Source organism: Aquabacterium sp. NJ1 (assembly GCF_000768065.1).
Lineage (GTDB): Bacteria > Pseudomonadota > Gammaproteobacteria > Burkholderiales > Burkholderiaceae_C > Aquabacterium.
In genome coordinates, this window is the sequence record NZ_JRKM01000001.1 from 112,302 (window position 1) to 169,972 (window position 57,671).

Annotated in this window: 45 protein-coding genes (2 of these 45 cut by a window edge); 22 read left to right on the top strand and 23 right to left on the bottom strand. The window is 60.2% G+C overall.

What is annotated here, in order from left to right:
* The 10 genes from JY96_RS00560 to JY96_RS24100 form a co-directional block, all read right to left on the bottom strand.
* On the bottom strand, nt 1-431 hold the 5' portion of the coding sequence (locus JY96_RS00560; RefSeq protein WP_035034042.1) for a hypothetical protein. Its footprint begins 118 nt before the window's first position; 431 of the gene's 549 nt are visible here — the first part of the coding sequence; the start codon lies at nt 429-431; its stop codon lies beyond the left edge, outside the window.
* A 127-nt stretch (nt 432-558) separates the two neighbouring features.
* On the bottom strand, nt 559-882 hold the full coding sequence (locus JY96_RS00565; RefSeq protein ID WP_035034044.1) for a YnfA family protein: 324 nt from the start codon (nt 880-882) through the stop codon (nt 559-561).
* Between the two features lie 135 nt (nt 883-1,017).
* On the bottom strand, nt 1,018-1,371 hold the full coding sequence (locus JY96_RS00570) for a copper-binding protein (RefSeq protein WP_035034045.1): 354 nt from the start codon (nt 1,369-1,371) through the stop codon (nt 1,018-1,020).
* A gap of 95 nt (nt 1,372-1,466) precedes the next feature.
* On the bottom strand, nt 1,467-1,823 hold the full coding sequence (locus JY96_RS00575) for a CzcE family metal-binding protein (protein WP_035034047.1): 357 nt from the start codon (nt 1,821-1,823) through the stop codon (nt 1,467-1,469).
* A gap of 62 nt (nt 1,824-1,885) precedes the next feature.
* The gene (locus tag JY96_RS00580) at nt 1,886-2,275 is read right to left on the bottom strand and encodes a hypothetical protein (protein WP_035034049.1); all 390 of its coding nucleotides are present in this window, start codon (nt 2,273-2,275) and stop codon (nt 1,886-1,888) included.
* Nucleotides 2,272-5,433, bottom strand: a complete 3,162-nt coding sequence (locus tag JY96_RS00585) for an efflux RND transporter permease subunit (protein ID WP_035034053.1) — start codon at nt 5,431-5,433, stop codon at nt 2,272-2,274. Before JY96_RS00585 ends, JY96_RS00580 begins: the two co-directional genes overlap by 4 nt.
* Nucleotides 5,430-7,112 (bottom strand): efflux RND transporter periplasmic adaptor subunit, encoded by a 1,683-nt coding sequence (locus tag JY96_RS00590; protein WP_035034056.1) that lies wholly within the window; start codon nt 7,110-7,112, stop codon nt 5,430-5,432. The genes JY96_RS00585 and JY96_RS00590 overlap by 4 nt, the downstream gene beginning before the upstream one ends.
* Before the next feature lie 20 nt (nt 7,113-7,132).
* The gene (locus JY96_RS00595; protein WP_081960928.1) at nt 7,133-8,482 is read right to left on the bottom strand and encodes a TolC family protein; all 1,350 of its coding nucleotides are present in this window, start codon (nt 8,480-8,482) and stop codon (nt 7,133-7,135) included.
* Nucleotides 8,483-8,613: 131 nt separating this feature from the next.
* Nucleotides 8,614-8,997 (bottom strand): hypothetical protein, encoded by a 384-nt coding sequence (locus tag JY96_RS00600; RefSeq protein ID WP_152606319.1) that lies wholly within the window; start codon nt 8,995-8,997, stop codon nt 8,614-8,616.
* Nucleotides 8,994-9,119 carry a hypothetical protein gene (locus tag JY96_RS24100; protein ID WP_255352643.1) on the bottom strand — a complete coding sequence of 42 codons (126 nt, stop codon included), beginning with the start codon at nt 9,117-9,119 and terminating at the stop codon, nt 8,994-8,996. The genes JY96_RS00600 and JY96_RS24100 overlap by 4 nt, the downstream gene beginning before the upstream one ends.
* Before the next feature lie 256 nt (nt 9,120-9,375).
* Between JY96_RS24100 and JY96_RS00605 the strand changes: the two genes are divergently transcribed.
* The 3 genes from JY96_RS00605 to JY96_RS00615 all read left to right on the top strand — a co-directional run bounded on the left by JY96_RS00605 (nt 9,376) and on the right by JY96_RS00615 (nt 12,222).
* Nucleotides 9,376-9,561 (top strand): hypothetical protein, encoded by a 186-nt coding sequence (locus JY96_RS00605; RefSeq protein WP_035034062.1) that lies wholly within the window; start codon nt 9,376-9,378, stop codon nt 9,559-9,561.
* Nucleotides 9,562-9,648: 87 nt separating this feature from the next.
* Nucleotides 9,649-10,932 carry a hypothetical protein gene (locus JY96_RS00610; RefSeq protein WP_035034065.1) on the top strand — a complete coding sequence of 428 codons (1,284 nt, stop codon included), beginning with the start codon at nt 9,649-9,651 and terminating at the stop codon, nt 10,930-10,932.
* A gap of 12 nt (nt 10,933-10,944) precedes the next feature.
* Complete coding sequence (locus tag JY96_RS00615) at nt 10,945-12,222, top strand: DNA repair exonuclease (protein ID WP_035034068.1); 1,278 nt, start codon at nt 10,945-10,947, stop codon at nt 12,220-12,222.
* A 109-nt stretch (nt 12,223-12,331) separates the two neighbouring features.
* Here the strand turns inward: JY96_RS00615 and JY96_RS00620 are convergent, their stop codons facing one another.
* Nucleotides 12,332-13,147, bottom strand: coding sequence for a sulfite exporter TauE/SafE family protein (locus JY96_RS00620; RefSeq protein ID WP_200883415.1), 816 nt, complete (start codon nt 13,145-13,147; stop codon nt 12,332-12,334).
* Between the two features lie 178 nt (nt 13,148-13,325).
* Here JY96_RS00620 and JY96_RS00625 point away from each other — a divergent pair, with 178 nt between their 5' ends.
* Nucleotides 13,326-15,812 (top strand): AAA family ATPase, encoded by a 2,487-nt coding sequence (locus JY96_RS00625; RefSeq protein ID WP_052161997.1) that lies wholly within the window; start codon nt 13,326-13,328, stop codon nt 15,810-15,812.
* Between the two features lie 23 nt (nt 15,813-15,835).
* Here the strand turns inward: JY96_RS00625 and JY96_RS00630 are convergent, their stop codons facing one another.
* Complete coding sequence (locus JY96_RS00630; protein ID WP_052161998.1) at nt 15,836-16,141, bottom strand: hypothetical protein; 306 nt, start codon at nt 16,139-16,141, stop codon at nt 15,836-15,838.
* A 60-nt stretch (nt 16,142-16,201) separates the two neighbouring features.
* Nucleotides 16,202-16,783 carry a RadC family protein gene (locus JY96_RS00635; protein ID WP_035040588.1) on the bottom strand — a complete coding sequence of 194 codons (582 nt, stop codon included), beginning with the start codon at nt 16,781-16,783 and terminating at the stop codon, nt 16,202-16,204.
* A gap of 390 nt (nt 16,784-17,173) precedes the next feature.
* Here JY96_RS00635 and JY96_RS00640 point away from each other — a divergent pair, with 390 nt between their 5' ends.
* Nucleotides 17,174-17,389 (top strand): hypothetical protein, encoded by a 216-nt coding sequence (locus JY96_RS00640; RefSeq protein WP_035040598.1) that lies wholly within the window; start codon nt 17,174-17,176, stop codon nt 17,387-17,389.
* A 25-nt stretch (nt 17,390-17,414) separates the two neighbouring features.
* On the opposite strand, the gene JY96_RS00645 is transcribed toward JY96_RS00640, so the two are convergent.
* The 3 genes from JY96_RS00645 to JY96_RS00655 all read right to left on the bottom strand — a co-directional run bounded on the left by JY96_RS00645 (nt 17,415) and on the right by JY96_RS00655 (nt 19,071).
* Nucleotides 17,415-18,086, bottom strand: coding sequence for a hypothetical protein (locus JY96_RS00645; RefSeq protein ID WP_035034070.1), 672 nt, complete (start codon nt 18,084-18,086; stop codon nt 17,415-17,417).
* A gap of 74 nt (nt 18,087-18,160) precedes the next feature.
* The gene (locus tag JY96_RS00650) at nt 18,161-18,391 is read right to left on the bottom strand and encodes a hypothetical protein (protein WP_052161999.1); all 231 of its coding nucleotides are present in this window, start codon (nt 18,389-18,391) and stop codon (nt 18,161-18,163) included.
* A 173-nt stretch (nt 18,392-18,564) separates the two neighbouring features.
* A complete protein-coding gene (locus tag JY96_RS00655; RefSeq protein ID WP_035034072.1) occupies nt 18,565-19,071 on the bottom strand; it encodes a hypothetical protein in 507 nt (168 codons plus the stop codon).
* Nucleotides 19,072-20,299: 1,228 nt separating this feature from the next.
* On the opposite strand from JY96_RS00655, the gene JY96_RS21835 reads away from it, so the two are divergent.
* The 8 genes from JY96_RS21835 (at nt 20,300) to JY96_RS22725 (ending at nt 32,668) form a co-directional block, all read left to right on the top strand.
* Nucleotides 20,300-22,939, top strand: coding sequence for a sigma-70 family RNA polymerase sigma factor (locus JY96_RS21835; protein WP_081960929.1), 2,640 nt, complete (start codon nt 20,300-20,302; stop codon nt 22,937-22,939).
* A complete protein-coding gene (locus JY96_RS00670) occupies nt 22,936-24,429 on the top strand; it encodes an ATP-binding protein (RefSeq protein ID WP_200883417.1) in 1,494 nt (497 codons plus the stop codon). The genes JY96_RS21835 and JY96_RS00670 overlap by 4 nt, the downstream gene beginning before the upstream one ends.
* The gene (locus JY96_RS00675; RefSeq protein WP_035034075.1) at nt 24,426-27,338 is read left to right on the top strand and encodes a Z1 domain-containing protein; all 2,913 of its coding nucleotides are present in this window, start codon (nt 24,426-24,428) and stop codon (nt 27,336-27,338) included. Before JY96_RS00670 ends, JY96_RS00675 begins: the two co-directional genes overlap by 4 nt.
* A 10-nt stretch (nt 27,339-27,348) precedes the next feature.
* Nucleotides 27,349-28,332, top strand: coding sequence for a PD-(D/E)XK motif protein (locus tag JY96_RS00680; RefSeq protein ID WP_235333810.1), 984 nt, complete (start codon nt 27,349-27,351; stop codon nt 28,330-28,332).
* Nucleotides 28,333-28,334: 2 nt separating this feature from the next.
* Complete coding sequence (locus JY96_RS00685) at nt 28,335-30,110, top strand: AIPR family protein (protein ID WP_035034080.1); 1,776 nt, start codon at nt 28,335-28,337, stop codon at nt 30,108-30,110.
* Nucleotides 30,111-30,288: 178 nt separating this feature from the next.
* The gene (locus tag JY96_RS22715) at nt 30,289-31,098 is read left to right on the top strand and encodes a hypothetical protein (protein ID WP_081960930.1); all 810 of its coding nucleotides are present in this window, start codon (nt 30,289-30,291) and stop codon (nt 31,096-31,098) included.
* The gene (locus JY96_RS22720) at nt 31,095-31,883 is read left to right on the top strand and encodes an HAD family hydrolase (protein WP_081960931.1); all 789 of its coding nucleotides are present in this window, start codon (nt 31,095-31,097) and stop codon (nt 31,881-31,883) included. Before JY96_RS22715 ends, JY96_RS22720 begins: the two co-directional genes overlap by 4 nt.
* Nucleotides 31,884-32,209: 326 nt before the next feature.
* Complete coding sequence (locus tag JY96_RS22725) at nt 32,210-32,668, top strand: very short patch repair endonuclease (RefSeq protein ID WP_081960932.1); 459 nt, start codon at nt 32,210-32,212, stop codon at nt 32,666-32,668.
* Here the strand turns inward: JY96_RS22725 and JY96_RS00690 are convergent.
* From JY96_RS00690 to JY96_RS00700, 3 genes are all read right to left on the bottom strand, one after another.
* Nucleotides 32,646-34,247 (bottom strand): DNA cytosine methyltransferase, encoded by a 1,602-nt coding sequence (locus JY96_RS00690; protein ID WP_235333812.1) that lies wholly within the window; start codon nt 34,245-34,247, stop codon nt 32,646-32,648. The two genes, JY96_RS22725 and JY96_RS00690, sit on opposite strands and share 23 nt — an antisense overlap.
* A gap of 149 nt (nt 34,248-34,396) precedes the next feature.
* Entirely contained in the window at nt 34,397-34,870 is a 474-nt protein-coding gene (locus JY96_RS00695; RefSeq protein ID WP_152606320.1) for a hypothetical protein, read from the bottom strand.
* Nucleotides 34,871-35,082: 212 nt separating this feature from the next.
* A complete protein-coding gene (locus JY96_RS00700) occupies nt 35,083-38,487 on the bottom strand; it encodes an ATP-binding protein (protein WP_052162001.1) in 3,405 nt (1,134 codons plus the stop codon).
* A gap of 294 nt (nt 38,488-38,781) precedes the next feature.
* Between JY96_RS00700 and JY96_RS00705 the strand changes: the two genes are divergently transcribed.
* Nucleotides 38,782-40,833 (top strand): ParB/Srx family N-terminal domain-containing protein, encoded by a 2,052-nt coding sequence (locus JY96_RS00705; protein WP_081961534.1) that lies wholly within the window; start codon nt 38,782-38,784, stop codon nt 40,831-40,833.
* A 61-nt stretch (nt 40,834-40,894) separates the two neighbouring features.
* On the opposite strand, the gene JY96_RS00710 is transcribed toward JY96_RS00705, so the two are convergent.
* On the bottom strand, nt 40,895-42,061 hold the full coding sequence (locus JY96_RS00710; RefSeq protein ID WP_152606321.1) for a phage integrase N-terminal domain-containing protein: 1,167 nt from the start codon (nt 42,059-42,061) through the stop codon (nt 40,895-40,897).
* A 1,244-nt stretch (nt 42,062-43,305) separates the two neighbouring features.
* On the opposite strand from JY96_RS00710, the gene JY96_RS00715 reads away from it, so the two are divergent.
* A complete protein-coding gene (locus tag JY96_RS00715) occupies nt 43,306-44,349 on the top strand; it encodes a PRTRC system protein D (protein ID WP_035040616.1) in 1,044 nt (347 codons plus the stop codon).
* Nucleotides 44,346-44,621 (top strand): hypothetical protein, encoded by a 276-nt coding sequence (locus JY96_RS00720; RefSeq protein ID WP_035034087.1) that lies wholly within the window; start codon nt 44,346-44,348, stop codon nt 44,619-44,621. The genes JY96_RS00715 and JY96_RS00720 overlap by 4 nt, the downstream gene beginning before the upstream one ends.
* A gap of 27 nt (nt 44,622-44,648) precedes the next feature.
* On the opposite strand, the gene JY96_RS00725 is transcribed toward JY96_RS00720, so the two are convergent.
* Nucleotides 44,649-45,479 (bottom strand): hypothetical protein, encoded by an 831-nt coding sequence (locus tag JY96_RS00725; protein ID WP_035034089.1) that lies wholly within the window; start codon nt 45,477-45,479, stop codon nt 44,649-44,651.
* Between the two features lie 281 nt (nt 45,480-45,760).
* On the opposite strand from JY96_RS00725, the gene JY96_RS23040 reads away from it, so the two are divergent.
* From JY96_RS23040 to tadA, 6 genes are all read left to right on the top strand, one after another.
* Nucleotides 45,761-47,092, top strand: a complete 1,332-nt coding sequence (locus JY96_RS23040; RefSeq protein ID WP_152606322.1) for a DUF5623 domain-containing protein — start codon at nt 45,761-45,763, stop codon at nt 47,090-47,092.
* A gap of 1 nt (nt 47,093) precedes the next feature.
* The gene (locus JY96_RS23045; RefSeq protein ID WP_152606323.1) at nt 47,094-47,519 is read left to right on the top strand and encodes a hypothetical protein; all 426 of its coding nucleotides are present in this window, start codon (nt 47,094-47,096) and stop codon (nt 47,517-47,519) included.
* Nucleotides 47,520-47,875: 356 nt separating this feature from the next.
* Complete coding sequence (locus JY96_RS00745; RefSeq protein WP_235333814.1) at nt 47,876-53,452, top strand: ATP-binding protein; 5,577 nt, start codon at nt 47,876-47,878, stop codon at nt 53,450-53,452.
* 487 nt (nt 53,453-53,939) lie between these two features.
* Complete coding sequence (locus tag JY96_RS00750) at nt 53,940-54,203, top strand: hypothetical protein (RefSeq protein WP_035034104.1); 264 nt, start codon at nt 53,940-53,942, stop codon at nt 54,201-54,203.
* Between the two features lie 29 nt (nt 54,204-54,232).
* Nucleotides 54,233-54,823 (top strand): 2'-5' RNA ligase family protein, encoded by a 591-nt coding sequence (locus JY96_RS00755; RefSeq protein ID WP_081960933.1) that lies wholly within the window; start codon nt 54,233-54,235, stop codon nt 54,821-54,823.
* Nucleotides 54,820-55,443: a tRNA adenosine(34) deaminase TadA gene (gene tadA, locus JY96_RS00760; RefSeq protein ID WP_035034106.1), complete on the top strand. Its 624-nt coding sequence runs from the start codon at nt 54,820-54,822 to the stop codon at nt 55,441-55,443. Before JY96_RS00755 ends, tadA begins: the two co-directional genes overlap by 4 nt.
* A 27-nt stretch (nt 55,444-55,470) precedes the next feature.
* Here the strand turns inward: tadA and JY96_RS00765 are convergent, their stop codons facing one another.
* Entirely contained in the window at nt 55,471-56,577 is a 1,107-nt protein-coding gene (locus JY96_RS00765) for a DUF72 domain-containing protein (RefSeq protein WP_035034108.1), read from the bottom strand.
* A gap of 56 nt (nt 56,578-56,633) precedes the next feature.
* A protein-coding gene (locus tag JY96_RS00770) for an electron transfer flavoprotein-ubiquinone oxidoreductase (RefSeq protein WP_035034110.1) crosses the window boundary here: on the bottom strand, nt 56,634-57,671 show its 3' portion. The gene runs 648 nt beyond the window's last position; only the last 1,038 of its 1,686 coding nucleotides appear in the window; the start codon falls outside the window, past its right edge — the gene reads right to left on this strand; its stop codon occupies nt 56,634-56,636.

A 57,671-nucleotide genomic window follows, 5' to 3' on the forward strand; every position in this document is an offset into this window, starting at 1 on the left:
ATCTGTTCAGGCGTGAGCCCGGAGTAATAGCCTCGCATGTGGTCCCAGCCCATCATGTTGCCACCCATCATCATGTGGCCGCCACCCATCATGCCGGCGCCACCAAAACAGCCATTGGGGCCCCACATGCCATCCATGGTGCTCATGGCCGCTTGCATCGAGTTCCAGTGGTCCTGGAGCAGCCGTTGGCGCTCTTGAGGATCTTGGGTTTGCCGGATTTTGTCCATCTGCGCTTGCATCTGCTGCATGTGCGTCTGGATTTGGCTCATTTGCTTGTCAAACTCAGCGGGGTTTGGTGGTGTGACTTTTGGGGCCACAGCGGCCTTGTCCGCGCTTTTGTCGGTAGCTTTAGCGGGCTGCGCCAGAATGGGTGAAGACAATGTCAAAGCGGCCAGAGAGATCAACGAAATGGCCGGGATGGAAGGTTTCATGATTTGTCGCTCCAATGACAGAGGGCTATGGACGAGGAACCAACTATTTGCGCCAACAACACGCTCCATACACCTTACTGCATTTTCTGGCTCAGACAAAGACTCGCCCGGGATGCTCTGATCCAGGTCATTTTTGTGGCTGAAGCGCGATGATGGTCATGCCCAGCAGGGCCACGCCTGCTCCGATGAGGTCCCATCTTGACGGGGTGATGCCATCCACCAGCCACAGCCAAGCCAAGGCCACTGCGATGTAGACCCCGCCGTAAGCCGCATAGGTTCGCCCAGCTGCGCTGGGATGCAGGGTCAACAGCCACGCGAACAAGGCCAGAGATGCCGTCGCCGGGACCAGCAACCACATGGGCTTGCCCTGCTTCAGGACCAGCCAAGGTAGATAACAGCCCAGGATCTCAGCCACAGCCGTGAGGACGAACAGCAAGATGGTTTGCAGCATGGCATCGGAGTAGTTTTGGGTGATTGGGTTTCCCGGCACTTGTGGCGTGCCGCGGCAGCTAAGGTGCGCCGCATGTGCCGATCTGCCTGCCGGCGGTTTTGAGTCGACCGGCAGGGCAGGCACACGCTCACAAGGTCACTTTACAGCGCTCACCATGTAGCCTTGCCCCATGGGCGTGATCTCGAACTGGATCTCCTTGCCGACAGCCAGCTTGCTGAAGAGAGTCTTGTCGTGGACCAGGAAGGCCATGGTCATGGCGGGCCAGTTCAGCGTACTGACGGGGGCATGCGCGATGGTCACTTTGCCGCCTTTGAGATCGATCGCTTTGACGACGCCGTGGGCCGTGTGCGTGGCTTTGGGAGCAGTGGACGTCTGGGCAGGCTTGTCCATGCCCTTCATCCCTTTCATGTCATCGCCCTGTGCCATTGCCAATGTGGCGGCGGGAATCAGGCTGATGGCGACCAGAGATTGCAGTGTGTTCTTGATCATGAGGTTCTTTCAATGGTTGGTATGCGATGGGTGAGTTTGGTCAGCAGCACCATGATCTGGTTGGCGAGATCTGCTGGCGCCGCTGACGGAGTGGCTTAACGAGAGAGGCGACTAGGCGCGACATACACCGTGATGGGTTGTGCGGCAAAGTCCGAGGGCGCGATGTCACTCAGGCTGAAGGGCTTGAGGGCGTGCGCGGGGGCTTGCCAGGTGAATGTCCTGGTATTGCCGTTGACCTGGCTGACGAACTGGACGACTTCCAATCGCTTGACGTTGACCCACTGTGTTTGCGGGGTGATGTCAATGGTTCGGTCCGCCTGTACCGGCGCGGGTGTGTGCGTCATGTCCATCGCGTGAGAGAAGGACGGGCGACGCACTTCGGCTTGTGCAGGGGCCAACGCTACGGTGGCAATCGCGATGGTCGCGGCAATCAGGTATTGGGTGGTTTTCATGATGTGTTCCTCAGAGGATGTGGATGGTGTTTTCGATGAAAGCGAGGCTCGCCAGCCTGCTTTCAATTGAGCCACCTGCAAAACGCGATTCGCACGGGCGTGATTGCCTGCGCAAAGTTCACTCTGGGTCGAACAAGACCATCAACTTGCCGCTGCCAATGGGCATACCAGGCCGACGAAGGCAAGACGGCTTTGGTTTTCTCTGCTGCTGACAGGGGCGTTGGTCCAGGTGCTGAACGGCACATGACGCAGTCATTGTCATCGGCCATGCCGGGCATGGGCTCGTGCATCCCTTCTGACAAGAACAGGCCTTGGGTTTTGGCCAGGTCTTGTGCCTTGGGGGATGGCGACAGGCTGGGAAGGCCATTCAATCCCGACCACAACATGCCGCCGACGAACAGGACGCATGCCGCTGAACCCAAGACCTTGGTGATGCGATGCGCGATGTTCATGATTGCGCCTCTCTGGGCTCTGCCGTGATGGGCCTTGGCTTGCTGCGTCGGCGAATCAACAGGTAAGCAGCCGGGATCACAAACATCGACAGCAGCGGTGCGGTGACCATGCCCCCGACCATGGGCGCCGCGATGCGCTGCATGACCTCCGAGCCTGTGCCCGCACCCCACATGATCGGCAGCAAGCCAGCCAGGATCACAGCTACGGTCATCGCCTTGGGCCGCACGCGCAGCACAGCGCCGTCGCGGATGGCATCGAGCAGGTCATCGACACTGACCTGGCCCTTGTCGATGCGCTCGCCCCAGGCTTGCTTGAGGTACAGCAGCATGATCACGCCGAACTCCGCCGATACCCCCGCCAACGCGATGAAGCCCACAGCCCCCGCTACCGACAGGTTGTAGCCCAGCAGGTAGAGCAGCCAGATGCCGCCGACCAAAGCAAAGGGTAAGGTCGCCATGATCAGCAAGGCCTCGTCAAATGCCCCGAATGTCAGGTACAGCAGCGCGAAGATGATCAGCAGCGTGAAGGGCACCACCACCTTGAGCTTGGCTGTCGCCCGCTCCAGAAACTCGAACTGGCCGGACCAGGACACCGAGTAGCCCGGCGGCAAGGTGACCTTGGCTGCAACAGCCTTTTGCATGTCCTGCACCGCCGAGCGCAAATCCCGCCCTCGGATGTCCACATACACCCAGCCAGACAGGCGGGCGTTCTCGCTGCGCAGCATGGGTGGGCCATCAGTCACGCGGATGTCAGCCACATCGGACAAGACCAGGCGCTGGCCACGTTCGTTGACGATGGGCAAGGTGCGCAGTTTTTCCAGCGAATCACGTGTTTCGCGTGGGTAGCGCAGGTTGATCGGGAAGCGCTGCAAGCCTTCCACCGTCTCGCCAATGTTCTCGCCACCCACCGCCGACGCGATGACCGACTGCACATCGGCGATGTTCATGCCAAAGCGTGCGGCGGCATCGCGGCGGATGTTGACATCCACATAGCGCCCACCCGTCAGGCGCTCGGCCAAGGCGCTGCTGACGCCAGGCACATCTTTGAGTGCACGCTCAATCTCGCCTGTGAGCCGGTCGATGATGGCCAGGTCAGTGCCTGCTACCTTGACGCCCACGGGGCTCTTGATGCCGGTGGCCAGCATGTCGATGCGGTTGCGAATCGGCGGCACCCAGATGTTGGCCAGGCCGGGCACCTTGACGATGCGGTCCAGCTCATCGACCAGCTTGTCTTGCGTCATGCCAGGCCGCCATTGGTCCTTGGGCTTGAACTGGATGGTGGTCTCGAACATCTCCATGGGCGCCGGGTCGGTCGCGGTTTCGGCGCGACCTGCCTTGCCATACACGCTGGCCACCTCGGGCACCGTCTTGATCAAACGGTCGGTCTGCTGAAGCAGCTCGGCTGCCTTGCCTGCGGACAAGCCCGGCAGGGCCGTGGGCATGTAGAGCAGGTCGCCCTCGTCCAGTTTGGGCATGAACTCACCGCCAATATGCTGCAAGGGCCACAAGCTGAGCAACAGCAACACGGTGGCCACCGCCAGTGTGCGCTTGGGGCCTTGCAGGACCGCATTGAGCAGCGGGCGGTAGATGGCAATCAGAAAGCGGTTGAGCGGGTTGCTCTGCTCGCTAGGGATGCGGCCACGGATCAGGTAGCCCATCAGCACGGGGATCAGCGTGACCGACAGGCCCGCTGCCGCCGCCATGGCATAGGTTTTGGTGAAGGCCAGCGGCGAGAACAGCCGCCCCTCCTGTGCCTCCAGCGTGAACACCGGCACGAAGGACAGCGTGATGATCAACAGCGAGAAGAACAGCGCGGGCCCGACCTCGGCCGCCGATTCGCCGATGACCTTCCAGCGCTCGGCACCTTCCAGCGTTTGATCGGGGTGTGCGTGTTCCCAGTGTTCCAGGTGCTTGTGCGCGTTCTCGATCATCACCACGGCTGCGTCCACCATGGCGCCAATAGCAATGGCGATGCCCCCAAGGGACATGATGTTGGCGTTCACCCCTTGGTAATGCATGACGATGAAGGCCGCCAGGATGCCCAGTGGCAACGAGATGATCGCCACCAAAGCCGAGCGCAGGTGGAACAAGAAGATGAAGCACACCACAGCCACGACCGCGAACTCTTCGAGCAGCTTGTGAGAGAGGTTGTTCACCGCGCGTTCGATCAGGCTGGAGCGGTCGTACACCGGCACGATCTCCACGCCTTTGGGCAGGCTGGCTTGCAGCGTCTTGAGCTTGGCCTTCACCGCCGCAATGGTTTCCAGCGCGTTCTTGCCCGAGCGCATCACGATGACGCCACCAGCGGCTTCACCCTCGCCATCCAACTCCCCAATGCCCCGGCGCATCTCCGGCCCGATCTGGATGCGGGCCACATCACCCAGGCGCACCGATACCCCCGCATCCGTCGTCATCAAGGGAACTTGCTTGAAATCGTCCAGCGATTGCAGGTAGCCCGAGGCGCGCACCATGTACTCGGCCTCGCCCAACTCCAGCACCGAGCCACCTGCTTCCTGGTTGGCTTTCTGGATGGCATCGACTACCTTGGTGTGCGGGATGTTGTAAGCCACGAGCCTGTCCGGATCGAGCACCACCTGATACTGGCGCACCATGCCGCCCACCGACGCCACCTCGGCCACATTGGGCACGGTCTTGAGTTCGTATTTAAGGAACCAGTCCTGCAAGGCCCGCAACTGGCCCGCGTCCTGCGTGCCGCCACGGTCCACCAGCGCATATTGGTAGATCCAACCCACGCCGGTGGCATCAGGCCCCAACGAGGCCTTGGCGCTGGCAGGCAGGCGAGACTGCACCTGGTTCAAATACTCAAGCACGCGCGAGCGGGCCCAGTACAGGTCGGTGCCATCCTCGAACAGCACGTAGACATACGAGTCGCCGAAGAAGGAGTAACCCCTCACCGTCTTGGCCCCAGGCACTGACAACATGGTGGTGGTCAGCGGGTAGGTGATCTGGTTCTCGACAATGCGCGGCGCTTGCCCCGGGTAGGTTGTGCGGATGATCACCTGCACATCCGACAGATCGGGCAAGGCATCCAGAGGTGTCCTCATCACCGAGTACACGCCCCACGCGCTGAGCATCAGCGTGGCCAGTAGCACGAGGAAACGGTTGGTGATGGACCAACGGATCAAGCGGGCGATCATGGCTGGCTCCCGGCTTTGCCCATGTCCATGCCCTTGGCTGGGGGCACTGTCTTGGGCTCGGGCGCCATGGGCGACAGGCGCGTCAGCTGGGGCATGCCATCGGCGTCCATGTAGAACTCGAAGTTCACTGGGTCACCCACCTCCAGGTTGCGAGGCAAGCTGCCTTTGAGTGGCACCTTGAAGTCCATGGTCATGGCGCCCCACTTGAGCGAAGCAATCGGGCCATGCGACAGCGTGATGGCATCGCGGCCGATGGCTTCGACCTTGCCTTGCCCCTCATGTCGTGGCGCGGTGTTGTTGACGGCAGGTAGCGAGGCGCCGTTCAAGCGTGCCTCCACGCCCTTGAGGCTGGCCTCCGAATCGATCAGGAACTGCGAGGACACCACCACGCGCTGACCCGCATCCAGGCCGCGCTTGACCTCCGTCTGGCCATTGCTCTCGATGCCCGTCTCGACCTCGACCGGGCGGAACCGCCCCTTGTCCTCGGCCAGCATGACCACCGTGCGCTTGCCGGTCTGGATGACCGCCTCAGTAGGGATCAGCAAGACCTTCTCGGCGCGCATGTCCATGAACTGCATGGTCACGCTCATGCCGGGCACCAGGTGGGCCCCGGGGTTGTTCAACTGCACCCGCGCCTTGAGGGTGCGTGTGCCGGGGTTGACCTCGGGCACCAGGGCTTGCACCGTGCCCTCGAAGGTGGTGCCGGGTACAGCCGGGCTGCGGGCTTGCACCTTGGTGCCTGGGCGCAGTTGTGCGACCTGGCTCTCCGGCACTTCGGCATTGGCCCAGACCGTGGACACCCCGTTGATGCGCAGCAAGGTGGCGCCGGGCATCATGGACATGCCTTCGCGTGCCATCAGTTCGCTGACCACGCCGCTGATGGGGGCGGCCAGGGTGATGCGCGCTTTGGTCTGCCCGGTTCGCTCAACGCTTTTGATCTGCTCATCGCTCATGCCGACTTGGCGCATGCGCTGGCGTGCCCCATCGACCAGGCTGCCCATGTCAGCACCCTGCATGCGGCGAACGGACAAGAACTCTTCTTGTGCGGCCACCCAGTCCGGCACATAGAGATCGGCCAGGGCTTGCCCTTGCTTGACCGCATCCAGCGTGGCGCGCACGTACAGCCGCTCGACATAGCCTGTGGCCCGTGCCTGCACGATGGCCTGGTCGCGTTCGTTGTAGGCGATGTTGCCCACGGCCGAGACCTGTGGCGACAGCACGCCTTCAGTGACCTCTGCGGTGCGCACGCCCAGGTTCTGCTGGATGCGTGGGCTGACGGTGACCTTGCCCTGATCGCCATCGCTGTCGGCGTAGACGGGCACCAGCATCATGTCCATGAAAGGTGACTTGGCGGGCTTGTCGAACTTGTTGCCCGGCACCATGGGGTCGTGGTAGTACAGGACCTTCTTGCCAGTGGCCGGGTCCACGTCGCCGGCCTTGATGCCTGCGCTGATGTGGCGGCGGGTGGCTTCTTCGCCCTCGGCGATGCTTTGCGGCGCAACGTCGGCCGCTGGCTGGGTGGCGGCTTCGGACGCCGAGCCTGGATTGGCTGGGGCCTGCGCGGCGGACGTGGCGGTGTGGGCGCTCAGGCCGCGCTTCATCCCCAGCGCATACAGGCCATAGCCTGCGGCCAGGAGCGTGGCGGCGACCAGCGAAAGGACAGGTGTTTTGATGTTCATGGGTTTCTCCAGGGCCGGACTCAAGGGTGGGGCGCGGGCGTGTCATCGCTGGCGGGGATCAGGTAGGCGAGTTGGGCCCAGGCCTGGGCGGCGTCCATCTCCAGACGCAGCCGTTCCAGTTGCGTGTCGATGACCGCGCGGCGGGCTTCAAGGACGGACGCCAGGGTGCCGGTGCCACCCCGGTAGGCGGCCAGCGCAGCTTCCGTGCGTTGCGCCGCCAGCGGCAGCAGCGATGCGTCATAGCGGGCCAGGCGTTCACGGTGGCTTTGCCAGGTCTGGTGCAGGCCTTCGATCTGCGCGATGTGCTCGCGCGTGGCCTCCTCGCGTTGCGCACGTATCTGGTCGGCGGTGGCCAGTTTGGCGACCAGCTCGCGGTCCTGCCGATTGGCTTGATCCCATTGCAATGGCACGGCGACGTTGAGCGAGACCATGTTGGAATACGCCGGGCCGCGGTGGTTCAGCATCAGTTCCACGCTCCAATCGGCGCGCTTGTTGGCCTGCGCGGCATCGGCGTCCGCCTGGGCCATGTCTTCTTGCCGGGCCATCAGCACGATGTCCGGGTGCTTTTGCACCTCGTTTTCCAGATCGGCGTGGTCGGGCAAGTGCCTCAGGTCCGGCGGCACGGGGGGCAGTGGCACCTGGGCGGCGTCACCGATCCAGCGTGCCAATTGGGTCCTGGCAACGCTCAACTGGCGTCGCACCTGGGCCAGGCGGTCTTCGATCTGCACGGCCATCGTGCGGGCGGCGAACACGTCGGCCTGGGCGCCTTTGCCGCCCCGGTAGGCGGCCTCTGCCGCTTCGACCTGAAGGGGCGCTTCCCGGCCTTGGGCTGCGAGCAGGTCGAGCATGCGCGTCAGGTAAAAGCAGTCCAGCCACGCCGTTGCGGTGTCGCGCTGCAGATTGGCCAGGGCCAGTGCACGGGCGGCCTCGCTGGCCTGGGCTTCGCTCTCGAAGCGCCTTGATCGGGCGAGCCGTTTGTCTTCTCGGGTGAACTCCTGCATGACGCCGACCGACTGCATGGTCATGAAATCGCGGGTCAGGCTGAAACGGTCCGGTCCATCGACGGGCAGGTTGTTCACACCCAGCTTCAGCGTGGGATCGGGCCGCTGGGCCGCTGCGGCGGCCATGGCACGCGCGGACGCGGCGGCACTGGTCTGCGCCCCCAACTGGCGGGAGCGCGTTTCGGCCAGACGGATGGCTTGCTCGAAACCCAGTTGGTTTTGCGCATGGGCTTGGAACGCTAGCGCAGCGATGGCAAGGCACAAGCCCTGGGCGCGCAGCCCGTACCGGGCGGAGATGAAGGAGCGCGAGAGGGCGGCCGGGGCAGGGGCACGGTATGGCCCGATGAGGCGCACAGGGATGGCAAACATGGGATCTCCAGACGAAGCCAACAAGGGCGCTGGTCCAGGCAGTCCACCGTCAGTGATGGATGGCGCGGACGAGCGCGGCTGATGGCGCCAAGCCAGCCCGAAGGGCGGTCAGCGCGGCGTCGCAGGGGAGATCAAATGCGGAAACAGCAGTGCAGGATGGACAACGGCGGGGGCGGCGCTGCCAGCGGCACATGGTCGGGCAACCAGGGCCGCGGGGGGGCCTGGTCGGCTGTCGCCTGGGCAACCGTGTACAGGCTGATCAAGGCGATGGCAGGCAGGGAGGGCACCTGCGTCATGTCGCTTTGGTGGCCCTGGTGGCAATGCTCGGCGCACAGGTTGGGGAAGGCCTTGTCCATGTCCATGGACCCGGCCATCTGCTCGCAGCCCACCATGTCCATGGACATGGCCGTGCTCGTTCTAGGGCAGGCATAAGCGGCGATGCTCATCTGGGCGAGCAGGATCACGCCGACCATGAGCTTGCAGATCCACTGGCGCAGGGAGCGGGTCAAGTTCATGCGCCCAGTCCTTGCGGCCGCGCGCCAGCGTCGGCACTACCGAAAGGTGTGGCCCAGGCCTGACCGCCGCCGCCAAAGGCGGACAATGGGGTGGCAAAGACGTGGGCGGTACGGTTCAGCATGGCATGGGCTCCGTGGCAGTTTAATGGGTTTTGACCCGCGGGTGCGCCACGGCGAATCCGCCGATCCGGTCATTCGGCCGCCGCAGCATCGCTGCCACGGGGGGCTGGGCCCGGCGGCACGCGTTTTCCGGATTGGTCGAACAAGGGCCGAGCGGCCTGATTCTGATTTGGGAAAATAGCCCCCCACCGGCCGAAGTCGTGACGCCAACATGAGTGCTTCTTCAACTGCCCCCGCAGCGGGGCCAAGGAGTGCTCGATGGCATTCGATCTGTCCAATACCCTGTCCGGCCTGTCGGCCTTCGTGATCCTGCTGGATCAGCATCTTTATGGCGGGCTGATTCTCAAAGGTTTGGCTCAAGCCCTGGTCGAAGGCATCAGGGCCTGGCGGCAACCGCGCGCTTGCACTGCGCATCTCAAGCGTCAGGGCGGCGCATGCTCGTGAGGGTCGCACTGCCTCCGGGAAGAAGGGTTGACACGCCTCCAAGCCGCGAGAGCATGAACCATCGCAAGTTCATGAAGGAGCGCAAACATGACGAAAGCCATCATCACCGAGCAGGGCGGGAGCGGCGGGCCGCCCACCCTGCTCGGGCAGGGCCCCGCCCGCATTCCCACAGGCGGCAAGATCCGAGCAGGCATCAAGGTGCTGACCCGCAAGGCGGCGGAGCAACCCCAGGCTCAACGCCTCTACGACGAGGGCGTTGAGGCCGGGCAGTCCTTCGATCAGATCGAGCGCGCCATCGTGGGGGCGCTGCCGCAACTCAAGTCACCACTGATCCCGCGCAACGTGCCCTGGTTCACCGTGCGGGCGCAAGACTTTCCCAATCCCGAGACGCCGAAGCAGATCCTGGAAGCCTATGGCGAGGACCGTGGTGATGGCCATCACCTCTATCGCTTCCCCATTGTCTTTCCATCCGACCAATGGCAAACCGTGATGCCGCACGAACTTGCGGCCTGGGGGGCTCAGGACAAGCGCTACTGGTCGCAGTATTCGGCTGATGGCCGTGTGCGGCACTGCATGTGCCATGCGCCGGTGCCCATGGACAACACGGGGCGGCGCTCCATTCGCATCTTCGGTGGACGCAAGACGGTTCTGCGTGAAGACAACGGCGGCATCTGCGAGCCCGAGTCCTGCGCCGACTACCAGCAGCGGCGCTGCAATCTGACCGGGCGATTCCTGTTCTTCATCCCGGGCATCCGGTCCATCAGCGCGTTCGAGTTGCCCACAAACAGCTTCTACGCCATGAACGCGGCCATCCAGAAGTTCGAAACCATCGGCTTTCTGCGTGGTGGTCGCATCTCCGGTTTTCTGGATCGCCAACGCACGCCGTTTTACCTGACCAAGCGTTTGATGGAGGTTGCCCACATCGACGAGACGGGCCTACCCACACGCGTGCCGCAATGGATCATCGAACTGGAAGCACCTGTGGATGTGACTGCCTTGTTGCGCGACAGGGAGGACGAAGACACGGCCATTGTTCAGGCTCAACTGGCCACCCAGGTCCTGGATGGCGGAGCAACGTGGGCGAGCGCCGGGGCTGATGTGGATGCCGCTGTGGAGACGGTGATCGCCGATGCACCCAAGGACATCCCGGTCCATGACGGGGATCTCACCTTGGAGCACCTCCTGGCGCGTGCCCAAGCCTATGGTGTTGCTGCGGAGCAATATCAGGCCTACGCCGACCGACGATGGGGCCGAGGGTGGCGGCTCAACCCGCATGGTCGCCGCCGTGCCTGGGATGAACTGGACCGCTATCGCAACGACCCGCAGGGCTACCTCGACAAGATCGAGAGCGAACTGCACCGCGTGTCATGAAGGAGAAGCAACATGGTTCGCATCGCGCATTTTTCTGACCTTCATTACGGCCCCAAGAACCAGATCGAGGCCGACCGCTGTTTCGGGGCGGCCATCGACATGGCCATGGCCTCAGGTGTTCAGGCGGCGGTGCTGTCTGGGGATTCAACCGATCACGCCCTGGACTTGCACTCACCCGCTGCCGAACGTCTGGTGGCGCAGGTGCGTCGCCTGGCCGACCATTGCCCGGTGCTGATGCTGCAAGGCACGTACTCTCATGAGCCACCAGGTGCCTTGTCCATCTTCAAATCCTTGGGCGGACGTTACCCTGTCCATGTGGCCGACCAGATCGGACAAGTGGCGCTCATGCCGAGCGGCCGCTGGCAGGTTTCTGCAAGCTGGCGTTTCGATGTCTTGCCAGATGGACTCATGGCCCTGTTCAGTTGCGTGCCCACGGTCAACAAGGCTGCTGTGGCGGCCACGGTGGGGGCGGGGGCTGCTGCCGAGGCAGTGAGCGAGCACTTGTCAACCTTGCTGGCCGGGTTTGCCTTCAGTCACCGACGAGCCCAGGCCTTGGCTGTGCCGTCCATCGGCGTGTCGCATGGCACCGTCTTTGGTTGCATGAGCGAGCACGGTGTGCCCATGGCCGGGTTTGATCACGAGTTCACCACGGGCGCATTGTTCTCTGCTGAGGCCCAGGCATTCATGCTGGGGCACATACACCGACATCAGACATGGGACTGTGAGGGGCGGCACGGGCAGCAGCGCATCGCCTATGCGGGCTCCATCGGACGCTTCCACTATGGGGAGGATGGCGAAAAAGGCTGGCTGCTGTGGGAGGTGGATGCCTCGTCAGCGGTCTGCACTCTGCAGCCGACACCGGCTCGGCGGACGGTGGACATCGTGTTTGATGGCAAGCCTGACCTCGACACTTTGCGGGATGCAGTTGCTCAGAAAGATGTTGCGGGGGCGTTCGTGCGTGTCCGGTGGACGGTGGCAGACGAAGATCGCCACGCGGTCAATCACGAGGCCATTCAGCAGGCGCTGGGGACGGCTGCCGAGGTCAAGCTGGAGGGGCGCATCGTGCCGGTGGTGCGCACCAGGGCTGCCGGCATTTCGCAGTTGTCCAGCCTGGAGCAGAAGGTGACGGCGTGGGCGCAGGTAACCGGTGTGATGGTCGCGCCGATGTTGGCTTGTCTGGCGGACCTGACGGGCGAACAGCCCAGCGTGATTGCGGATCGGGTGCTGAGCACCATGAGCAGTGAGCCATGCACGGACCAGTGCAAAGAGGCGGCGTGCGCAGCAGGCTGATTGCATGTCTGGCTCATGCCGATGACGCTAGATGCCGGACCAAAGACATGTGTTGATGTTTGATCCATGCACCCCAAATCTGGCCAGAAGCGCAGCTTTTGACGGGGGCTCACTTGGCGTGCATGAAGGTCTTGACTGCGGATATCAGCAGTATCACCCCCAGGCCAAAGGTCAGTGCTCCAGTTGGCACCAGGCCTAGCATGAGGCCGCCCGTCGCTGCACCAAGGATTGAGCCCATCGACATCCAACGCAGAAGTGATCCTTCTGCTCGCAGCACTTTGAACGAATCGGACTGTCGGTAGCGTGCAAAGCCCACCACCATGGTTGGCAGGCTCACGCACAAAGACAGGCTCCCGGCCAGTTTGACGTCCAAGCCATAGAGCAGCACGATGGTGGGAATCAACAGTTCCCCGCCTGCCACACCGAGCAGCGCAGCCACGATGCCAATGAGCAAACCTGCTGCCACACCGGCAGCAAATTGAGTTGCCGTGTTCGCAAACAAGGCACCGTCCGCGTGCAATCCCCAGGTGCTTTCGACCAGCATCAACATGGCCAGGCCAGCCAGCAGGATCATGATGATTCGATCAAGCCACGCCCGAGACATGGTGATGGCATGGCCAGCAGCCCACCAAGCGCCGATCAAAGAGCCTGTCAGCAAGTTGATGACGACGCCTTGGTGGTCAACCAGCGAGTCGAGCGATATCGACTTGAGCCTGAACAGCAAGGCCACGCTCACAACCACCAAGCTCATGGCCTTGTTGAGGATCACGGCTTCCAAGGTGCCGAGTTTGAACAAACCGACAAGCACGGGTAGCCGAAACTCCGCGCCTCCAAGTCCGATCAGGCCACCAAGGCAACCAATCAGGGAGCCGACTGTGAGACTTTGAATTTTCCTGTTGATCTGAGGCATGCCGTTTTCGTTCACGTGGGACGTATTCGCAGATTGTTTGGTTCTCGACAAATTGTCGTCGAACCGCGCTATTGCCATGATTGAAGCATGTGCTGTGCCGGGCCTATTGATTTGCGAAGATGCTCGCCCGCATTGGGGTTGACGCCGCGCAGTTCCGTCGGAAACTGGTTTCAGCAATCCGCTGGAGCAAACCATGCAACCACTCAAACTCACCCTCAAGGGCTTTCGGGGCATCCGTGATGGCCTGGGGCAGGACGTGTTGACGCTGGACTTCGAGCGCTTGGCCGATGGTGCTGAACTCGTCGCCATTGCCGGTGCCAACGGGCGGGGCAAGACCACGTTGATGGACAACATGCACCCCTATCTGACGATGCCATCACGTGCGGCCCTGAGCGGTCCCGGCGGCTTTTCCTACTACGACCATGTCTGCCTGCCGGAAAACGAGAAGGATCTGACTTGGTCACATGAAGGCCGGTGCTATCGATCCCAAGTGGTGATCCGGCTCAATGGACGCCGAAAGACCGAGGCCTATTTGCATGCGCTCACTGATGCGGGCCAGTGGCGCCCCGTCTGTCTCGACGATGGTCTGGTGTCCGACGGCAAGGTCGAGACCTACACCCGCTGTGTGGAGGCTATTTGTGGCAGCGCTGATACCTTCTTCACCTCGGCGTTCTCGGCCCAAGGCAAGCGCCAGCTCAGCACCTACCGCAATGCCGAGATCAAGAGCTTGCTGTCCGACTTGCTCGGCCAGGAGGAAATCCGTGCCCTGGGACAAAAGGCCAATGACACTGCCAAACTGATCAAGGCCGGGCTGTCGGCCATCAGGCAGGAGTTGGCCGGGTTGGATGCGGAGCAGGTTCGTCTGGACGTCGGGCTGCATCGCTTGCAAGGTGCATCTGACCGCGTTGCGCAGGCCTTGCTTGAGCGACAACAAGCGCAGCAGGCGCTGGATGGACATCGGGTTTGCCATGCCCGCTTGCAGGCTCAACGGGATCAGTCCCAGAGCACCGAGGCGCGACGTGCGCAGTTGCTTGAGGAGCGCAAGGCGCTGATCGCTGCAGGCACGCAAGCCATTGAGGGGCTCAAAGCTCAGGAGCAGGATGCCTTGCAGGGCCTGGAGCGCTTGGCGCAACGCATCACCAGTCGGCGAGCGCAAGCGCAGTCTAGGCAGAGCGCGCTCATGCAATCACGTCGCCAGTGCCTGAACGTGCTCGAAGAAGCTGGTGCGGTCCAGCGTGCGGCACATCGCTTGCCTCTGGCCGAACTGGTGCTGAGTGCCAGGCAACAGGGAATCGTTGTGTGCCGACAGCAGGTGCAGGCGATGAGGGATGCGCAGGCCACGGAACGGCTGCTGGTGCAGAAGCTCGCCAGCATAGAGTTGGAGGCGGGCAGGGCGGCTTTGAAGGCCCAGGAGTTGGCGCACCGATTTGGCCTGGTCGGTGAGGTGCCTTGTGCGGGCACCGATCTGCAAGGGCAATGCAAGCTGCTGGGGGATGCGCATGAAGCCCAGACCCTGATGCCCAGCGCGCAAGGCCAGATCAGCCGCCTGGCGCAGGACAAGGCCCTGGCAGAACAGGAACTGTTCCAGATCCGCCATCGGTGCGAAGAGCTGGCCCAGGCGCCTCAAGCGCTGGCGCGGGCCGAACGCTTGGCCGACATGGCTCGAACACGGGTGTCCCGCTGGTCGCTGCTGGCGACCAGGGCGGGCCAGATCACCCAAGCCCGCGCCGCCTTGCAGGCCATTGAGCTTGAACTGTCCTCATTGGCGGCAGAGCTTGGCCGGGCCGAAGGCAACGAGACGACCGAAGAGCAAGCCGAGCGCCAACAGATCGAGACCACACGCCAGCGCATCGCGCAGGCCCTGGTGCAACAGGCGCAGCATTTCCGGGAGGCGCTCAATCGCCTGGACGCGGTGCTTCACGGTTTGCCAGCGCCCTTTGACCATCAGATGCTGGCCGCCGCCGCCCAGGCTGAGGCCCAAGCGCGCCTGGCCTTGTCCACCGCAGAACAAGCCCACCTGGCCGCCGAGCGCAATGCCCAGTCCAGGATTGAATTGACGGCTCAGGCGCGGGCCCTGGCTGATCGGCGTGTGCAGGTGCAGTCCGGCATGGCCCGAGCGGAGGACAGCTTGGGAAGTTGGAACCTGTTTGCCCGGTGCATGAGCAACGATGGCCTGATCGCCCTGGCCATTGACGATGCAGGACCGGCTCTGTCTGGCTTGGCCAATGACTTGCTGCTGGCCTGTTATGGCCCTCGCTTCACCGTGTCCATCCTCACGCTGGTGGAGACAGGCAAGGGCGAGCAACGCGAGGGCTTTGACATCGTCGTGCACGACGGCGAGTTGGGGGACAGCAAGAGCCTGGGTCTGATGAGCGGAGGGGAGCGCGTGTGGGTCAACGAGTGCCTGACGCGGGCGGTGGCGCTGTACCTGGCACAGCACGCAGGCAGGCGCTACGACGCCTTGTTTTCTGACGAAGCTGATGGGGCGCTGGACCCGGAGCGTAAACGCATGTTCATGGCCATGAAGCGCCAGGTGCTGCGTGTGGGCGGCTACCAGCGGGAGTTTTTTGTGTCGCAAACGCCGGAGTTGACCGCCATGGCTGACGCCGTGATCGACCTGGATGCGATGTGCGATCACGGGCTGACAGAGGATGGCCCAAAAAAGTGGGCGTCGGCCTGATGGCGCGACGCCCAGGTTGGGGGTCACAGGGGGGCGGTGTCTTCGAAGATGGGCAGGCCGTCCACGATGGCCGCATCGCTGTCGAATTTGAGCCAGACGATGCCAGCCAACCTGGCCGCTTCGAAGATCATGGCCATGTCGCTCTCTGCGGGCACCGTGTAGGGTGGAGCGCCCACGTAGACGAAACCGCCATAGTCGTTCGGGTACACATTGACCGACAGATTGTCATTGGCCAACTTTTGGCGTGTGGTGGCCGTCAGGTGGCAGATCGACAGGGCGGCGAGAGGCTCAACCAGTTCCAACAATCTGGTCGCGATGATGTTATCCAAGGCGGACTCCTTCGTGGCAAGAATGAGGCTGTGCCATGCGGGCTTGGGTGGCGGGAGTATTCACAGTAAACCCTGTTCCGCAAAAGACAGGACGCGGTCACCTCCCACGATGAAGTGATCGAGCACGCGCACATCCACCATCATCAAAGAGGATTTCAACGTCTGGGTCAAGAGCTCATCTGCACTGCTCGGAGACAATTGACCGCTCGGGTGGTTGTGTGCCAACAGCACAGCCGCCGCGTTGTGGGCCAGCGCGTTTTTAACCACTTCGCGCGGGTAAACCGAGGTCTGGGTCAGCGTGCCCCGGAACAGCTCTTCGGCCTCGATCAGGACTTGCTGCGCGTCGAGGTACAGCACCAGGAACACTTCGTGCTCCAGCCCGGCGCAGTACATGCTCAGCCAGTCTTTCACAATCTTGGGCGATGCCATGACTGGGCCTTCCAGCATCTTGGCGCGCATGTCGCGCAGCAGCAGTTCGCGTGCGACGCTGAGTTTGTAGGCCAGGTCGGGGGGAGCGTGCTCAAAGGCCTGGTATGTCGCTGCAGCATCGCAGGCGCATGGCAAAGGGAGTGGGGCTTGGCGCACAGGTGCGGCGAGTAACTCGCTGACCAGTTCGGCACTGGACAAGTGGGTGACATTCACGGATTTCTCCTTCACAAAAAGGAAAAGCGGGAACGTCCTGTCCCGAGGGGATGGAGGTTCCCGCTCGGGATGTGCTGACGCGAGGACAGCACGGGCAATGAGGCAGGTGACGACTGCGACGCCGACTCAGGGTCGGAGCGCATTCCGCGATGGAATGCAGGTAGCGATGGGCAGTTTGTCGTGATGGTGAGAAGCGTTCAAGCCTTGACCGCTGCATGCCATGTACAAGGGGCGGCGGAATCGGGGCGTTGCGGAATGCACGCCTGGGTGACAGCTGGATATCACCTGAAGTTCAGTACAGAAATCTTGTTTCAGTGGGTGGCCAAAGCCGTGACATGGGCCTGAAATTTCGCCAAGATGGCGACTCGAACCCATGCCACGAGCACGACCATGATCCGTTTTGGCCCCCACATCCGGCTCACTCGGCGAGAGACGGAGCGCTTCAAGCTGATCACCGACCTAGAGCCTGTCGGCATCCGCACGCTGGCTGACCTGGATGCCTACATCGCGCAATGCAAGGCGCACTATTGGGGCGTCTCCAGGGACACCCAGTTTCTGCATTGGCTGATCGATCGGGAGTACCAGAAATGCCGTTCAGCGGCGTAGCAACCGCACACCGCCTGGTGGTTCATCAAGCAAAGACACGTGGCTCGATGGTGGCACCGCGCATGAAAGCCAGGTAGGCGGCGGCCTTGCCGATGTCCGCGAAACAAGCGATGGCATCGCTGCCTCGCCTCACGGCCCATGGCAGGTCCGGGCATTCATTGGGCGACAGGCTCAAATTGGCCTCGCGATAGGCTGGGTGCCGATACGGTGTGTCGCCGGTCTGCCAGTCCACCAGGCACAGGATGCAGTCGCTCAAGATAGCGCCGCCGCCTGACTCGCCAGGCTCGACCAGCAGGGGGATTTTGAGCATGCCGCCAGATCGACCAATGCGGCCGACCACGCCATGCTCATCAAGCCACGGTTCACCCGTGGCGAGGTCGCCAAGTATCAGGCGGATCTTCTCGCCAGTTCGGCGATAGGACTCCAGCACCTTGGCCGCTTTGGGGGAGGTCCCGGGCGCAAAGTAGGTGCGTTGACTCAGTGGGGAGCGGCCCCATGCGGCTGTGGCCGTCAGGTATTTCTGATAGCCCGCCAGCGTGGCGTAGTCGCCTGGCGCAAAGGCGAGGTGGCTTTGGTCGAGTTGCTGTGCGATCTGGTTGGCATGATCGCGAGCATTGTCAAAGCCAAAGCAACTGTGGCCTGATTGCTCCGTGATGACATAGAGCTTTTGCTCCAGGTTGAGAGTGACGGTGGCCATGAGGATTCCTTCTGTGGAAGCCTGGGGACGCACCGCCGCTCGGGCCGTGGCCCCGCAGGCGTGTTGGGTTGGTGTCAGCCTTGCGCGGCCAACCGGATGGGGGGCTGATCGCAGACGCGGTCCACCACCTGGCTTTGTTGCAGGTGCTCCAACTTCAGCAACAGTGCATGGGCATGCGCGCTGTCATCGCCTGCCAGGCGAGGTTGAAGAGCCTGCACTTCTTTGATCAGCAAGCGCAGTTCCTGCACGATGGCCCGGTGGGCACGCTTCTCGATGGCGCACAAGGCGTCGGTTGCAGTGGTCATGAGGAAATTCCTTCCATGGGAGTGCCGCACTGCCTATAGGGCAGATGCTGGCGAAATGGGGGAGGACGCGGCATGCACCACCTGGAGGTGGGCATGCGCGTTGGTCGATCTGGGCTGGGCCAGGGTGGTGGGCCCGGCACGGTGAATACGCGGTGGTCTCGCCGTGCGGGGAATCAGGCTGTGTGAGGCACAGCATTGGGCTTTGACAACTCGCTCGACATCGCGGATGGCTCGTCCTTGGGCTCAGGAGCTTTGGCCTCAAACGACGATTGAGCCTGGGCAAACTCCGGCGCCTTCTTCAGGCGCTTGACTTGGGGTGCTGCCGGTTCGTTGGCCGTGGGTGGCAGGCATTCAACGGCGATGTCGCCGCCTTGGCGCAGCACTTGTCGAAGTGCCAAAGCTGGCGCAACAAAAACGCCATGAAACAGCCAACGCACGAACTGACCGATGCGCCTGTTGCGTGCGGCTGTGGCTTTGTGCGTCCGCAGGGACTGCTTGCAGCACAGGTACAGGGCCAGGTGGTTACGCTTCATCAGCGGATCAGCTTCCAACTGGGCCATGACTTCGGCGGCTATGACGGGGTCCTGGCCCACTCGGCGGTAAAAGCCCATCCAGGCGCGAGACTCTTCAATCTCGACACAGGTGCGTTTTGGGCGAACGCGGGACACTTCATGGTTCATGGTGTGAACTCCAGAAAGGAGGAGGGCACACCTATCCCGACGGGGAGACGGTGGACTCCCCATGGGTTGCGTGGAGGTGCAGCACAGCCGAATGGCTGAAGCACATGAAAGACGGTTCACATCCCATGAAGTCGAGGGCTCCCGACAATCGGGCTCGGCTTCAATGGGATGCGAACGCGGGCGGGCACAAGGCGGGCGAGACCATGCAGGTCAGCGCTTCGCTTCGTGTTCGACCCGAACTGCGGGCGAGGTCAATCGCCACGGTATCGATGTGCTGATGCTGGACCACGGTCAAGTGGTTCAGGCGGCAGCACGGTAGGCCACGAACTGTTCAACCTGTCGTGAGGCAGGCAGCGCAGGCTTCAGCAGTGCGGGTAGCACTGCAGGACGAATCATGGACTCGCGGGCAAGCCCGGAGCCCCCCAATAGCACGCAGATGGCGCGCGTTTCCCTTGTCGCATGAGGGCATGCGTTCATGACGTTCTCCTTCAGGGTGTGAAGGGGAACGCCTCGTCCCGATGGGGAACATGGTTCCCCAACTTGGGATGCTTCAGCCCTGGTGGGTGAAGCGGCTCAGTGGCAGCACGGTGAGGTGCGCCGATGACACGGTGTTCAGCATGAGGGCTGAACGAGGCACAAGGCCATTGACATGGCCAGGCTGAACCGAGGCTCAGCTTCTACAAGGCAGGTCACGACTGCGACGCCAGCATGGCTGGACTTCAGGGAGACCGAAATCTCCATTGAAGGCTTCGTGAACGCGATGTCCACAGGGAGCCATTGCAGTATGACCATCAAAGTGGGCGTTGCTCCAGGGTGCTTTTCGGCCTTTTGATTGACGCCATGGTCAATCGGCGAAGACGCGGTGCGCTTGGCCGTGGCGGTTTGTCTCTGCCTCCCATTTTTGCCAATAGGCAGATGGGGTTTGCCAGGCCACCCCACTGAGGTGGCGCAACGAGAAAACTGTGCCACCTCTCTGTAGAATGTCCTGAAACAAGATTTACACAAACTCCAATGACTTCAGGGAAACAATGGAATGACAGTGTCCGAATTTGTCTTCCTGTCACGGTGGCCGGTGTGCTACAGCTAGCTTGTAGATGGGGCGGCTGCTTGTCCCCGTTTCATCGGGGAATGGAGTGACCCATTGCGCGCGCTCCACTATCAGCCCGGCAAGTCTGCTGCTGAAAGTGGCCGTTGCAGTGTTCCGTGAAAGAGCGAATTTGTGACAGGTATGGCTGTTCGCGACGTTGCATCCTTGAACCGGTTCCTCAGAATGGCTGTCTTGGCGGGAGTCGAAAGCGCGGTCCAGGTTCATATCGACCGAGGCGATGACCTCAATGCACGCGATGAAAAGGGCCTGACGCCACTCATGTTGTCAGCGGCCCGCAACAAAGCTGCCGTTTGCAAGCTACTCATTCATTGCGGTGCTGATGCTGGATTGCTTGATCCGTCCGGGAAAACAGCACTCGATATTGCACAGGCGGCTGCAGCGTATGAAGCGGTCGCTGTCATTGAGGCGGCTTTTCCATCTGCGGAACGCTCCAATGAAGGGGGGGATCTTGACGAACTCGCCACGACCGAGCTCAGTGAAAGCTCGGTTGAGGCGGGTCGTGAGCCATCCGCGCTTTGCCCTGAATGTCAAGATGTCCCTGAGCCTCCCAGCCTGAACCACTCGGATTCGGCGGGAGACATCGCCGAGGTGTCGTCGCCCATGATCGAATGGGCATCGGATTTCGATGAGGATGGTGCTGCCTTCGACCTGACGGGGTGGGAGGCTGAAGATGTACAGCCGCCACCCGAAAGCGATCCTATGCTGTTAGCGGCAGCACTTGAAGTTCAACAGGCCATTTCCAAGCATCAGCCTATCGATACATCCATCGACTGGGAAGATTTTGATGCGTACCTGCCCGAGCGGGCGTCTCCACTTCTGCGCCCGGAAGATGTGGAGGCGCGCGAGCAACTCCGCCTTGTGCTGCTTAGGGCCATTCGCGAAGGTAGCGTGCCGGACTCGTTGATTGAGGATCTGTCGTTTGATGGAGACGGGGTACCTAGTGAAGAAGCTGGGGCCCTTCTGCGCATGGTGATCAATGACCTTGGCGCAGAAACTGATGAACGATTCGAATACTCGTCAGCATACGAAAACTTTGAGGTCGCTGTCTCCCCTGTTGAAAATGCGGACGAAGAAGAAGTCGTTGTGGATGCGCTGGCGTTCATAGATGATCTGGCGGCACGGCGCAATGAGCCCATGCGCATCTATCAACGGGAGTTTCAACGCGAGTCTCTTCTCTCGGCTGAGGGAGAAGTGGCCCTCGGGCAGGCCATGGAGCGAGGTATTGAGACGGCGCTTGATGTGCTGGCCTCATGGCCCTCTGGCATTGGTGTAGTGCTTGACGGGGTGCGGATGGTGATGTCGGGTGCGAAGCCGCTTCGTTGGATTTCGGCTGGACCGCGCGTTGAGCCGTACGACATCAACGTGCATGCAGATGGGAAATTCGATGCCGAGCCAGACTTGCTGGCCGAAGACCCCAACGAAGAGGATGAGCACGGTTCGCAGTCCGGCTCCCATGAGGATGAATCCATTGACGAGTCGTCGGATTTTTTTGCACATGCTGAGCGACTGTCCGGCCTTTCCGTCAGTTCATCTCGCAGCGCTCTTGAATGGCGTGAATGCCGCAATGCGATTGAGGCACTTGGCCTGACCCGAGGTTTTCTGCTGGAGTTGGCTGACTCCAGCCTCTCTGGCGAGCAGGGGCCAGCGATGGCGTTCGCGCAGGCGATAAAGGGTTATCGGCGGTCACGCGACAAAATGACCGTTGCCAATTTGAAGCTCGTCTTTTCCATCGCGAAGAAGTATCTGTTCAGTGGACAGCCTTTGGACGATCTGGTCCAGGAGGGGAACATCGGGCTAATCAAGGCCGTCGATCGATATGACTGGCGCAGGGGCTTCAAGTTTTCCACCTACGCTACCTGGTGGATTCGGCAGCAGGTTGGCCGGCATCTCGCCGACAAGAGCAAGACCATTCGCTTGCCAGTCCATATCTACGAGAAGGTTCAACGCATTGCCCAAGCCACACATGTCTTCGAAATGGAGGTCGGGCGGGCTCCTACGATTCATGAGGTCGCGGTGCGCGTGGACATGCCTGCGCACAAGGTTGCGGGGCTCAACCGTGTAGCGCAAGAGCCTTTGCCAATTGATGATGAGCCGGATGTGGATGCGCGAATCGCAGTGGGTGCACAGGGTGAGTTCATTGCCCGCGATCCGATGGATATCGTGTCCGATCTGCAATTGATCAATTCCGTTGATCGGCTGCTGGGAACGCTCAAGGCGAAAGACGAGCGCATCTTGCGTTTGCGCTTCGGCATCGGTGTGCCGGATTCGATGACGCTGGAAGAGATCGGCTTGCGACTCAATGTGACGAGAGAGCGCATCCGTCAACTCGAGGCGGCGGCCATTCGCCAGCTTAAACACCCGGGCCGAATTGAGCGGCTGCGACGCGAGTTCAGCAGCAGTCCACTTCCGAAGCGCGATCTCGGTATGGTGGCCGAAGGCGAGCTCGTTGATAACGAGTTGGACGGCAACCCAGGGGCTGTTTCGGAAGGCCAGGAGGCACGCGCCTCGTCTCGACCCAATCAGGCGAAGCAACGGAGCGTGGATCCCGGTCGACCACAATCTACCGGGCAATCCGCGCTCGACAAATTGATCGATCAGTTACTCGATGCCGGGATCACGGTCGATGATGGCCGCGATGGAGGAAGTGGAAGGCTATGGGTGGACCTCACCGAGGCACCCGATATGCGCTCTCGTGGATTTGTTCGAAAGCTGATTGCCATGGGGTTCGAGTTTTGGCCAGGAAAGGGCTATTGGAGATGAAACCCAAAACGCGCAATGCGCCACCGCGCGCGATGGCGATGCTCGAAGCTCTGCGCGGGCTTGGCTATTCGACGGCCGCCGCACTTGCCGATGTCATCGACAACAGCATTTCAGCTGGAGCAGGAGAGGTTCACGTAGATTTTACCTGGGACGGTCAGAACAGTCGGATTGCTGTCCTGGACGATGGTCGCGGTATGGATGATGGTGAACTCGAAAGCGCCATGCGCCTTGGGGATAAGAATCCGCTTGATGCACGAGCCGCCCACGATCTCGGGCGATTCGGTATGGGCCTCAAGACGGCCTCCTTTTCTCAATGCCGCAGGCTCACGGTTGCCACCGTAAAAGATGGCTCGGCAAGTTGCCTTCGGTGGGACCTGGATGAACTCGCCGCCAATCCGGAGAGCGGCTGGCTTCTGTTCGAGGGGCCTGCGCCAGGGTCGAAGCCGTTCATCGCGAGCCTCAAGGGTAAGACGGCTGGAACGCTGGTTCTGTGGGAAACCCTGGACCGTGTCGTTACCCCAGGCTATACATCTGACGACTATCACGACCTCATCGACAACGTCGAGTCTCATTTGGCAATGGTGTTTCATCGACTGCTTCAGGGGCCACGCGCAAAGCTTCGGCTGCTCTTGAATGGCAGCCCTGTCGCGCCTTGGGATCCCTTCATGTCGGGTCATCCTGCGAAGCCCTGGGCGTCTCCAACGACCAATCATCCGACCGATTACGGGGTGGTCTCGGTTCAGTGCCATGTCTTGCCTCATCGCGACAAATTGACCAACGCCGAGTTCGAAGCAAGTGGTGGCCCGGCGGGTTGGACGGCTCAGCAAGGCTTCTATGTCTACCGGAACGAGCGACTCCTGGTTGCTGGCGGATGGCTTGGTCTTGGCAACTCGCGGGCATGGAACAGGGAAGAGGCTCACCGATTGGCTCGCATTCGCCTGGACATTCCCAACACAGCCGACGCGGACTGGAAAATCGATGTCCGAAAATCGACTGCACGTCCACCTATTTCACTAAGGCCATGGCTGATGTCTCTGGCCGAGAACACGCGCGAACGGGCTCGGCACGTGTTCGCCTATCGGGGTACGCCAACGCCTGCGCAAGGCAACACACCGGTCGAGCAGGTTTGGCGGATTGATCGTGTCAAGGCCGGGATGCGATATCGGATTGACGAGAAGCACGCTTCCGTCGCTGCAGTTCTTGCCAATGTCGGGGAGTTGCAGCCACTGGTGAGGGCGATGCTTCGAGTCATCGAGGAGACCGTCCCAGTGCAGCGCATCTGGCTGGATACAGCAGAAAACAAGGAGACGCCACGAACGGGGTTCGAGGGTGAACCCAATGCGGCCGTGATCGAGGTCGCTCAGGTGCTCTTCGATGATCTGATCGAACGCAAGGGTCTGAGCATCGAGGAGGCGCGCAAGTCGATGGCGCGCACGGAACCGTTCCAAAAATATCCCGCGCTTGTCGCAAAACTAGGGAGTGAAAAATGATTGCAGCAGAAGAGGCAGCAGTGCAGGCGCAGTTGCTCGAAGATGTCATCGCCACGGCGCAGCGGCTTGTGAAGGCTGAGAAGGATTCGTCAAAGATCACGCCGTCCTACATCGCTGAAAAGGTAAGTCTGGCCGCCGCGATGTTTGCGAGCGATCCGCCAGTGCCATTGGATGAGGCCAAGGCGGTTGCCACCCTGATTCAACGATTCAGCCACCGGATGGGCAAGGCCACTACCCTCAAGGACAACACCGGGCACTTCGATTGGCTCACCGCCACTCGCAAGAAGGACTGGCATTACTGGCGCCGATATCGTGACTACCAAGAGTCCAAGCTGTCCGATGTGGTCGTCGATGGCCTTGACGAAGCGACAGACGACATTCTCGGACTTCTCGAAGACCCGCTGCGGACAGATGCCTGGGATCGTCGCGGTCTCGTTGTCGGACATGTGCAGTCCGGCAAGACCAGCAACTACACGGGCTTGATCAACAAGGCCGCAGACGCTGGCTACAAGATCATCATCGTGCTGGCGGGCATGCACAACAACCTGCGTTCGCAGACCCAGATGCGCCTTGAAGAAGGCTTCCTGGGCTATGAGACAACGGCAGATCGCGACGCGGGTGCGGCCATCGGCGTAGCCGGTTTTGGCGAGGACCTCAAAACCAACTCGGCAACGACGCGGGCGGAAAACGGCGATTTCAGCAAATCCATCGCCAAGCACTTTCATGGCATCTCCCCGGAAGAGCGTCCTTGGCTCTTTGTGGTCAAGAAGCAAAAAACCGTGCTGACAGAGCTTCTCAAATGGATTCAGGCGCGCGTGGCCGACACCCCAAGCTCGATGCCTGATTGGAAGTTCGTCACCAAGCTGCCGCTACTGATGATCGACGACGAGGCCGACAACGCTTCGGTGGATACCGGCGAACAGGTGTTCAACGACGATGGGACGCCCGACGAGGAGCACCAGCCCAAAACCATCAACAGCTTGATCCGCCAACTGCTTCACTCCTTCACGCGCAAGGCCTATGTGGGCTACACGGCCACTCCGTTCGCCAACATCTACATTCACCACAAAGGAGCCACAGCCAAGGAAGGTCCAGATCTTTTCCCCAAGGCCTTCATCATCAATTTGGCCGCTCCGTCGAATTACGTTGGCCCTGCCCGTATGTTTGGCAAGTTGACCAAGGATGGCCGTGTAGGAGCCCTCCCACTGTCACGCAGCATCCTGGACCATTACGACCCGGAAGCCGATGTGGGATGGATGCCGCCCAAGCACAAGAAGACGCACATCCCCGTCTACAGGGGGCATGAGGCGATACCGCTGTCCCTGCGCAAGGCCATCCATTCCTTCGTGCTTGTTTGCGCCGCGCGCGAACTACGAGGCCAAGGGGCCGAGCACAGCTCCATGCTGATTCACGTCACTCGATATGTGGCGGTGCAAGACCACGTGCGCGAGCAGGTCGAGGAAACTGTGCGCCGCATGCGGCAGAAGGTCACCCGTGGCAGCGACGCCGATGAGTTGCTCATGCAAATGCGCGAGATCTGGGATGAAGACTTCATCCCCACGCGCGACAAAGTCGCCGAGCTCTCTTCAACTGTGGAGCGTCCTCCCGAACTGCCCTCGTGGGATGACGTGGTCGCGAAGCTGCCCGATGTACTGAATGACATCGTCGTGCGCTCCATCAATGGAACGGCCAAAGATGCATTGGATTACGCAACTCCCGGCGCCTCGCTCAAGGTCATCGCCGTCGGAGGCGATAAGCTCGCTCGGGGCCTGACCCTTGAAGGTCTTTGCGTGAGCTACTTCGTCCGCACGACGAAGATGTACGACACGCTGATGCAGATGGGCCGTTGGTTCGGCTATCGACCGGGATACCTGGACCTCTGCCGCCTCTACACCTCGCCGGACTTGGTGAAGTGGTTCGGCCACATCGCAGACGCCTCCGAGGAGCTGCGCGAAGAATTCGACTTCATGGCGAAGGCGAAGCTCACGCCAGAGCAATACGGCCTCAAGGTCATGTCGCACGAGATTCTCACCGTCACCTCGCCGTTGAAGATGCGCAACGCGCAGACGCTGTCCCTGACTTACAGCGGTACGCGGCCCCAAACCATCCTCTTCCACCGGGACGCCAGAGTCCAAGGGGCGAACCTCGCCGCGACCGACGCGTTGATAGCCTCCCTCGGCATGAATTTCTTGCCGGGGCCGAAGTATCCACGCGATGGCGATGCTGACTCTTGGTCAGGCGCTCGCCTTTGGAAAGATGTCGATGCTTCGAATGTGCTTGCATTCTTGAGCGCCTATGCGACCCACCCCAATGCCACCAGTGCCAAGGCGGGAGTGCTCGCGGACTTCATCACCAAGATGATCGACATTGGCAAATTGAAGCAATGGAGCATCGCGCTTTTAACCGGTGGCGAAGGGATTGGCGCAACGCATGTCTTCCCTGGCGACTTCGAAGTCAAGTCCTTCCAGACACGCAAAACCGAAGACCCCGACCCACCGGGCATCAAGGATCCCGCCATGTTCGCCATCGGCGTGCTGACCGATCCCAAGGACGAGGGCATCGATCTCGATGACGATGTTTGGCGTGATGCGCTGGCCCGCACTCGCGCGGCGTGGAAGCCCGAGCCCGCTCGCGGCCGAGTCAATCTGCCAACCATTCCCAGCGGCAAAGGCATCCGCGAGTCGCGCGACAGGCTTGGAGGCAAGGCCGATCGCGGCCTGTTGCTGCTTTACTCCCTTGCCCCCTACTACAAGGGCAAGGCGATGCTCCCTGAAAACCTCATCGTGCCTGGCTGGGACAAGCCCATCATGGCCTTTGCCATCGCGTTCCCGTCGAGCGAGAACGGCGTTCGCGTGGAATACGAAGTAAACCTCCTCTATTGGATGCAGGAATATGGCCCGTCCGAGTAACGAATTCCTCATGGCATGGTCGTCGCTCACGGGCATCGACACCGAGCCAGGCTGGCAGGCCATCGCGCTACCTTCTGCGGGGGCGCTGGACGTGCGTGCTGGGCGGCGCTCACCGGACAATGCCGAGGCGGTGCTGGTGGGGTTTCCGACCGTGCGTCTGGCTGTGGCCGACAAGCTTCCGGAGGGCCAGGGGTTCACTGTGGAACGAGCGGACCCTGAGGGCAACGGCCGACTCTGGCTCGCCCTGACGCGAAAGACCGCTGGCAGCACTGAGCTTTTTGCAACCATGGCATGCGATGTTGTCGGCGCTCTCGACGAGGCGGTGGCGACCGGAGCCGACGAGGGAAAGCTTGTGCGTGTCTTCATCAGGCGTGTTGGGGCCTGGCAGGAGTTCATGCGCAAAGGAACCCAAGCCCTAAGCCCTGAGTCCGAGATCGGCCTGATTGGCGAGCTCACGCTGCTGCGTGCCATCATTGAAGCTGGAGTCCCCGCAGCGCCTGCTATTGAATCGTGGGTTGGACCACTGGATGGTCTCCAGGACTTCGAGCTCGGCACTGGGGCTGTGGAGGTCAAGACCACGCTTTCTTCTAGTAGCTTTCCCGCCAGGATTGGTTCGCTTGAGCAGTTGGACGATGCGGTACGTCAGCCTTTATTTATGGCTGGCGTGAAACTGAGGCAAACCCCAGGCGGTCAGAATCTACCTGAGTTTGTCGAGGCGATGCGTCAGGCAATAAAAGGCGAACTGGAGGCAGAAAGGGTGTTTACCGAGCGTTTGCTTGTTGCGGGTTACATCGACTCACATGCAGATCGCTATCCTCGGCGGTTTGAGCATGCTGGAATGCGTGTCGTCGAAGTGACGAATGATTTTCCTCGCTTGACCTCAGGCAAGGTTCCTGCAGGGATCATGAGGGCCACCTATGACATTGACCTCGACAAGGTTCCTGGCGAGAACGTCGGGACTGAGGGTGCGTTGAAAGAACTGGGAGCGATCTGAATATGAATTTGCCTGAATTCCTGAGCGAGACTCAGGCCGCTGTTCGATCTCAGATGCGAGATGGTGCCCTATATGAGGAGCTGGTTTTTTCGTCCATCGTGATGGAGCACATGTCGGAAATCGGCATGACGTTTGAACCTGTCGAATGTCATTTCGAGGGCAAGGTTGGCAATGCGAACTTGAGGTTGAGTGGCTATTCGCTCTCCGAGGAAAGTGATCAGCTCGACCTGTTTGTCAGCCTTTACGCCAATGTTGATGTGCCGACGCCCGTTCCGGACGCAGACACTCAGAAAGCTGTCGAGCAATGTCTGCGCTTTCTGCAACTGTGTGCCGAGGGCAAGATGGCTCCGAAGCTGGATCCATCCAGCGATGTGCGCTCGCTGGCCGAAACGCTCCAGGCCATCTACGACGACCTGGAGCAGATTCGCGTCTATGTCATCACGGATCGCGTCGCCAAGTCCAAGAGCTTCAAAACGCGGGACATTGGTGGCAAGGCGGTGCGCCTTGAGGTGATGGACATCGAGCGACTGCATCGACATTGGTCCGAAGGTAAGCCGCGTGATGAACTGATCGTCGATTTCGTCGAAGTATCCGGTCTGCCATTGCCATGCGTCTTCGTCCCGGGCGAAAACGACGATTACGACTATGCGTTGACTGCGATCCCTGCAGAGGCCCTTCGACTTCTGTATGAAAAATTTGGCGCCCGTCTCCTGGAGGCCAACGTCCGTTCATTCTTGAGCGTCAAGGGCAAAGGGGTCAATGCAGGAATCCAGAACACGCTGCGATCGGCACCCGAGCGGTTCATGGCCTATAACAACGGCATCGTGATCGTCGCTGATGAAATGCGCTTGGGAAAATCTGATGAAGGGGCAAGTGGGATTGCGTGGTTGAAGGGTTTGCAAATCGTCAACGGGGGGCAGACGACCGCCTCGATTTACTTTACGAAGAAGAAGTACCCCGATATCGATCTGAGTCGGGTGCGCGTGCCAGCCAAGATCATCGTCATGCGAGCCCAGGATTCGGCAAAGGAAGAGGCACTCGTCTCTGATATCTCGCGATTCGCAAACAGCCAAAATGCGGTGAGACAGTCCGATCTGTCGGCCAACAAGCCGTTCCATGTCGAGATTGAGAAGCTCTCACGTTCTGTCTATTGCCCTGATGGCGTGGGTCAATGGTTCTACGAGCGTGCCGCCGGAAGCTACAACACGCTACTGGTCCGCGAAGGAACCACGCCTAGCAAGCTCAAGGTGTTGAAGGACGCTATCCCAACAGCTCGAAGGATCACCAAAACTGACTTGGCTAAATACATCACGGCCTGGGACAGGAAGCCGGACATCGTGAGTCTGGGCTCGCAAAAGAACTTCGACAAGTTCATGGCCGGGCTCACTCCGCTGGATGGCATGGAAGCGCCGCTGCCGACGGTCGCCGATTTCAAGGCGATGATCGCAAAGACCAAGATTTACCGGGACGCGCAAAAGCTTTTGCGGCCGATGTTTCCTGCTTTCCAAGCGAACGTTACTGCTTACACGGTATCGCTTCTTGCTCAGCAACTTGGTGATCGCATTGACCTTGACCGGATATGGGCCAAGCAGGCGGTCTCGCCTGAACTGCTTGCACAAATCGCCGTGTGGGCCAAGGAAGTCAATGATGTGCTGCACTCGTCCTCCGGCGGAAAGATGGTCTCGGAGTGGGCAAAGCGGCCTGAATGCAAGGAAGCCGTGATGGGCGCGAGTTATTCGAGTCCTGCAGCGAACATACCGGAAATTCGGGGTAGCTGAGGTGCGTTGCCTGACTCCCTCCGCGACCAGCATCATCATTCATCTCGCTGGCCATCCAGGCATGTGCCATGTCCCCCTACCTACGCCGCACATTGAGTCGGGCATAATTTTTCTTGCTCTGAATTACAATTTTCGTTGTGTGCATACGTGTAGAACATTTTAATAAATTGAGGAAAATATGTCGATACTGCCTGCTCAAACAATTAAATCAATGCTTTCAAATGGCAAGCTTGTTGTGGGGGGCGAGGAATCTCAGGTAGAGGCTGCAAGTTACGATCTTCGCATTGGAACAATATTTAAAGATGAAAAAATATTTGATGGCATTCGTAACTCGGGAGAGTCCAGCATAACCCTTCCTCCCGGGGGGATGGCAAGTATATTTACCAAGGAAGAACTTGATCTGCCAAGCGATATTTGTGCAACCGTATTCCCAATAAATTCGCAGAGCTCAAAAGGACTGCTGGTCCTGAATCCAGGGCATGTTGACCCTGGATATCAAGGCGCTATTACGGTAAAAATTCTGAATATCAGCACTCAAAAAATAACCATCAGAGTGGATGACCCAATTTTCACAGCCATATTTGATCGCCTAGAAAGCCCTACAAATGAGCCGTATAAAAACAAACAGAAAAGTCGCAAACAGCGAGAGCAAGAGTTTTCTTCCGTAGATATAAATTCGTCGCCCGATTCGCTTTTGAAATTGATCGGGAGGCCCAACGAGGAATCCATCAACTCTTTAATAACGAGACATTGGGCTTCGAAATTGGCGATCCTGTCAACTGTGGGAGCGCTGATTTTTGCGATAATCGCGGCGTTCCCTGTTTTCCAAGATGCAAGAAAAAAGGTCACGGACCTGGTCGAAGAACAAAAAATACCAGATAAGGCACCCGGCGGATCAATAAACGATGATGCCCCGGTGGTTAAGGGTGAAAAGCAAAGCAAGTCCCTCGCTCCAAACCAAGGTTCAAAAGTCGGAAATGCAAAATGACAGATAAATTTCCCGCAAGTTCGAGTGCTCCCCTAGTCATTTTTGACTTGGATGATACTCTGGTGGATACGAGCCATGTTTACTGGGAGGCGCGGACGAAATTCCTTGGTTACATGAACGATCTTGGGTTTGATGTTGAAGAGGTTTTGTCGCGGTTTGAAGAAATTGATACCAATTTATTGGGGAAATACGGTCATGCGCCAGAAAGATATCTGGCGTCAATGCGTGAAACGTATGGATCCCTTTGTAAGGAGGTCGGGGGGGGCGAATCCCCTGATGTTATGGAGAGAATCCAGCATGCCGGAGATTGGGTCATTAAAACGGTTCCCGAACTTATACCGGATGCAATAAAACTATTGGAGGGTGTCAAAAGTCTTGGATTTGCCGCCATCTTGCTGACAAGAGGGGTCGAGGCCGTTCAAAAGAGGAAAATAGAACTCCACGGACTGGAGAAATACTTCTCGAAAATAGAGGTGGTCAGTAAAAAGGATTCCGATTTGTTTGCCTCCATTATGAAGGGGGCGAAGGCGGAGCCATCACAATGCTGGGTCGTAGGGGACTCAATTAAATCGGATATCAATCCTGCCATAATTTCTGGCGCAAATTGTATTCTCTATCTCTACACTCATCATTCATACTATTGGCGGCAAGAGTATGGTGCAAGTCCAGTTGGGGAGTTTCGTATTGCCCATAACTTGATTGATGTCTTGAGTATATTGGGGGACCCAAGCGGAAGTCCGCTTACTTCATCGGTGCCAGAAAGAAGTCCACATTTGCCCTTGTGACGGGTGAAGGTTGTCTCAATTTGCAAATATTGGGCTTTGTGCGCAATTTTTGTTTTGGTTTATTGTTCGCGCGACCATCTTCAATGCAGGTGGCCATGAAACGTCCGTCTCGATCTGAATTCATGGCCTTTCCGCCATAGGTACACTACCGATGGAGTCGCGCGAGATCAGTGCACACTTGGGCATTATTTTAATCTCACATTACTTGACTTAGATTACTGTGGCGGCTCATGGAAATTGCGTTTGGCAATCATCTAAAGCCCCAATAATTTTTCTCCACCCTGCCCGAGTGGTTTGTCGAACCATTAGAGCATTCAGGAGCGTGAATGGCAGACATCGTTCCACCAACAGTGCGAAGCCGCATGATGTCGGGTATTCGTGGCGGTGACACCAAGCCAGAGTTGATGGTCCGCAAGTGTCTCTTTGCTTCTGGGTACCGTTTCCGCCTTCACCGAAAGGATTTACCTGGGTGTCCTGACGTGGTCTTGACAGGGCGTCGCATCGCGGTCTTTGTCCACGGATGCTTTTGGCATCAACACCTCGGTTGCAAATATGCCAAGCTACCCGGCACAAGGGTTGATTTTTGGAGAGGGAAGCTGTCCGCGAATGTAGTGCGGGATCGGCACGCAATCGAATTGCTCGGAGTGCTAGGCTGGCGTGTGCTTGTCATTTGGGAATGTGCAACACGAACCAAGGTGGGGCGTGATGCCTTGCCCGAAAAATTGCGTGAATGGATTGAGGGCTCGACTCTCTATGGTGAAATCAGCCTTCAGACGACTCCATGAAATCAAGGACGACTTCAGCAATTTGTTTGGCTAGGAATGGGGGTACGGCATTGCCCACCTGCCAATACTGCTGGGTTCGATTTCCTTCGAAAAAATAGTTGTCTGGAAAGGTTTGAAGGCGCGCAGCTTCACGAACGGTCCAGCTTCTGCACTGAGATGGGTCGTAGTGAATGTAGTAATGCCCGTCTTTGGCAATGTGCGAAACAACCGTCGTCGAAGGCTCATCTGCCAGCTGGACTCTGAATCTGTCGAGAAATGGGACCGCCTCAGCGGACATATTGACGTGATCAGGCAGCAGTCGCGGAGGGAACTGCGGAAGTCGAGGGGCGTGTTTTTGCAGTTTCGCAAAACACGAAGCAAACAGATAGCGGTGAAGGTCCGACCTCATGTGGCTGCGCGTCTCGTGTTGGAGAACACCGCCAAGTTTCGGGTCGTGATACCAAGACTTCAACTCATCGGAAAGCGCACCTGAAAAGATTATTTCCTTCTCGATATAACGCCCACCGGATGACTCATATTTTTGAGCCTTTTTCCAAGCGGCATCCATTTCCGTTTCGATCATGCTCCTGATGGGTAAGCGCCATCCTTTCAAGCCGTGAGGGGCTTGCTTGACGGCAGCTAGCCAAGCTTCTTGACTGTCCGGTTCTTTGGACAGCCTGCTTCGCAACAGCGGTAGCCCCTTCAAGGCAGATCTGACGCCGACCTTACCCTTGCGCTTTTTCAGCAAAAACCTTTCAGGTTGGCCGAGCAATGGGCCTGCCTGTCCGGCAAGATCCGAGCGAATCCCGAACAGGATCACCCTGTGCCGGGATTGCGGTAAACCATAGTTTTCGGATTCGATCACGTAGTCATGTGGGTCCAGATCTTCGCCTTCGACCACCAGTGACCGAATGCGGTATTCATGGCCGTTACCCGGTGAGCGCAGGTCAGACAGGATTCGGTCAAAAATGGGAGACCCCCCATGCTGTGACGTCAACATGCCTTTGACGTTTTCCATCACGAAGACAGACGGACCGAACTCTTTGATGATCCGCAGATATTCCGTGTAGAGAAAGTGGCGCTTGTCCTTTTCGAAGTTCTCCGGGTCTTTGGGGCGTAGTCGTGAGCGCCCCGCCATCGAGTAGGCCTGACAGGGTGGACCACCAATCAGCACCCATTGCTTGGCGTTGCCTAGGGCATCTCTGATCCACGCGTCGATCTCTTTGTGGGGCGTGACCCCAAGCTCTGCACACTTGGCCTCTTGCGCGCCAAGGCGCGCAGCCTCCGGAACTGAAGGATGACCAAAAAGTTCCTCGCGAGTGATCTTTCCCTGAACGTAATCGTAGTAGCAGTCGGGAATCTTGTCCTTTTTGAAGTGTCGAACTAGCGCGCGCAGAGACAGCGTCTTGTGTGCGATGGGATCCTTCTCGATGGAGACTTTGACCTCGAAGCGACGATTTCCTTTGTCGTCAAGCAATGACGAAAAACCTTCGCCAAGCCCTCCTGGCCCGGCGAACAAATCAATCACCGGAATTGCGGCTTTTGCTGTTGACATATGTTCTTGTTTTGCATTCTGCCAGGAACTAGCGATCTTGCGCATCTGGCGGCCTACTGCAACCCAAAGCCTTTAATGATATCCCGTATGAGCGATAGCTCATTCGCTCCCTCGGTCTTCTGTGCTGAGGGAACTAGCCACGGCATTGCTTTGCCCCCTTCGTCGCAGAGTCCAAGTCCGCGCGCAACGTACCGTCAGACGCAGGTCGATTGATCAATGCTCTGAAGTTGTGAATGCCACCAAGCGATCGCTTGCGCAAGAATGTCTCTGCAATCCTCCCCAGCATAGGGGCCATCCGCTAGTGGGTAGAACAGCTCGTCAGACAAGGTTGTAGCTGAGTCCTCAGGGATGACGATCACAGCGGAAGATCCCGACATGAAGCCCATCTCATATTCCTTAAGGACTGCATTCCTTTCGCTCTCGATGAACAAGTGAAAGAGGGCGTGACGCTCTTGGTCGGATTGCCATGAACTCCACGCCTGTTTGATGGCAGCTTTGAGCGCTGGCGACGCTTTTGAATCGACCTTGTCAAGTACGTGGCCGACAGCGCGGCATAGAGCCATTGCTGCCACCCAGGTGATTTTGAAGCGCTGAGCATCGCTTTCAAGTTCGAGCAGCTGATGTGCAGCTTCAAGGTCTGCAAGGACTTTTCGCGCAGTTGCAGTCATGTCTATTGGAGCCGAACTGTCTCGATATGTACCAAGTGCGCCATCAAAGCATGGGAGTCCACTTGATGTGGGTTGTGCTCAAAAATGTGGCGTCCCGACGTTTTCAAGTTGCGCGGGAGTGTGAGCGCAGGGCGATGCCAAGTTATCCCCAGTTTTTGTGGATGAGTGATCTGAGTTCACGTTGGTTGTCCGCATTCGTATGCCTCAAAAGATCATGGCGCCACGGCGCTCTGAATCAGTGCCTTCTCATTGTGAAGCCATGGATGATTGGGTAAGTCATGGTGCAATTCAGAAAAGTGTGTCAGGCCACGCCACTGTGCTGCGTCACCAATTACATACAGGCGATGCTTGGCCCGCGTGATGGCCACGTTCAGCAGGTTGGGCTTGCCAGAAGCCCAGGCACGCGCCCCTGACCCGCCCTGACCAGGGGCCGTGCCCAGCACCAGGAACACGATTTCTGCTTCCTTGCCCTGGAAGGTGTGCACGGTTCCGCACTCGATCTGGCCCAACCCTGCATCCTTGATTCGCTTGATGCAGGCGTTCTTGACCTTGCGAAACGGCGAGATCACGAACACCTTGGCGGCCTTGTCCTTGCCTCCGGCCTTCCTGGCAGGTGTGAACGCCGGTTGCTGTTGAAGTTGGCGCAGGCAGTTCACCAGGACATGGAGTTCGTCTTCGATGACCGGATGGCTGGCGCGGGTGGCGCGAACGTCCAGCCAGGCGCTGTCACCGAGCACGCAGGTGAACTTCGTTTTCTGAGGCTGGCCCTGATCGTCCACACGGCCATGCACCATCTGTTCGGCGTAGGCGATGCGGTTGGCCACGTTGAACATGGGATCGTCGCAGCGGCGGTGCGTGCGCAAGGGCATGCCTGTCCAGATGGGCTGAGCCATCTCAGCATCGACGGCGCCGCTGGTGACTCGTGATGTGACCCAGGAGCCATGGCGGGTGACACGGTCAGCCAGGGTCTGAACCGATTCGTCATTGGGTGACCACATGGGGTCCACGGCGTGGCGGCGGCGGAACTCTTCGACCAGCATCAGGGGCACGGTGAACACGGGTTCGATCTGCAAGGGATCGCCCACGAGCACCGCCCGCTGACTGCGCCAGATGGCACCGGCTGCAGATTGCGGGGTGGCTTGTCCTGCCTCATCGATCAGCAGCCAGCCCAGGCTGTCCTGACCCATGCCAGCGAACAGGCGGTCGAAGGAAGCGAGGGTGGTCGAGACCACCGGCACGATGAAGAAGAAGGCGTCCCACAACAGGGGGCGCTGCTCCAAGGGCAGCTTGTCTTTCAGCGAACCGGTGAGCATGCCGTTGACGGCACGCAGGTTGCCGATGAACTTGCCTGCGTTGGCCAGCACTGTCAGTCGGTGCAGCTCCATGGCTTGCAGGAAGATGCGAGCCCGCAGTGCGTCCAGCGCGGGGCTGACCGCCACCGACGCGCGATGGCGCTGATCGGCGGGTAGTTGCCAGAAACTGGCATTGGGGAAGTGCCGCGCCCCGGCGTCGTGTCCGGCTTTCAGCGCACGTTGGTGGCCTTGCAGTTCGCGCTCGGAACCCTGTAGTGTCAAGACCTGGGTGCTGTGCGCCTCGCGCTGTTGCTCAAGCCGTGCCTCGGCCATGGCGCCATCCTGAGCCAGTTGGGCCAGCGCTTCGGTGGCTTGTGCCAAGGCCTGCGTGGGCTCGACCAGCGTGGCGCGCAGCGTCTTCAAGCGTTCGGTGTCTTGGCCAAACCAAGCGCACAGCTTGTCCCACAGTTTGGGCAGGCATTGCGCACGCGCCTGGTCGAGCGTGGCCCGGCGGGAATCGACCAAGGCATGCTGGATGGCCTTGTTGTCCTGAAGTTGTTTGAGGTGGCGACTGGCTTGGTCGAGGGCTTGGGCCAGGGCCTGCACGGCATCACGCTGGGCATTGACCCGCTGTTGGCAGGCATCGATTCGCTGAGCCGCCTTTTCAGCCTGAAGCAAGACGCCACGGCGGGCATCGAAGTCACCCAGCAGCGCCAGGAAGGACTTCTTGGCCGCATGCCATTCGCCCTGATAGCGTGTGTAGTCGTTGCTGGCCGCTTCCAGCAGTTGTTTGATCGACGGTGGCAACGGATCGGCGGGCGCAGGGGTGCTGGCTTGAGCGGTCGCTGGGGCGGCGTCTTCTTGTGTGTTGCCGGGCGCTGGCGTTTCGGTGTTGGGTGCCTGCCGTGGTTCGTCCCGAAAAAATCCCCGGGCGAAAGATCGGCGGTTCCCGGCGTTGCCCAATGCGGCAGCCACCAGGCCCCAGCAGTCGATGGGTTGCTTGTCGTCGTCCACCACCTTCTGGGCCGCGAACACCTCGCGGATCACCTCGTCAAAGTAGGTGGCCGAGGCAAAGTCGCTGTGTACCTTCGCGCGTGCAGGCAGCTCCTGCGTGATGTTCTTGACCGCGTTGTTGTTGGTGCTGGTCACAACGATGGACGAGCCGCCCACCACCTTGGCCTTGAGGGGAAAGAAATTCCTGCCCGCCACGCTCACGCTGTCTTCAAACAGCTCGATGGGGCGGCTGAGCGCGGCGATCTTGCGCGCACGCTCGGTGACCACCTCGGCGATCACGTCGCACAGCAAGGTGGTCTTGCCCGTGCCCGGTGGTCCATTGATGCCCAGCGTGCCGCCATCGCGCCCCAAGGTGTTGAGCACCTGGGCCACCGCAGCCTGCTGAGCCAGCACCAGCGGGGCTTCTGGTGAGGCTGGCCAACGAGCGCTGGGCAAGCGGGCCACGCTCACCAGTTCACCCATGGCCGCGTGGTCGTTCAGGATGTCGATGCGTTGTTCAGATGCTATGGGTGCGCCCAGAAAGGTGCTCAGGGCTTTGCCAAAGGGCTTGTTCTTGCCCGCCTGAGTGATCAGGCGGTTGAGGTCATCCAGGTAGAAGGAGTTCAGGTAGTCGATGGCGGCGTTGAGGCTGTCATCGAGAAAGCGGCGCTTGACCCGTGACACCCGAACCACCACACGCCAGTCCAGGCCTGCCGCATCGGCCCCTGGGCCCAGCAGCTTGCACACGGTGCGCAACTCTTCGTCCAGATCGCTCCAGGTCAAGGGGCTTGGCGCTGGTGGGGTGTCCGGCTGGCCAGTGGGCGGTGTTTGCTGCGCGTCGGTGGCGACGGGCCGCAGGTTGTGGCGTCGTTGACCGAACTCATCCGTGGCACGTGCCAGTCGGGCGTTGACGTTCTCCAGCGGCTCGGAATGCCACAGTGCATCGACCCCGTGGGCAAAGCTGGCAGGCAGGTAGCTGTCGAGCTTGGGGTGGCCATCTTCGTTGGCGACGAAGGCAGCAAGCCAGCCGTTTCCGGTTGCGCGCTGGCGTTCGCGCTCACTGAGGTTTTCCTCGGGGAATACCGATTGCAGCATCAACCGGGAGAGGTCCTCTGTGTCGGCCACGCCCACATAGACGACATGGACGTAGCCATGCTCTTGTGTTGGCTGAAAGTGGGGGTGCCGCCAAGGCAGGACATCGCCGCGTCTGAGCGTGACGATCTTGACCTGGTCGCTGCTGTCCCTGGCCGATGGTGCGGTCGGGATGTTGAAGACTTCCAGATCACGCCAGAAGCGCAGAACAGAATGCGGAGCGGTAGCCGATGCGTTCAACGAAAGACCTCGTTGGTGAATATCGGCGCGTACTTACAGCGTGTCCTGACCGATCAAGGGTGGGAGATCTGCGCGCTTGTCCGCCAGACCAAAACAGTGGAAATGGTACAGCGCTTCAAGGAAGGGTTGTGGCCTCGAAGGCTCTTGTGGGTCGATGGGTTGAAGGCTTGGGGGCGGTGCTTGGTGAAGGCCTGTGGACGACCATGTCTACGACCTTGATTTCAGAGGGACGAATGAGATTCTGAACGCATGGACACGCACAAGGCATGTCCCTCAACCGTGCAGGAGCCCCCCATGAAATTCACCAAGGCAGAAATCGATGCCGTGATTGCGGCATCCCCCCGTACCACCGCGCCCTTGAACAAACTGGTGCTGTCGGCAGACCATCAAGTGCGCCCAGGCGGCAGCACCAGCAAGATGAGCATCGCCGAGTTGGCCGCGTCCATCCTGGACTGCGGTGTGTTGCAGAACCTGATCGTCATCAAGGGACCGCGTGGGCTGTTTGAAGTGTGCGCCGGTGGCCGCCGCCTGGAGTCGCTGAACCTGCTGATGAGCAACGGCGACATCCCCGACAACTACCCTGTGCCCATCCTCATCGTGCCCGCCGACAAGGCGCTGATGGCCAGCCTGTCCGAGAACATCTTTCACGTGCCCATGCACGCCGCCGACGAGTACCTGGCTTTCTCGCGCCTGTTGGGCGAGGGCAAGTCCGTCGAGACAGTGGCTGCGGCCTTTGGTGTCACGCCCCTGGTGGTCAAGCGCCGCATGAAGCTGGCAAGCGTGTCGCCCAAGCTGATGGACGAGTTCCGGACGGATGACATCAGCCTGGAATGCCTGATGGTGCTGGCGTCGGTCGATGACCACGAGAAGCAGGAGCAGGCCTGGGCTGGCTTGCCCCAATGGAACCGCCGCCCCGACTACTTGCGTCAGTTGCTGACGCAGGGCGACATCGAGTCCGACCGTGACCCGGTGGCCAAATACGTGACGCTCAAGGCGTACGAGAAGGCCGGTGGGGCCACACGCCGTGACCTGTTCAGCGACGACGACAAGAAGGCTTACTTGCTGGACGCGCCATTGCTGGAACGTCTGGCCATGGAGAAGCTCAACAAGAAGGCCAAGCAGGTGCGTGCTGAAGGCTGGAAGTGGGTGGACGTGCGGGTGCGCTATGACCGTGACGAGTACACCGGCCACACCGAGTTGCGCAAGACCCGGCGTGAGCCCACGGAGCCTGAGGCCAGTGCGTTGGCCGAACTGGAAACCAGGATGCTGGCCGTGCAGGAGCAACTGAATGCCCTGGAAGACATGGACGACGATGACGCCTATCAGGATGATGGCGCGGTGTACCAGGAGCTTGAAAGCGAGCAAGCAGCCTTGCAACTGCGGCTCAAGGCCATCGACGAGGAACTGAGTGTGTGGCCCGCCGACCTGATGACGCAGGCCGGGTGCGTGGTCCACGTAGGGCACAACGGCACGGCCACAGTGAAATGTGGCCTGATCCGCCCGGAGGACCGCAGCGCCCTGGCTCATGTCCTGACCCAGGGCGCAGGGCAGGCTGGCGAGGGTGGAGGGCAAGGTGACATGCTGTCCGGCGCAGCGGCCAAGGTTCGCCCGGTTCACTCCGAAAAGCTGATGCGCCGCCTGACGGCACACCGGGTCGCCGCCGTACAGGCTGAGTTGATTGCCCGCCCGGACGTGGCCTTGGTGGCGCTCACGGCCCAGTTGGCGCAGAAGCTGTTCCTGAGCCGCGACTACCGCTACCACCAGCAGCCACAGGTGCTGGATGTCTCGGTCACGGACAGCCAGTCTGCGCTGCAATCCGCTGCCGATGACATCGAGGCCAGCCCGGCATGGTTGCGCATGGAGGCTGAGCGCAGCGTCTGGGTGCAGAAGTTGCCCCAAGACCTGGATGCCGTGTTCCCGTGGTTGCTGGCGCAAGACCAAGCCACAGTGCTCCAATTGTTGACCGTGGTGGTGGCGTGCTCGGTCACTGGCATTCAGGGTGTGGAGTCTCCAACCCAACGCACCGATGTGCTGGCAGAGGCCTTGGGCCTGGACATGCGCCGCTGGTGGACAGCCAACGGCCCTTCCTATCTGAACCATGTGTCCAAGATCCGCGTGGTGGAGGTGGTCACCGAGGCGATGGACATCAACGTGGCAGCGCCGCTGGCCGGTATGAAGAAGGATGCCGCCGTGGTGGCCGCCGAGTTGGCCTTGGCGGGCTCCGGCTGGTTGCCGCGATGTCTGAGGGGCCAAGCTGCCTCGGTTGCTGCGACAGGCGAAGTCGGGACGGCCAGCCTGGACGATTCCCATTCTGAGGCCGATGAACTCGCGGAGTCAGCGGCCTGAGCCTCACAGAGCTTTTCCCACCAACCCGGCGCAGACAAGGGCTCTGCGCCGTTGGCGTTTGTCAAGACGACCCCTCTGGCGGCGCTTCGCTCTTGCCATCCACATCCCGTGATCCTGGATGGCGCGGCACCCGCACCGCACCAAGGTAGGCCCCCGAAGCCCGAATGCGCGCATGCCCGGCCAACCGGGACACGGATTGTCTGGCCTGACGGTCCAGCTCCGGTGGCACCATCTGCCCGCCGCGCACCGGGGGCGCGGTCCCGGCCAGCGCCTCATAGTGAGAGATCAGCACCTCATGGCGCAGGCCATGTGCGGTCACCCCCCGTTCTCGCACGGTGATGCCGAACTTGGTCAACACATAGTCAAAGTGCCTGAGGTTTCTGCGCAGGTCATGTGCCGGGTTGCCCATATGGGCGTCCTGGCTGCTGACCACGCCCTGCGCGAATGCCACGGCGGCAAGCCGCTCCGGGCTGTCCAGCGGGATGTGGCGCACCCGGCCTCCCTTGCCCTTGATCCTCGCGTACCGATCCGCCAACTTGTCCTCAGGCGGCAGGCCCGTGGACTCGAAGGGCACGATGCTCTCAAATGGCCGAAACAGCACCGATTCCTTGCGCCGCAGTCCCATGGCGCGGATCAGCCGCAACGAGGCCCCCACAAAGCGGTCGTGCTCACAGACCTGGGCAATCACAGTGTCGATGTCCACCCCTTGTGCCGACCACCCCTTGTCCCGGCTGGCGTACTCATGGCGCTGGTATGCGTCAACGCTCAAGCCGTAGTGGTCTGGTGATCGCACGAAGCCATGCTTGCCCATCCACATGGCCAGCCCGCGCAGAAAGCTCAGGTAGGTCTGGATCGTTGCTGGGGCCAGGTGCTCCTGCTGCCAGACCTGCACCATGGCCCGGAGGTGCTTTTGCCCCAGGTTGCGTGGGTCAGGCACCGTCTTGAACCCGGCCTTCGTCTTCAAGTCTCGAAAGAATCGGCGCAGGAACTGGGCGCGCTCCTGTCTTGTCTTGTGTGAGACGGTTTTGGCCATCGAGGTGTGCAGGGTGTTGAACAGTTCGATCAACACCTCCAGCACCTTGAGCGGTGGCGTCTTGCCCGTGGGGTAGTGGGCCAGGATATCCTGGGGCGACTTCCCCGCCCAGCTTTGGCGGCGTGCCGGTTGGTGCTGACTTGAGCGCCCAGGGCTGGATGCTTCCTGAACCCGGCGCCGTGATGATCTGGGCATTGCGGATCGAGGGGTGGACGAATCAGACATGATGTGTGTCCATGGTCAAGGGCCCGCCGCCCGAACAGCGGGTTGGTCGTGAGTGAAGGTGGAATCCCATGGAAATCGCCAATGGCGCGGATTCCGTCGCCCCATCGGTTCGTGGTCAAGCATTCAGCGCCGCACGCGACCACGACAGGTGCGGCGCCTACCCAAAGGTTTGTCGGTCGGTGTGCCTGCTGTGATGCATCGACACCGGCCAACTCGGTCTTTCTTAAAAACGAAACGGGTGATCCGTCCCAGTCGTGCATTTCTGCAGCCGTGGGGTTGTTGATGCCGACTTGCCTCTGGGGCATGGACAGCATCGGCGCGGAGGTCTGGCCTCTCGCGTCTGTGGTGGATCAGTTCTGGATTCGGCGCGCCATCCACTCGCATGGGTCCACCCCTGACCGAAAGTCCAGGGCGGTGCCGAGTTCATGAGCGAGGTCGCACGGGGAGCCTAAAGAGGCAAACACAACCGTGCGGTGCGCCGAGGCGCGTGCTCAAGGGATGGCGGGAACAGCGGTTCGGCATCGGGTGCCGACAGCGTGCTCGAAGACCATGGCGCGTTTCAGGAACGCCCAACTCGGGGAGTTGGCAGGGCCATCGGTGCATGCACTGCGAAGAAGACCTCAGGGCCATCACCTCAGGGACGATGGCGAATTCCGGTTCAAGGACCGGAGCTTGGAGGGCAGGTAACGACTGCGACGCCTTTTGCTCCATCAGGAGCAGAGCCAGGACGGCTCTCGGGAATCTGTAGTGGACTCGCCAGGAGGCATTCGGTCAAGGAGCGCCGCCGCAATGGCTCGCATTGCTGGAGGATTGCGCGTGGCGAATCTGGGGCGCGTAACATGCCCTTGAGCTGTGCTTATTTACTGATAGGGCTTTAGCGCCAGACAGCCCGTGGGCTTGATATCAAGAAATCCTGCCTCTGGTTCCCAACACAGGTTCTCGATGGGCTCAGATGGACCTCGATGGCGCCTGCCTCGGGCGTGGCGAGAGGGGTTGACGAGTGTCATTCGAATGAGAACGTGGTGACACACGCGACCCCAGAACCCAGAGCGCGAAGGTTTGGCAACAGGCCAATGTCATTGCGGCGCATGCAGGCTGACAGTGAATCTGCACCGATGCCGAAATCATGTGTTCTGAGTCGGGGTTTGCCGTGGCGGGATCGTGTCAGCTTGCTGATGCTGATCGCTCATGAACCCACGCCTTGGAGGCTCATCATGGATTTGATCGTCAGAGCGGTGGATGTCGGATCAGGCAACACCAAATACGTCGTTGGCACGGAGGGCACCGAGATCCGCTGCGCCAGCTTTCCTTCCATTGCCTACCCGAGCGCCAGCGAGACTCAGGCCTGGTCGGCATCCGAGCGGCGCAAAACCGTGTCCATCCCCATCGGACACTTGTTCTACGAGGTCGGGCCCGATGTCCACCTGGTGGCCGATTCCGTGCGTGCAACCCAATTGCACGACGAGTACACCGACACGCCCGAGTACATGGCCTTGCTTCGAGGCGCCCTGCATCTCATGAAGCAAAGTCGCATCGACCTCCTGGTGGTTGGCCTGCCTGTGGCCCTGCTGCACCTCAAGAAGGCGGCGCTGGAGAAGGCGATGATGGGAACGCATGACGTTGGGGGTGGCAAGACGGTGACTGTCGTCAAGGCACTCGCTGTTGCGCAGCCTCAGGGAGCACTGGCGCATTACGCATCGGTGCACAAGAAGATGGCCACCATCGGCACTGAGCAGAGCTTGATCATCGACCCAGGTTCACGAACCTTCGACTGGTTGGTCGCCAGAGGTATGAAGCAGGTGCAGAAGCAAAGCCACTCGTTCAACCGTGGCATGTCGGATGTGCTGCGCCTGATCGCAGCCGAAATCAGCAAGGACATCGGCAGCCCCTATCGCGACCTCGATGCCATTGATCTGGCCTTGCGAACGGGCAAGCAGCCGGTGATTTTTCAGAAGTCGTATGACATCACCAGATTCATGCCCATGGCTGAGGCGGTGGCGCAGCAGGCCGTGTCGGCGATGAAGCAGTACATCGAATCGCCACACAGCTTGCAGAACATCATCCTGGTTGGCGGCGGTGCCTTCCTGTTCAAGAAGGCGGTGAAGGCGGCGTTCCCGAATCACAAGATCCATGAGGTCAAGGAACCCATGTTTGCCAATGTACGGGGCTTTCAACTGGCGGGGCAGAACTATGCGCGGACGGTGATGGCCGCGCCACGGGCTGATCAAGGTGTGACGCCATCGGGGAGCAAGCCATGAGCGCCAACGCCAAGGTCAGTGGAGAGCCAATCCGGCTGGTTTTTGAATTGGCGCGTGCCGATCACCCCAGGCTGTACGACGATCTGATCCAGTTCCCCAAGGGCACCAAGAGGATCAATCGACTGCGGGTGCTTGCTTATGATGGGCTGATTGCTCAGGTCGCTCAGGCGTTGTTTGCTGGGCAAGTTGCTGGCGGAGGCACGCCGCAGACGTCTGGCGAGGATGCCACCCCGCTGACGAATGACCTATTTGGCCCTTCTCTGAAGGAGTGACCCTGCCCTATACCCGTGGGGGCAGGTTCATTTATCGGCGGGCTCCGATTGCAGGATCTCTTCTCGGCTTTCGAACCTGAACCTCATCGGTTCTTGGTCCCCCTTTACAGGGGCTGTGCCGCTCATGTCGATGACCTTGCGAACGGTGGGCCCGAACGTCTCTTCATGATTGGCGATACCCGCGACGGTTGGAAACCAGCCGAGCTCAAAGTTCTCGCCATTTATGAACGATTTGTCTTGCTCATGCATGGGCAGGATGATCTGAAGCATCAAGTTTGAGAATTGCAGGGCAAACGATAGGTAAGGTGCAATGTCGCTGTTGGGATGAGCATGGGCAATGACTTCGTAGTGCTTTTCATACCAATGCACGCGCTCGCTATGTTCCGGGGTCATGGCTGGTTGCTGGCTGTCATCGACGTCCTTCAACTCGACCTTGGCCGATTTCGGATAGAGCCGAAGGTAGGCCTCCAGATCCTCCTCGGTTCGCGGTATGAACACACAGGCATCGACATGCGGGTGATCGGTGATGGTGCTCAAACGTTCAGGCGGAATGCTGAGTAGCAGGAGCACGCTCGCAGTTTCGTTCCCAGTTGTCTTCTCGGTTAGCAATAGCGTCGTTACCCCATCCTGTTCGAACTTGTTGTGGTGCACAAGTTGGTCGACCACGTCACTGCCCAGAGCAGAAGCAACAGACCCAGATAGGTCCTCCACATTGGACAAGACCAACCCAATCTTCGTAGTGTTCTGTTGCGCGCACCACACCTGGCAAGCAGCCCACCCAGTCAATATGGCAGCCTCCTCAGACAACAGGAGGTTGGTATGGGCTCGCGTCAGAGAGATGGCTTTTCCAAATGGCATGAGATTTCCGGTTGTCCTGGCTTCTGCGATTTGACCATCTGGGTTGCGGGACAACCACCAGCATTGGTTGTCCCAAATTCTTAAGAACGGGCTTCTGAGGCAGGGTGTCAAAGATGCAAATATTTTGTGAGAAAATCTGTTCGTGCTCTTGGCAGGAGCCTTCCACCCGTCGATGTAAAGCTGTTGACCAGCGCTGCCGTCTCGCTCCGTCTATTCATTGGACGTGTTCATGCTTGAAGGTGGTGGACGGGTGACGCCTTGCAACAAGCGAGGAGCACATCTTGTCATCCAAGACCATTAGGCCAACCACTGTAGTTGGCATCAAACGGCTTGCCAAAACTCTGGCACGTCAGCAATCCATCCCGCTTAGCCAAGCACAGCAGCAAGCTGCAAGGTTGGCGGGATATGAAAACCTTCGGCATGCGGCCAATTCCGCCCGTCTGTCCGCTCATTCAGAGCAGACATTCTTTGTGACTGCCTATTGGCGGAACCTGACAACTGGCGAAGAGGGGCGAGAGACACTGCAGATGTCACTGGTCGGGCCCGTGTCCCGGGCGCTGGCTTCCGGGCGTTTCCGCTATTGCCGCTGGCTCCATGACTTCAAGTTGCAGGCACCGGATCACCTTGTTTGCCGCTTCGTTGTTGATCGCCGCGATCGAGCCAGAGACTTGGTGTGCGGAGCTTCCCGGGAAGTTCAGTTCATGCAGGCGACTGGACTGATCTCGAAAGGAAAGGTCCCCGGTATGCTCGGCAAGAGCGACCACCGAGATCAACTGCCAGGCAGAGATCACTCAAGTTTCTGGTTCCATGAGGAGTCGGGAGTGGTTGTTCAACTTGACGAGCCATATCTGCCGGCCATTGCTTCCAAAGAAGACGCCCGTCAAGCATGGGCGGATCGCCATGGCTTGAAGCTGGTTAGGACTGTCTGGCCGGGAATTCATAACCCGTCAGGTGGGTCGCAACTCTTTCTGCTCGGGCGGCAGGTTCACGCCAATGTGGTCGAGCACATGGTCGAGCGCTTGAATGAACTTCAGCCAGGGGCCTGCTCGTCTGTGTGGGAGGGTGGTTCCGAACCCTACCGGCCACTTTGGGTATCTCCGGGTGGACAGGCCAAGGAGGTTACAACGCGCCCGCCCCGTGACCTACGTTTGGTGCGAAAGTCAAAGAGTTCTTTGCCATACGGCAGGGTGATGGTGGGTATGTGCAGAAGGCCCAATGGCAGGCTTCCGCTTGAAGTTCACCAAGAGATGGCGCGGTTGCTCAAAGACGCTATCCACCGCTTGGAATGGCGAGCCAGCGCTTCGGGGCCACTGAACACCGTTCGAGACGACCTAGATGAGTGGGTGGCAAGAGAGTATGGCTACGATGAGCTCGACGAACAGACGTACAGCGATCTTTACTTCGGTTCATCGATGGTGAGTGAACCAGCGCCACGGCAACCAACCCCCGAGTTCAAGGGGAAGTTGCTGGTGGACTTGGCTCAAATGGAGAGCCTTCTGACGAGGCACTACCCTCCGTCAGCGCCTTTGCGTGCGCTCACAAACCGTCTTGGAAGTGCAAAGAAGGCCATTGAGAAGTGGCCCCTTGCCGCTACCCCTCGTAGAGGAGTGTGAAATGAGTGATTCAGCTTGCCCGCTCGAAGAGGGGGATCGAATTGACCACAGGATGTTTGGCATGGGGACTGTGGCTGGTGCACCAGTCGCGGTAGTTGGCGGCGACAAACGTCACGGCTTGCGTGACGCAGGATGGGCGGTACCTGTTCAATGGGACGACCCGAACCGTACTGCGGCTAAGGTAATGCACCACGCGCTGCGTAAGGTGTCTTCGCCCGAGTCTCGTCCGTTTACCTATTGGGATCGGCAATGGCAGCCGCTCGTTGATGCGTGGCTGGGTGCAAGACGAGAGGTCGAACAGTTGCAACTGTGCTTCCGACCCTTGCCGAACGTCACTGAGGTCGCTCAAGCCCAGCAAAGAGAGGTCGAGGCATATCAGGCGATGCAGGATTTTCTTGCTGACGAGCAAGGAGGTCGTCATCCTTGAGCATGGATTGCCATGTAGTCGCTTCAGCGTGATCGCTGCACGCTACTGCTAAAGCAGGGAGGGGGCTTGCCCCCCTCTTTTTTTGTTGTCACGCGGATCAAGTTAGTTTGAGAACAACTGGGCACAACAGCTCGGCGCGGCAGGCTTGGTCAAACCCTTTGTGTTCACCTCGTGCAACACAAAGGAATGCCACGGACCGAGCGGCGCTCACCTGTTGTCTGATTTGGCTGCAGACATGGCGGTCCACCAAATCGACTATGCGCCGAACTTCGGCGCGGCCAGGCACCTTCTACATATCTGATCGCGTAGGCAACTTCGGATGAATGCGGCGTACGAGTGAGCCTGTTCCTAGCCCCATGCAGCCGACGAGTGCGGTCGTCCAATTGTTCAGCTGGCAGTCTCACTTAAACTATTGCGTTCGTTTCCAAACAACGGTCATGAAGACGCCACCTGGCTCGGCATGGGCGGCTGATTTCGTGGGATATGCGGAACCGGAAAGCAGTGGTCCACAGCTTTGCCCTGGTACTTTGACGTTGGTGGATTCTTCGATGGCCTCTCCTGAACTCACCGGCGGTGCCGGATTCACATTCGAAGATGCGGTGGCCGCGTGCTACCTGGCCGCTCTTGTCGGCGGGACGACGGCGCCAGGCCTGGGATCGCGCATGATCCGGCGTGTCGCCTTGCAGCAAGCACCAGCTGGAGAGCCGCTTGATGATGTCATCGTTGATGCAGTTCTGCCTGCTGATGGCTCTCGCATGCGCTTGTCGCTACAGGTCAAGAGATCGTTGACCATCTCTGATGCAGCCAGCAATTCTGATTTCCGCGAGGTGATCGAGCGCAGTTGGCAGACGCAGCAGAAGACGGATTTTCGCGAGCACGTCGATCGGGTCGGGGCCGCCACGGGTACCATATCCGATGAGTCTCACCGGAACTTCACCACGGTGTGCGAGTGGGCCCGGGCTTCCGAATCGGCCTCGTCGTTCTTCCAACGGTTCGCGGATGGTGGCGGCGCATCGCAGGCCCACAAGGACATCGTTGACGCGGTGCGCAACTGCGCCTTGGGCAACGGAGGTCAGTTGCCTGAGGAGGCAACACACCGGTTGTTGGCCCACATGGTGCTCATCAAGTTTGATCTGATGCATCAGGGATCGACCACCGAGGCCGCAATCCTGAGCAGTCTGCAGCGGGCCTTGGTGTCTGCCCAGCATGATCGTGCGGATGACCTGTGGCGGCAACTGAGGCAACTTTGCCGCGAAGGCTCGGGGCGAAGAGAAGAGTTCAGCCGTGCTTCCGTACTGCGCCAACTGAACGGGGGACTGAAATTCGTCGGCACTCCCGTGCTGGCGAGCGACTTGCGGGTGCTGAGTGAACTGTCCAGCCACTGGCTGGCGCAGCAGCCCGATGACATTGGGGGGACTCATATCGATCGGGGCGCATTGCGGGAAAAGCTGATCACCGAAATGAGGCGCCACCGCCTGACCTTGATCAAAGGTCTGCCAGGGGTGGGCAAGACGGTTTTACTGCGTGATCTGCTTGGCCTTTACGCCAGCGATGGAACGACCTTCTTGTTGACAGCAAACCGGCTATCGGGAAACAACTGGGCTGAGCACGCAAGTGCGATTGGGCTATCGGCCATTGCGATCGAGCCCTTGCTGGTCGAAGTGATGGCCACGGGGCATGCCGTGCTTTTCATCGATGGATTGGACCGCATCACTCCAGAGCAGCGTGGCGTGATCACAGACCTGATGGCGCAGATCCTCACCAGTCCTGCATTGAGCGGGTGGCGCATTGTTGCGACGGCCCGCGATGCAGGGATCGAGCCATTGCGCAGCTGGGTGCCGACGGCGCTGATGACGAATGGAGGTGTCGGCTATGTCGATGTAGACAATCTGTCACCAGAGGATGCCGAAGCCCTGGCCAATTCCCTGCCCGCGCTGCGCCCGCTCTTGCTGGACGGCGATGAGCGGGTGCAGGCACTGGCGAGACGCCCATTCTTTGCCTCGGTGCTTGCCCGCGGATTTTCCAGTGCGGCTTATCCCGAAGGGTTCGTGCCGAGGTCCGAGATTGACCTGATTCGCGCATGGTGGTCAAGAGGTGGTTATGACGCTCAGGCCTCGCAAAGTTTGGCCCGCCAGAGGGCGCTGATCGAACTTGCGCAGCGCAGTGCACCAGACCTCGGAAGGAACCTTCGGATACGTGACTTGTCGGCGGCCACACAGTCCGCACTCCCCGCGCTGCTGGAGGACGGGCTGGTGAAGCAGGTCCGGCCTGGTCTGACAGCGCAGTTCTCCCATGACATCTTCTTTGAATGGGCGTATCTGCTATTGCTGGAAGATGAGGGTGAAGACTGGATTGCCGCGCTGACCGGTGCGGGGGAACCGCCAGCACTGGCTCGTGTGGTGGAGTTGCTTTCGCAAGCAACCTATGACGAGCCAGACGCATGGGAGCGGCATCTGCGAACCTTGGAGGCCGCGACCTTGTTGCGGCCTCAGTGGCTGAGAGCGTGGCTGGAGGCCCCCGTTTTCAGCCCGAGCTTTGACGCACACGCTGCGAGGCTCACACCCATCTTTACAGAACGAGACCACAAGTTGCTTCGCAAGTGGCTGGTGTGGATGCGGGCCGAAAAGACAACGCCAAATCCCGTGGTTCTTGCCGGTCAGATCGGGCGCGCGGACATGACGCCTGCGGCGCGCATCAAGCTCGCCGATTCGACAGGATGGCCGTCCGACTTCATGGCTTGGCGCAGGTTGCTCAATTGGGTGCTTGACCACATTGCAGACATTCCAGATGAATGTCTGCCGGATGTGGTTGCGCTTTTTGACACTTGGCAGTTGCCGTTAATGGATGTGCCCAATCCGTTGTCACGTCGCATCTTGGATCAGTGCGTAGCTTGGCTTCATGCGATCGAGGATGAACACCACGCTCCCCGGTGGAGGCAAGCCGAAGATGCCGACGGTGATGCCGCACGCCCCCGGGCTCCCGCAGGCGTCGAAACGGAGTTGCGCGGGCTGGTCCTGCGCGCTGCGCGCAGCTATCCCGATGTGGTGGACGCCTACCTGAACCGGGTCGTAGGGCTGGAGCGATTCAGCGGCGAGGCATTTCGAGAGGTGATGGCTTGGGCGACCTTGCTCTCGCAGACGCACCCAGAGCAATTGGCCGCTGTTGCACGAAGCACCTTCTTGGAGGAACTGCCGGACGATAAGAGGGCGCGGGCGCAGCGGGAGTCGGAAGAGCGGGTCAAGCAAATCCATGAAATCCGTGCGAAGCCTGAGGTAGAGCTCACCAGAGGCGAGCGGCGTTTCCTTGAGCACCTGCCGTTCTCCATGCGGTCGAGTGACTCCTTCTCGTACCATGACAGGGCTCAACTCGCCCTCACTGCCGATTTCCAAGGCTACTTCCCGGCGTCGCCCTTGCGCGAGCCCTTTCACGCGCTTTTGACCCATGCCCCAACGGTTGGACGAGCGTTGGTCCGAGACCTTGTCAACCATGCAACCACCGCGTGGCGCCAGTTTCATCATCACGAGCGGCGTGGTCGCACACCCATCCCGCTGGTTTTGAAATTTCCTTGGCGGCGGCAAGAGTTCTGGGGGGCGCCCATTCACTACGTCTGGTCGCGAGGGCATGGCGGCCCAAAGGTGCTGGAATGTGCCCTGATGGCGCTCGAAGACTGGGCGTTCCGGCAATTGAAGGCGGGCCGACCTGCGGATGAGGTTCTGGAAGAGTTGCTGCAAGGTCACACCAGCATTGCCGTCCTCGGCATAGCGGTGACGGTGGCGCTCCATGCTCGGGAAGTGTCGAGGGTGACGCTGCCCCTTGTTTCCAGCCAGCGTCTATGGCGCATCGATTTGGAGCGGAGCGTTCAGGAGAGCCAGCTTCGCGAAGCCGCCTTGATTGGATTCGAACCGCATGAGGCGGCGCATCGCCAAGCAGTGATCGAGTCTGGCAACCTCCCTGTTAGGACGGTCGAAATCCGCTCGCTCGTGCCGCTGTTCGTGCTGGGGGCGGATGAGGAACTGCGCTCTGCGTGCCGCGCCGCGCTGGAACAGTTCCCTTTCCAGCTTGAGCTCGATTATGAGGATCTGGCGCAAGACGAGGCATACCTGACCGAACTACGCCGCAAGGCGGAGCTGTGGGCGGAGTTTGGTCGCCAGGAGAACTACGCAACCGCACCCGTAGCCGATCAGGATGGCATGGTCGCCATTGAACTGCTCAGTCCAAGTCATGAAGCGCCGGATGTGGTCGAGGCGCGCGAGCACTTCGAAGAAATTGCGCAAGAGGCGCAGCTATGGCATTGGGTGCAAAAGTGCTTTGAGGCGGGCGCATTGGTCCCCGATCTTGCCTTGGACGATGCCGCCGAACGTGCCAAGGCGATGGCTTTGGCGGTCGCTGCCGCCACGAACAGGTCACTGTTACCGAAAAATGAGATTGCGCATGGCTGCATATCAGGTACTGCTGCCGTGATCATTTGCATTGGAGGCACTCACGAGCATGAAGATTGGGCAGTTTCTACCTTGTGGTCGTACCGAGATGAGGTCGAAACGCCGCAGGATGAAGTGTTCTCCAGGTCGGTGATTTCGTGGCATCCGAAGATCTTCGTGGCCAGGGCCTTGGCCGCTCGCATCAGGGAGGACCGTTGCGACGGCTCGGAGCGCGAATCCCTTTATCGGCTTGTTTTGCATCCTTTGCAGGTGGTGGCATTGGAAGCGGTGTCCGGTATCGCCGCATGCTGGAACAAGGATCCACAGTTTGCCTGGTGCGGGTTCAACCTGGCTTTGAAGCTTGCCCGCGATCGTCGAGCACCGTCAACACCCCGCGTTGAAGCATCTGAGTGGGCACGGATGGAGGAAGAGCGCAAGAGCCTCGCGTTGGCGGAGACCTTCACTGAACTGTCTGGTCCAGCCTTTCCGCCATTGGCACAGCCAATGCCATCCTGGACCCAGACTCATTCTGAGGGTGAGGCTGGGCAGTCCATGGATGAGGACGGCTGGCGAAGTACGGACAACATCTGGCTCAGCGACTTCGCAGGGGCAGTTTTGCGTCGTGTTCCTATCGACAGCGTCCTGCGCGGACCTGCGTGCGATCAATTGATTGATGCCCTGGAAGGGTTCGTCACGTGGACCTTGGATACGGTCAACCCCTCGTGGCGAACAGAGGGGCGACGTGGGCGTGGTCGAGATGGCACCAGTCTGTTCGAGTGGCAGCGCCAACTGGCGAGGCTGCTTGCAGATGTGATTGAGCAGACACCGAGCGCAGAGTTGCGCCGCCGGTTGCTGGCGCCCATCATGGATCAACCCGATGAAGTGGCGATGCGCATGCTCGCTCCGTTCTCAAGCGCTCTTGCAGCCTCAGCTGTGATTGACGCGCCAAGGATCGATCCACAGGTGCTCAGTGTGCTGGATGCCATCGTTGATAGGGTACTGGAGCATGGCGACTTTCGCAGATCTCGGTACAACGATGGCAGGCTTGGCGGCTTCGATCTGCCCGACTTGATCAAGACCTTGCTGTTCGTGGCCATCACGGGTGCGAATGGTGCGACACGTTTTGCCAACGGGCAATGGAGTGATCTTCCGCAGATCCTGCCGCTTTTGGACAAGCTTGTGCGACATGCCGCCTGGAATCCCTATGTGGCAACGCAGTTCGTGACGCTGTGCGAGCGCGCGGGGGCGGACTATCCTGCGGATGCTTTCGCGGATCAGGTGCTTGCGCAACTTGCGGCGGATGGATTGCCCACGGGCTGGAGGGAAGTCGCCGTTCCTGCAGCGATCGCTGGATTGGTTCAGGGGCATGCCGATCGTCACCACCCCTTGCCTTTGGCGTTGGCAAGGAAGTTGTTGAAAGTGCTCGATGCCCTAGTTGATCTGGGTGATCGCCGGAGCGCTGCCTTGCAGCAGAGCGAAGCTTTCCGTGGTGTACGTCTGGCGACGCCCGAATGAATGTGCATCTCTGGTGCGGGACGATGCATTTGGGCGCCTTGGTACTGACCATGGATCGTCTGGAACCGCCAGCGATAGCGGTGGGGCCGTGCAACCAACGATCTGTTTGGGCCGCCTATCGCTGATCGAGCGTACCGTCCGACTATTGGCCATCCTTCCGTCTCTCCGCAAGGATAAGACTGCCGGAGTGGATCAGGTGGGGTTGCCATCGTGATGGTGACGTAGCCTTCATTCGGAGTTTTGCCAGCGCTTTAAGCCGGCTCGCCGTGTACACTTCACGATGCGTTATGGCTGTCGTTTGACCGGCAACCATCGTTGCAATCACCACCTTCCAGCGTCGGTAAAAATGACGGTAGAAAGAAATCTTGGAACTTCAAAAACCTAGTGTCCATGCGGCTCCCAAGGCGCCGGAAATGATCGAGTGGGAATGAGCGGGCGCTTGCCGCGGTAACCTGCCGGGCAGCTTGCCATTGCACAGGAGTTCCATATGAAAGCGCTGGGCCTGTTGTCATTGCTGTTGGCTTTGCTGATCGTGGTCGTGCAGGCCAAAAAGCAGTTGAGCGTCACACATCAGGCAACGCCCGGCGCTGCAGCCTCTGCGGCATCCAGCGCGGGTGTTGATCTGCCCAAGGTGGACAACGCGGAAGACGCTCGCCGTGCTCAGCAGCGCGTTCAGGACGACGTCAACCGACTGATGCAGGGCAGGGCCTCTGATGTGGCCCGAGGCGTCGACGACGCCGACAAGCCCTGAGCTACAGCTGAAACGTGGAGCGCTGAAGCATGTCTGGTCAGATGTCTCTGGATGGTTTCGAGCCCAAGTCGACGCGGCTCTACAACCTGTTTCTCGCCTTGATGCCCGATGAGCAGGCGGCGTCGCGTGCGCAGAGCCTGGCCATGCAGCTGGGGCCGACGCAAGGTGTGGCGGTGAAGGCCGCTCGGACCGCTCGCTTTCACGTCACGCTGTTCCACGTTGGCAACTTCCTGGACGAAGTGCCTGCGGACACCTTGCGTGCGACCAATGTGGTGGCCCAAAGCATGGTTGCCACGCCTTTCAAGGTGGCGTTTGACGAGGTGGGCAGCTTCAAAGGCAAACCGGGCCGCTTGCCGGTTGTGCTGCTGGGCGCCGCATCGCCGGGCTTGATGCAATTCCAGGCTGAGCTGGATCACAAGATGAAGCGGGCCGGCTTGACGCAAGGTGAACATCACCGCCAGTTCACCCCGCACCTGACCTTGTTCTATGGCCGATCGCCGTTGCAGGCGCAAGCGATCGAACCCATCACCTGGCAGGCCCGGGACTTCGTGCTGATTCGTTCCATCGTCGGCGAAGGCGTCTATATTGAAGAGGGGCGCTGGCCATTGCAGCCCGAATGACCGTGACCGATACGCCATCCAACTTCTCCGACGAATACGCCATGCGCATCGCGCTGGACCAGGCCCACAACGCCTGGCTGGCTGGCGAGGTGCCGGTGGGCGCGGTCATCATGCGGCAAGGGCAGGTGGTCGCCACGGGCTACAACCGCCCGATCACCACGCATGACCCCACGGCACACGCCGAGATCGTGGCCCTGCGCCATGCGTCACAGTTACTGGAAAACTACCGCCTGCCCGAGTGCGAGTTGTTCGTCACGCTGGAGCCCTGCGCCATGTGCGCCATGGCGCTGATGCACGCGCGGTTCAAGCGGGTGGTGTTTGCCGCGACCGATCCCAAGACAGGCGTGGCAGGCTCGGTCATCGACCTGTTTGCCAACAAGCAGCTCAATCACCACACAGCCATCGTCGGCGGTGTGCTGGCAGACGCCAGCAGCCAGTTGCTCAAGCAGTTTTTCGCCGAAAGGCGCGCGCAGATCAAGGCACAACGAGACGAGCGCAAGGCGATTGCCGCGCGCCAGGCGCTGCACGGCATGGATGTGATCGAGTCGGCTGAGCCCTTGCCAGACGCGGAGCAGATCCCCGTTGGCCAGGTCATCGAATTGCCCGACGAGCAAAGCTGATCAATCGGGCGGATCCATCAGGGCGGATCATCCGGTCGCGTCTGGTGGTGACGAAGAATCCATGCCATTCCTGATCGCTTGTGCCAGCGCTACAACCGACAGGGGCGCACACCCTTCAGCCTTGTTGCTGATCGACACGTAAGCAGGTCGCCCCGCCCCCGTTGTACCCAAGATGACCCGAGCCAGCACCCCGCGGGTTTCTTCGTCAGCGTCCTGGATGTGGTTGAAGGGCGCGTACATGGCCCGAGCATCTTCGTACCCATAAGCTCCGTGACGCCGATGCAGGTTCCAGCGACACACCAAGGGCCCCGGCCAGAGCTTGCGCAGGATCGGCAATTGCGCCTCGATGGGGGGCATTTTGGCGTGCAAGCCAAGGCAGTAGGTGGCGCCAACATCGCGCAGCATGGCCACCAGATCCGGGATGATGTCGGGCGCCACCATGGCCGCATCGCGAAACTCCACGGCGACCACGCCATCGGGGGCCGAGGGCTGCAGTGAGGGCAAAGCGCGCAGCATCGCGTGCAGGTGTTGCAGCAGCTTGCCGCGTTGCCGCAACCACTCGGGCGGCAAAGGGCTGATCTGGAACACGAGCGCGCCGACCTTGTGTCGCAAGCCCTGCAGTGCTGGCCGGATGAACTCCTGCTCGGCCAGCGCGGTATCGAGGAAAACGGGGTTGTGCTGCAAGCCTCGCCCCTTGTCGTCTCGCACCAAGGCATCACAAACGGAAGAGGGCGCCTTGACGATGAACCGAAAGTCATCGGGAACCTGCTCGGCGTAGGCCGCGTACTGGCTCACGTTGAGTGCGCGATAGAAGGCGCGATCCACGCTCACCGTGCGCATCAAGGGGTGATGGCTGTATGCAGGCAGACCATGTTTGGACAGCAGCGCCTCGCTCACGTCCTGGGCCCATACCAACCCGGTCCAGCCTGGGTAGCTCCATGAGGAGGTGCCGAGCCGAACAAGGGCTGGCAATCCGGCGGCCAAGGCCATGTGCTCGGCCTGAACTTCTGCGGCCTGAACATGCTTCAGATCGCGCCTGGCCTTCAGCGCGCGAGGGCCGGCAGACGACAGGGGCTTCGCCTTGGCTGCCTCGGCTTCTTGCGAAGGTTGATCAGGAAAGGGGGCGTCTTGCATGCGCGTTCAACACGGGCGCAAAAAAGGGAGCCCGCAGGCTCCCTTGTCGCTGAGGCTTACATGCCCGAGTAGTTCGGGCCGCCGCCGCCTTCCGGCGTGATCCAGACGATGTTCTGGGTCGGGTCCTTGATGTCGCAGGTCTTGCAGTGCACGCAGTTCTGCGCGTTGATCACCAGGCGATCGCTGTTGTCGTCGTTCTTCACGAACTCGTACACGCCAGCCGGGCAGTAGCGCGACTCTGGGCCGGCGAACTGAGCCAGGTTGGTCTGCACAGGCACCGACGCGTTCTTCAGCGTCAGGTGAGCAGGCTGGTGCTCGGTGTGGTTCGTGTTGGAGACGAACACCGAGCTCAGGCGATCGAAGGTGATCTTGCCGTCGGGCTTCGGATACTCGATCTTCGGCATCTGGCTGGCAGGCTTCAGGAAGGTGTGGTCCGGCGCAGGGTTGCGCAGGGTCCACGGGGCTTCCTTCATGCCCAGGCGGGGCAGCAGCCAGTGCTCGACGGCGGTCATGATGGTGCCGACGTAGAAGCCCTTCTTGAACCAGGTCTTGAAGTTCTTCGAGGTCTTGAGTTCGTCGTGCAGCCAGCTCTTTTCGAACAGCGCGGGGTAAGCGGTCAGCTCATCTTGCTGACGGCCAGCCATCACGGCTTCGAACACGGCTTCGGCACACAGCATGCCGGACTTCATCGCAGCGTGCGAGCCCTTGATGCGGGCGGCGTTCATGTAGCCGGCATCGCAACCGACCAGGGCGCCGCCCTTGAAGACGGTCTTGGGCAGGCTGGGCAGGCCGCCGTTGTTGATGGCGCGCGCGCCGTAGCTGATGCGCTTGGCGCCCTCCAAGTACTGCTTGATGACCGGGTGGGTCTTCCAGCGCTGCATTTCTTCGAAGGGGCTCAGCCAGGGGTTCTTGTAGTCGAGACCAACCACGAAGCCCAGGGTGACCTTGTTGTCAGCCAGGTGGTAGAGGAATCCGCCACCGAAGGTTTCGGTGTTCATGGGCCAGCCACCGGTGTGAACGACCAGACCAGGCTTGGCCTTGGCGGGGTCGATTTCCCACAGTTCCTTGATGCCGATACCGTAGCTCTGAGGCGC

Excerpts from the sequence above, each read along its gene's own strand:
- JY96_RS00705 (WP_081961534.1), top strand. The coding sequence starts at position 38,782 with ATGAAATTCACCAAGGCAGAAATCGATGCCGTGATTGCGGCATCCCCC.
- JY96_RS00710 (WP_152606321.1), bottom strand. The coding sequence starts at position 42,061 with ATGCCCAGATCATCACGGCGCCGGGTTCAGGAAGCATCCAGCCCTGGG.
- JY96_RS00655 (WP_035034072.1), bottom strand. The coding sequence starts at position 19,071 with ATGAACCATGAAGTGTCCCGCGTTCGCCCAAAACGCACCTGTGTCGAG.
- tadA (WP_035034106.1), top strand. The coding sequence starts at position 54,820 with ATGACCGTGACCGATACGCCATCCAACTTCTCCGACGAATACGCCATG.
- JY96_RS00745 (WP_235333814.1), top strand. The coding sequence starts at position 47,876 with ATGCAGCCGACGAGTGCGGTCGTCCAATTGTTCAGCTGGCAGTCTCAC.
- JY96_RS00585 (WP_035034053.1), bottom strand. The coding sequence starts at position 5,433 with ATGATCGCCCGCTTGATCCGTTGGTCCATCACCAACCGTTTCCTCGTG.
- JY96_RS21835 (WP_081960929.1), top strand. The coding sequence starts at position 20,300 with ATGGCTGTTCGCGACGTTGCATCCTTGAACCGGTTCCTCAGAATGGCT.
- JY96_RS00575 (WP_035034047.1), bottom strand. The coding sequence starts at position 1,823 with ATGAAAACCACCCAATACCTGATTGCCGCGACCATCGCGATTGCCACC.
- JY96_RS00690 (WP_235333812.1), bottom strand. The coding sequence starts at position 34,247 with ATGCGCAAGATCGCTAGTTCCTGGCAGAATGCAAAACAAGAACATATG.
- JY96_RS24100 (WP_255352643.1), bottom strand. The coding sequence starts at position 9,119 with ATGCTGAACCGTACCGCCCACGTCTTTGCCACCCCATTGTCCGCCTTT.
- JY96_RS00610 (WP_035034065.1), top strand. The coding sequence starts at position 9,649 with ATGACGAAAGCCATCATCACCGAGCAGGGCGGGAGCGGCGGGCCGCCC.
- JY96_RS00605 (WP_035034062.1), top strand. The coding sequence starts at position 9,376 with ATGGCATTCGATCTGTCCAATACCCTGTCCGGCCTGTCGGCCTTCGTG.
- JY96_RS00680 (WP_235333810.1), top strand. The coding sequence starts at position 27,349 with ATGGCATGGTCGTCGCTCACGGGCATCGACACCGAGCCAGGCTGGCAG.
- JY96_RS00695 (WP_152606320.1), bottom strand. The coding sequence starts at position 34,870 with ATGACTGCAACTGCGCGAAAAGTCCTTGCAGACCTTGAAGCTGCACAT.
- JY96_RS00715 (WP_035040616.1), top strand. The coding sequence starts at position 43,306 with ATGGATTTGATCGTCAGAGCGGTGGATGTCGGATCAGGCAACACCAAA.
- JY96_RS22720 (WP_081960931.1), top strand. The coding sequence starts at position 31,095 with ATGACAGATAAATTTCCCGCAAGTTCGAGTGCTCCCCTAGTCATTTTT.
- JY96_RS00645 (WP_035034070.1), bottom strand. The coding sequence starts at position 18,086 with ATGGCCACCGTCACTCTCAACCTGGAGCAAAAGCTCTATGTCATCACG.
- JY96_RS00570 (WP_035034045.1), bottom strand. The coding sequence starts at position 1,371 with ATGATCAAGAACACACTGCAATCTCTGGTCGCCATCAGCCTGATTCCC.
- JY96_RS00600 (WP_152606319.1), bottom strand. The coding sequence starts at position 8,997 with ATGAACTTGACCCGCTCCCTGCGCCAGTGGATCTGCAAGCTCATGGTC.
- JY96_RS00565 (WP_035034044.1), bottom strand. The coding sequence starts at position 882 with ATGCTGCAAACCATCTTGCTGTTCGTCCTCACGGCTGTGGCTGAGATC.
- JY96_RS23045 (WP_152606323.1), top strand. The coding sequence starts at position 47,094 with ATGAGTGATTCAGCTTGCCCGCTCGAAGAGGGGGATCGAATTGACCAC.
- JY96_RS00750 (WP_035034104.1), top strand. The coding sequence starts at position 53,940 with ATGAAAGCGCTGGGCCTGTTGTCATTGCTGTTGGCTTTGCTGATCGTG.
- JY96_RS00685 (WP_035034080.1), top strand. The coding sequence starts at position 28,335 with ATGAATTTGCCTGAATTCCTGAGCGAGACTCAGGCCGCTGTTCGATCT.
- JY96_RS00580 (WP_035034049.1), bottom strand. The coding sequence starts at position 2,275 with ATGAACATCGCGCATCGCATCACCAAGGTCTTGGGTTCAGCGGCATGC.
- JY96_RS00595 (WP_081960928.1), bottom strand. The coding sequence starts at position 8,482 with ATGTTTGCCATCCCTGTGCGCCTCATCGGGCCATACCGTGCCCCTGCC.
- JY96_RS00615 (WP_035034068.1), top strand. The coding sequence starts at position 10,945 with ATGGTTCGCATCGCGCATTTTTCTGACCTTCATTACGGCCCCAAGAAC.
- JY96_RS00720 (WP_035034087.1), top strand. The coding sequence starts at position 44,346 with ATGAGCGCCAACGCCAAGGTCAGTGGAGAGCCAATCCGGCTGGTTTTT.
- JY96_RS00725 (WP_035034089.1), bottom strand. The coding sequence starts at position 45,479 with ATGCCATTTGGAAAAGCCATCTCTCTGACGCGAGCCCATACCAACCTC.
- JY96_RS22725 (WP_081960932.1), top strand. The coding sequence starts at position 32,210 with ATGGCAGACATCGTTCCACCAACAGTGCGAAGCCGCATGATGTCGGGT.
- JY96_RS22715 (WP_081960930.1), top strand. The coding sequence starts at position 30,289 with ATGTCGATACTGCCTGCTCAAACAATTAAATCAATGCTTTCAAATGGC.
- JY96_RS00625 (WP_052161997.1), top strand. The coding sequence starts at position 13,326 with ATGCAACCACTCAAACTCACCCTCAAGGGCTTTCGGGGCATCCGTGAT.
- JY96_RS00650 (WP_052161999.1), bottom strand. The coding sequence starts at position 18,391 with ATGACCACTGCAACCGACGCCTTGTGCGCCATCGAGAAGCGTGCCCAC.
- JY96_RS00670 (WP_200883417.1), top strand. The coding sequence starts at position 22,936 with ATGAAACCCAAAACGCGCAATGCGCCACCGCGCGCGATGGCGATGCTC.
- JY96_RS00590 (WP_035034056.1), bottom strand. The coding sequence starts at position 7,112 with ATGAACATCAAAACACCTGTCCTTTCGCTGGTCGCCGCCACGCTCCTG.
- JY96_RS00765 (WP_035034108.1), bottom strand. The coding sequence starts at position 56,577 with ATGCAAGACGCCCCCTTTCCTGATCAACCTTCGCAAGAAGCCGAGGCA.
- JY96_RS00755 (WP_081960933.1), top strand. The coding sequence starts at position 54,233 with ATGTCTGGTCAGATGTCTCTGGATGGTTTCGAGCCCAAGTCGACGCGG.
- JY96_RS00640 (WP_035040598.1), top strand. The coding sequence starts at position 17,174 with ATGATCCGTTTTGGCCCCCACATCCGGCTCACTCGGCGAGAGACGGAG.
- JY96_RS00675 (WP_035034075.1), top strand. The coding sequence starts at position 24,426 with ATGATTGCAGCAGAAGAGGCAGCAGTGCAGGCGCAGTTGCTCGAAGAT.